Below are 54560 nucleotides of genomic sequence, written 5' to 3'. Positions count from 1 at the left end.
TCCTTCCCCTTCCTCAACAATTTCAGCTTCTGGATGACGACCGCCGGCGCGGTGATCATCATGCTGTCGCTCTTCGTCGGCGAGTTCGCGCGCACCGGCTGGCTCGCCTATCCGCCGCTCTCCGGCGCGGACTACAGTCCGGGCGTCGGCGTCGACTATTATATCTGGGGCCTGCAGGTGGCGGGCATCGGCACGACGCTGTCGGGCATCAACCTGATCGCCACCATCGTGAAGATGCGCGCGCCCGGCATGACGATGATGAAGATGCCGGTCTTCACCTGGACCTCGCTCTGCACCAACGTGCTGATCGTCGCGACCTTTCCGGTCTTGACCGCGACGCTGGCGCTGTTGACGCTCGACCGCTACGCCGGCACGAACTTCTTCACCAACGACCTCGGCGGCAATCCGATGATGTACATCAACCTCATCTGGATCTGGGGCCATCCGGAGGTCTACATCCTCGTCCTGCCGGCCTTCGGCATCTTCTCGGAAGTGGTCGCGACCTTCTGCGGCAAGCGGCTCTTCGGCTATGCCTCGATGGTCTATGCGACGGTCGTCATCACCATCCTCTCCTATATCGTCTGGCTGCACCACTTCTTCACCATGGGGTCGGGCGCGAGCGTCAACGCCTTCTTCGGCATCACGACGATGATCATCTCGATCCCGACCGGCGCGAAGATGTTCAACTGGCTCTTCACCATGTATCGCGGCCGCATCCGCTACGAGGTGCCGATGCTGTGGACCGTCGGCTTCATGGTGACCTTCGTGCTGGGCGGCATGACCGGCGTGCTGCTTGCCGTGCCGCCGGCCGATTTCGTCCTGCACAACTCGCTGTTCCTGATCGCCCACTTCCACAACGTCATCATCGGCGGCGTCGTCTTCGGGTTGCTGGCCGGGGTCTACTACTGGTTCCCGAAGGCCTTCGGCTTCAGGCTCGACCCGTTCTGGGGCAAGATGTCCTTCTGGTTCTGGCTGATCGGCTTCTACTTCGCCTTCATGCCGCTCTACGTGCTCGGGCTCATGGGCGTCACCCGCCGCGTCAATTCGTTCGAGGACCCGTCGCTGCAGATCTGGTTCGTCATCGCCGCCTTCGGCGCCTTCCTGATCGCGCTCGGCATCCTGTCGCTCCTGATCCAGTTCGCCGTGAGCTTCATCAGGCGCGAGGAACTGCGCGACACGACCGGCGACCCCTGGGATGCGCGCACGCTCGAATGGTCGACGTCCTCGCCGCCTCCGGACTACAACTTCGCCTTCACCCCGCTCGTCCACGACCATGATTCCTGGTGGGACATGAAGAGGCGCGGCCACAGCCGTCCGCTCGCGGGCTTCAAGCCGATCCACATGCCGAAGAACACCGGCACCGGCGTCATCCTCGGTGCGATCAGCGTCGTCTTCGCCTTCGCCATGGTCTGGTACATCTGGTGGCTGGCGGGCCTGTCCTTCCTCGCCATGGTGGCGATCGCCATCGGCCACACCTTTAACTACGACCGCGATTACTACATCCCGGCCGACATCGTCACCGAAACCGAGGGCAAGCGAACCGAACTGCTTGCCGGCGAGGTGTAACCATGAGCGATATCCACGGTCACGCGGCGCAGCACGAGGGCCAGGCGCCCGCCTTCTATCTGGAGGAGGAGCATCATCCCGAAGGGAGCACGATGCTCGGCTTCTGGCTCTATCTGATGAGCGACTGCCTGATCTTCGCGGTGCTTTTCGCCACGCACGGCGTTCTCGGCCGCAACTATGCCGCCGGCCCCTCGCCCGCCGATCTCTTCGATCTGCCGCTCGTCGCCGTCAACACGTCGATGCTGCTGTTCTCGTCGATCACCTACGGCTTCGCGATGCTGGCGATGGAGCGTTACGAGAAGAAGGTGACGTTGTTCTGGATGGCGATCACCGCCCTCTTCGGCATTGCCTTCGTTTCGCTCGAACTCTACGAGTTCGCCCACATGATCCATGAAGGCGCCGGGCCGCAGCGCAGCGCCTTCCTATCGTCCTTCTTCACGCTCGTCGGCACGCACGGCCTGCACGTGACCTCCGGCATCGTCTGGATGTTCGTGCTGATGGCGCAGGTCGCAAAACATGGCCTGATCCCGGAGAACAAGCGCCGTCTGATGTGCCTGTCGATGTTCTGGCACTTCCTGGACGTCGTCTGGATCGGCGTCTTCTCCTTCGTCTATCTGATCGGAGTAATCGGATGACTTCGCACGCCCCCTCGCATGAAGACGCCTTCGAGGCCCATCACGGCCACAGCCACGGACACGAGGCCGGCCACGGCACATTCAAGAGCTACGTGACGGGCTTCCTCCTCTCCGTCATCCTGACCGCCATCCCTTTCTGGCTGGTCATGGCCGACGTGCTCGACAGCGCGGTCCCCACCGCCGCCATCATCATGGTGCTCGGTGCCATCCAGATCGTGGTGCACATGATCTTCTTCCTGCACATGAACACCCGCTCGGAAGGCGGCTGGACGATGATGGCGCTGATCTTCACGATCCTCCTCGTCGCCATCGCGCTTTCCGGCTCGCTCTGGGTCATGCATCATCTCAACGCAAACATGATGCCGATGAGCCCGGAGATGATGAAAAACATGCCGTGAGCGCTTTAGATTAGGTTTCGCTCTCTCCTAGGGCTTAACCCGGGGGGAGGACTGCCTGCCCCCCACGCGGGGAGATGGACTGAGGCGCCACCGCGAGTCCCTTCGCCCCGCCTGCGGGGAGAAGGTGGCCGGCAGGCCGGATGAGGGGCAGAACCGACGGAATCGACACTCTCTTCCGCTGCAAGGCTACGATCGCGCATGAACGATCCCGAAAGCAAAATCCACCCGCGCTCGCGGCGCTCCCTTGCGCTCCTCACCGCCATCGGTCTCCTGCTGGTCGCCGCGCTGCTCGCGCTCGGCACATGGCAGGTCAAGCGCCTCTTCTGGAAGCTCGACCTCATTGCCCGCGTCGAGGCCCGCATCCACGCGACGCCGGCTCCCGCTCCGCCCCGCGGCGACTGGCCGAAGGCCAACGCCGCGGGCGACGAATACCGCCGCGTGGTCGTCCGCGGCCGCTTCCTCAACGATAAGGAGACGCTGGTCTATGCCGCCACCGAACTCGGCGCCGGCTATTGGGTGATGACGCCGCTCGGCCTCGCCGACGGCACGACGGTGCTTGTCAATCGCGGCTTCGTGCCGACGGCGAAGCGCGCGCCGGCGACGCGACCGCTAGGCCAATTGTCGGGCGAGACGGAAGTGATCGGCCTGATGCGCGTCACCGAGCCCGGGGGCTCGCTGCTCCAGGCGAACCGGCCGGCCGAGGAGCGCTGGTACTCGCGCGATGTCGTCGCGATCGCCGCGGCGCGCGGCCTCGCGAACGTCGCGCCCTATTTCATCGATGCGGATGCCACCCCGAACCCCGGCGGGCTTCCCGTCGGCGGCCTGACGCGCGTCATCTTTGCTAACAACCACCTCTTCTACGCGATCACCTGGTACGCCCTGGCCGCCATGGTTTTCGCAATGCTGGTCCTTCTGTGGCGGCCCGGCAGGCCGGAACGGCCGGGCGGCTGACCGCCCGCCCGCATTCCGCACTGAGGTGCCTTCAATTGACGGAGTTGAGCGTCATCGACGTGCCGGCGGCCGCGACGTTCAGGCCGAGCTGGCCGGTGACGCTCACCGTCTGCAGGTGGATCGATCCGGAGGTGCCGCCGACGAGCACATTGGCGCCGACGCCCGCCCCGACCGTCGCCTCGGCGCTCGCGCCCTGGTAGATGCCGCTGAGCGACCCGTGATGATAACCGGCCGTGGGTGCGAATACGGCCCAGATCAGGCGGCTGCGCATGGTGAAGCCGACATCGACGCCGAGCTTGCGTATCTCGCCGGTATAGCGATCCTCCACTTCGTCACCGCCCAGCGAACGGAAGGCGCATTCGACCTCCTTTGACGAACCGAGCACATAACCGGCGCCACCGGCGATATCGCATTCGAGATAGCCGATCTTCACGCCGCCGCGCGCGTCCAGCGCCGGCGGCGGCGCCGGTTCCGGATAGGTCAGATCGGCGGCATTGGCGCCCGCGGCGGCAAAGGCGGTCGCAACCGCGCGGAGCGCCATGGCAAGAGTCTTCTTCATCCATCTTCTCCTTGTCGGATCGATACCGGCCAGAATGCGGTCGCGGTCCGAGCAAATTCAGTAATGGCGCGCGAAAGAGTTCACGCGGCTACGCCTTTGAGGCGAGTCTCACCGTTCCGTCGCAATGAGACGATTCAGAGGCACGGCTTGTCGGCGGGTTCTTTTTGCCGGGCAGTGTTGCCGTTCGGCCAAACCATCGATCGGCGCGGCGAGGTCACGATCCGGATAACGGAGCGGAATGCGCTCACATGCGTCCGCGCCATCGCGATAAATGTTTGTTTTGCCGCATTTTTTCGACGTCAGGTGATTCCACCTGACTGCAAAATGCTCTATCCGCCATTCACCAGATTGAGGATGAGCTGGTGGATATTGCCGCCTTCGCTGAGTTCGGCCTTGTCGAAATCGCGGCTCTTCTGCCTTTGCGCGCGAGAGAGATCGCCGAGCCGCCGCGTCAATTCGCTCTTGATCCTGCGGCATTGCGGGTCGTCTGGAACGGTAAGGCCGACGGTTGCGGCCTCGATCGCGCTCACCATTTCCTTGATGAAGTCGCCGTGCACGCGCTCGTGGCTTTTCACCCCGTCGATGAAGGTCTCCCAGTGCATCCGTGTGGACGGCGGCAATTGCCAGGCTGGCTTCGGCAAAGTGTAGGTGATGGCAAGCTTCGGCACGGCCGAGGCCAGCAGGCACGCCTCACCCCGCGCCTCGTATTTCCGCTTCCAGGTCAGCTTGAAGCTCGTGTGGGCAATGGTGCGCATGAGACCGCCGACCTTTGGCCCCCGCTCGCCGATCGAGGCATAGAGCTCGGGGCCGGACCGGCCGGCGATCGCGTAGGTCTTGACGGTTTCGACCGCCTGCCATTCGGCCCGGCCGGCCGCAGGCGCGAGCACGAACGAGACCAGCAGCAAACAAACTCGGCGGCCTGCTTTCAAACCCATTCCCCTCGCATGGTTCAGTGAACGCGGGCGGAAACTATAGGGGATGGAGCCGGCTTTCAATCGCCCGATCCGGCGGCGGCGTGCTTTCCGCGGCGTCAGACGCTGCTCAGGAGAAGGCTGGTTTCGCTGTTGGCGACGCCGTCGATCATCCGCACCTCGCGCAGGATCCGGTCGAACTCGGAAAGGTTCGCCGCACGGATATTGGCGACGAGGTCCCAGTTGCCGTTGGTCGTGTGCAAAGTGTAGATCTCCGGCATGCCACGCAGCCTGCGAATGACCTGCGTGGTCGATTTTCCGACGACCTCGATCATCATCACCGCATGGACGGTGTTGACGTCGTAGTCCTCCCTGACGCGCACCGTGAAGCCGAGAAGCGTGCCGGTTTCGAGCAGTCGATCCAACCGGTTCTGCACGGTGCCGCGGGCAACGCCGAGCGCATCGGAAAGCTTGGAGAGCGAGGCGCGGCCGTCGCCGCGAAGATGGGCGATGATCCGGCGGTCCAGGTCGTCGGGCGTGTATTTTGCGATCACCATATCACTTGCCACCGCGTTGACCATTTCGCACAATTCCGTTGTTCAAATTGTTCAATCTCATGGCGAAAATAGCACAGGTTTGCGCTTTCGACCAGCGCGTGGTATCGCTAGGCTCTTCCTATGCAGTGCGCAGGAGGAAACCCGATGCTCTCACCGCTTCCGTCGGCCAAAGCCATGGTGCCGTTCGTCAGCGTCGACAACATGATGCGGCTCGTTCACCACCTCGGCATCGAGACCATGCTGGCCGAGCTCACGGACGCGATCGAGGCGGACTTCCGCCGGTGGGAGAGTTTCGACAAGACGCCGCGCGTCGCCAGCCATTCGCGTGAGGGCGTGATAGAGCTGATGCCGACCTCCGACGGCAGCGTCTACAGCTTCAAATACGTCAACGGCCACCCCAAGAACATCGCCGAGGGGCTGCAGACCGTGACCGCCTTCGGGCTGCTCGCCGAAGTGGCGACCGGCTATCCGGTGCTCCTGACGGAAATGACGATCCTGACGGCGCTCAGGACCGCCGCCACCTCGGCCATGGCCGCCCGCCACCTCGCACCGAAGGGCGCGCGCACCATGGCGATGATCGGCAACGGCGCCCAGGCCGAGTTCCAAGCGCTGGCGATGAAGGCCGTCTGCGGCATCGATGCCGTTCGCCTTTACGACATCGATCCCCGTGCGACGGAGAAGACCGCGCGCAACCTCGCCGGCTCCGGCCTCGAGATCGTGTCGTGCCGTGCCGCTCAGGAGGCGATCGAGGGCGCCGAGATCATCACCACCTGCACCGCCGACAAGCAGTTCGCGACCATCCTCACCGACAACATGGTCGGGGCCGGCGTCCATATCAACGCGATCGGCGGCGACTGCCCCGGCAAGACGGAACTCCACCGCGACATCCTCGCGCGCTCCGACGTCTTCGTCGAATATCCGCCGCAGACGCGGATCGAAGGCGAGATCCAGCAGATGGCGCCGGACTTCCCGGTGACGGAGCTCTGGAAGGTCGTGACCGGCGAGCTACCGGGCCGGCGCGATCCACGTCAGATCACCCTCTTCGACAGCGTCGGCTTCGCCATCGAGGACTTTTCGGCGCTGCGCTACGTGCGCGAGCGGCTGTCCGGCACCGCGTTCTACCAGAATCTCGACATGATCGCCGACCCGGACGATCCGCGCGACCTGTTCGGCATGCTGCTCAGGGCGAAGGAAGCGGCGAGCGCGGAGTGAGAAGACGCGACGCTATTTCTTGAGACGCGCTATCGCCGCCCGTGCCTCCTCGACCAATGAATGGTCGGGATGGCGGCGGATGAAGCGCTCATAGGCCTCCACCGTGTTCTCCGCCTTCACCTGCTCGAACTCCGACCGGATAGCGGCCTCGTAATCCGGAGGCTTCTGCATGTCGACTCCTCGTGGCTCCGTGCCGGTTGCCGCCGCCGGATGACATATTGCCGCCGGAATCACCAAGGCGAGCAAAGCCAGAATCCTTTGGAACGGCACGCTTCCCTCCAATCTTACTGAACGCATTATGACAATGGTAGGCGTTGACTTTTATGGTCGCGGGCACGATCCGTGTTTTTGACACCCGAGGCAATAGCCTCGTATTCGCAATCGGGAATTTCTAATGAGTGGAACTGGCAAAACCGTCAAAACCGTAACACCGACCGGCAACAGCCTGATCGATGGGGTGCTATATGGTACGGCGTGGGCCGGAACCATCACCTACGCCTTTTCCACTTCGGCCAGCAGCTACAGCTACAGCGGCGAGAAGAACAACGGATTCGCGTCGATTTCGACGGCGCAGAAGAACACTGCGCTGTTCGCGATGGAGCAGTCCTACGGTTCGGCCGCCAACGACGGCTTTTCCGTCGAGGGCTTCACGAATGCGACGTTCAGTGCCGGAAGCGCCGGTACCGCAACCGTCCGCTTCGCACAGTCGACCCTGCCAGAGACAGCATGGGCATACCTGCCGGGCACCCATGCCGCGGCGGGCGACGTCTGGTTCGGAACCGAATATGCCGGCACGGTAAACGACTACCGCAAGCCGGTTGCCGGCAACTATGCCTGGCACACGATGCTGCACGAGCTCGGCCACGCGCTGGGGCTGAAGCACGGACACGAGGCGGACGGCAATTTCGACGCCCTGCCCTCGCAGTACGACTCGATCGAATATTCGATCATGACCTATCGAGGCTATGTCGGCGCCAATGGCTACTACTATGAGCAGTACGGCGCGCCGCAGACCTTCATGATGGCCGACATTGCGGCGCTTCAGGAAATGTACGGCGCCGACTTCACCACCAACAGCGGCAACACGGTCTATAAATGGACGCCGGGAAGCGGCACGACGCTCGTCAACGGCGCGACCGCCATATCCCCCGGCGCCAACCGGATCTTCGCCACCGTATGGGATGGCGGCGGCATCGACACCTACGATCTCTCGGCCTACAACACCGCATTGAAGGTCGATCTCAGGGCGGGCAAGGCGTCCATATTCAGCGCCGACCAGCTCGCCTGGCTCGGCGGCGGCTCCAACAAGGGATACGCGGCGGGCAACATCTTCAATGCGCTGCTCTATCATGGCGACAAGCGCTCGCTGATCGAAAACGTCAAGGGTGGCGCGGCCGGGGACTCGATCACAGGCAACGAAGTGGCCAACAAGTTGTGGGGCTTCGCCGGCAACGACACACTTGCCGGCTCCAGCGGAAACGACGCGCTTCTCGGCGGCACCGGCAATGACAAGCTCTACGGCGGCAACGGTAACGACAGCCTTTTGGGCGAATCCGGCAACGACCTGCTTTACGGCGCGGCGGGCGCGGATCGCCTGACCGGTGGGACAGGAGCCGACACCTTCCAGTTCAAGGCGCTTGCGGACAGCACCGTCGCTTCTACCGGCCGCGACACCATCTATGACTTTCTCGCCTCGGAATCAGACAGGATCGATCTTTCGGCGATCGACGCGAGCACGAAGGCCTTGGGCAACCAGGCGTTCGTGTTTATCGGCACGGCGGCATTCGACGGTACGGCAGGGCAAGTCCGCTACGTCAAACAAGCCTCGGACACCTACATCTACGGCGATGTGAACGGCGACAAGGTGGCCGACTTCGCCATTCATCTGGACGACGCCGTGACCCTGCAGAAGAGCTATTTCCTTCTATAACGGCAGAAAGCCCGGCACATCGTGCCGGGCCTCGCCTCCATGGACTCGGTTCGCTGGTCCCGTGGCGTGAAGGGGAGTGCCCGAAATCGCCCCTCATCCAGCCTGCGGCCACCTTCTCCCCGCAAGCGGGGCGAGGGAGACTCGCGGCCTTATTGCAGCGCTGCGGCCAGGGCTGCGCCCAGGCGTTCCTGGGCCTTCTTCGGCAGCTTGCCGGCCTTCACCTTCTCGACATTGGCGGGCGCGTCGCCGACCACGACCAGGCCGACCATGCCCATGCCGACATGCGGCGAGCATTTGACGGCGTAGATGCCGGGCGCGTCGAAGGTCACCTTGTACTTCTCGTTCATCTTGCTCTTGAAGGGTGTCGTGCCGTCCGGGATCATGTCCTTGATGCTCTCGACGTTATGCCCCTTGTCGGTCGGGATGAAGGTAACGCTGTCGCCCGGGTTCACCTTGACGAAGGCCGGCTCGAACACCATCACGCCATCCGCGCCCTTGTTCAGCATATGAACCTCGAAGTCGGCGGCCGATGCGGAACCGGCGAAAGCGGCAAGAATGGCGGCGACTGCTACGCCCTTTGCGATTGTACGCACTGAATTTCTCCTTGGTTTCAGAACCTGCTCGGTCCGTGCAACAAGGAGATAGGACGGAAACGGCGGCCCCTCTTTGATGTTCGTCAAACAAATCCGCAAAGGGCGGCATCCATGCGAAAAGGCTGTGCGGTTCTCCGCCCGCGCCCCGCTTCAGCCCTGATGATGATCAGTCGCGCCCGCTTTCGGCGATCTGCGTCAGGCCGGCGAGGTCGCGGATGACGAGCTTCTGGCGCCCGCCCTCGACCAGCCCCTTCGCTTCCCAGGCGCTCAGGATGCGGGAGACGGTGTGCAAGGTCGTGCCCGTCATCTCGGCGATGTCCTGACGGGAGATCGGAAAGTCGATGCGGATGCCGCCCTGCTCGTGCTTGCCCGCCTGGCGCGACAGGCGCAGCACAGCATGGGCGACGCGGCGCTCCACCTCCTGCGTCGACATCTCGCGGATGCGTGTATGCGCCTCCTCGAGCCGCTGGCCGATCGTCTGCATGGTGCTGACGGCCAGGTGCGGATTCTGCTCGACGAAGTGCGGCCAGAGGTCGGTCGGCCAGCTCAACGCGATGCTTTCCGTCACCGCCGTCGCGGTGCCGGGATAGTCCGAGCGCTGCAGCGCCTTGGCAAATCCGAAAAGGTCGCCGGGGTGGACGACCCGGACGATAATCTGCTGTCCGTCCTCGGTCACCTGGGTGACCTTCAGCCGCCCGTGCAACAACAGGAAAAAACTCGCCGCCGCCTGGCCCTGCTCGAAAACGGCGTCTCCCTGGGGAATGCGTCTCGCGGTCGCGTGCCCCAGTAACCAGTCCAGATCGGCATCGCTCATCCTGTCGAACAGGGAAAGCGATCTCACGACACTCCGGTCGATCTTCATTCCAGCTTCCTAGAGCATTTTGCAGTCAGGTGGAATCACATGACGTCGCAGATGGAGCGGTGGCGCGAACGCATGTGAGCGCATCCCGCTCAAATCGACACTCACGGCTCCTCAACCGGTCCTAGCATGACAGGGGGATTGACGAAAGGCAGCAGGCACTCCGATTTCAAATCGAAGATCGTCAGACGGGCAAGCCCTTCGCCCTGAGTGTCTGCAGCAATGGCGCATACCATCTCGTATCCTTGACCAGGCGGAAGCCGACGTTGTCGGGAGGGGCGCCTACGGCGCAACCGCCGCCCTTCGGATTGCGAACGAAGGAGCTGAGTGCCGCGCGGTGCCTGCCCGTGGCAATGTAGATGCCGCAGGAGGAAGCGTCGCTGACTACGAAACCGCTCCGGTCGAGGCTGACGCGGCGGCTGCAGGTCGTCGTCCACTCCCAGACATTGCCAGCGAAGTCGGCAAGCCCGAACTCGCTTTCTCCGAAATGGCCGAGCGGCTGCGGCTCCGGTTTGCTCGACGCCTTGCGCGATGCCTCGCGGAAATAATCGGCGAGCCAGCGCTCTGCCGGATTGTTGCTGTCGGCGTCGACACCGAGGGCGTCGTCAGGAAAGCGGCTGCCCGCGGCGAAGGCGAGTTCCTCGTCGGTCGGCAGCACCCATACTTCCCCGGTGCGGCGGCTGAGCCAGGCGGCATAGGCCTCGGCATCGTCATGGCTGACCCCCGTCGCAGGCATACGGGCGGGGTCCGCGGGCGCACGCTCGGGTTCGGCCGGCGCACAGGCGCTTTCCGCAACGCAGCGCCCATAGTCGGCGGCAGTCACCTGGTATTTCATGATGGTGAGCGACGCGGTCATGCTGATGGTGAGCATCGGCCCGTCCACGGCGTAGCCGTTCTTGAAATACTCGCCGGCGGGGCGATAGCTGAACTCGCCCGGAGCGACGGTGACGATGGGCGGCTCCTTAAGAGCGGCACCGACCGGGTCACGCCGCAGAAGACCAGTCTCGCGCGCCACCATGCCTGCGAGAAGGAGGAAGAGAGCGGCTGGGATCGCAAGCGAGAGGGCGATAGCTTCACTTTTCTCTGAAATCGCGGCCATGGGGAGGCCTCCTTGCGATCCATGTTGACCGGTCCCCGGGCAGGGTGTTTAGCCCGGGGGCCATGAGGATGGCAGCGGCCGCGCCGGCGGGACTTCCGGCGGCGCGGCGCATTCAACCTGACGTCGCAAATGCTCTTGGATCAAGTGCCCGAGGGCGCGCGAACCGAGGTCATGAGGTCGTCGTTCCACTCACCGGTGACGGCGAAGTGGGCGGCCGCACCCAGCTCGAAAGCCTCGATCAGGTTGTGGTTCACATAGGCGTAGATGCCGGGCTGCTCGAAGGTGTAGAAGGCCGCGCCCGCCGTGCCGCCCGGGATGAACCAGGTCTCCTGGTCGCGATCCGGAGGATTGCGGAACTTGCCCGTTGCCCAGACGTAATCGCCGTGCCCACCGATCAGGTGCGGGCGGGTGTCGCGGTTCGCCTGCGAATGGACGATCAGCACCTTCTCGCCCACAGCCGCCTTCAGCGCGTTGTCGCCGGTGAGCGCGCCCACCGCGCCGTTGAAGACGACGTGGCTCGGGGTCAGCGTGCGCATGACTTCGAGGGTGTCGGGATAGGCATCGCCCGCGCTCGCATATTTCTTGAAGTTGCCCTCCTCGTCGCGCGGCACGTAGAAGTCCTGCTCGCCCACATAGTAGACCTTGTCATAGGTCAGCGACTTGCCCTGGCCGTCGGTCAGGCCTTCGCGCGGCAGCACCATGATCGCGCCGTTCATGCCGGAGGTGACGTGCCAGGGAACCATGCCGGGAGGTGCACAGTGGTAGACGAAGACGCCGGCCTTGGTCGCCTTGAAACGCAGCACCGTGCTTTCGCCCGGATTGACGACCGTCAGCGCACCGCCCCCGAGCGCACCGGTCGCGGAGTGGAAGTCGATATTGTGCTGCAGCGTGTTGGTTTCCGGATTGTTCAGCGTCACCTCGACATAGTCGTCCTGATGGACGACCATCAGCGGACCGGGGACCGAACCGTTGAAGGTCATCGCGTTGACCTCGGTGCCCTGATCATCGACGATGATCTTCTTCTCCTCGATCGTGAGCGTGAACTCGACGACGTTCGGGCCACCTTCGGCCTTCTGGGTGTGGGCGTGAACGAATGGCGGCTTGACGAGCTCGACCTTCACGCGCGGCAGCGACGCGATGTCGGCGGCGGCAGTCTTCGCGGCCGTCTCTTCCGCATGGGCAGATACCGCACCGACAAGCGGCGTCAGCGCGCCGGCGATTGCTGCCCCAGCCAGCATGCTGCGGCGTGTCATCTGGAATTGCTCAGACATGGAACCTCTCCTTGAAAGGCCGGAGCGAACATCGCCCGGTCGTTTTGATCCTAGGAGGGTCGGTCCCGCACTCTTTGTGGTGGAACAAACAGGCACATTGCCCCTGCTGCGACATTTTGACGGGCAAAGAGCGACAATGCCGGGGACGGCGCGCGGGCCGCGCTCATGTCGATGCGTATTTGCCAATTATCAAAGAACCTGACGCGTGGCTCCGGTAGTCAGATACTGCCAAACATCAGGAGTTCGATCATGAGTGAATCAAAGGCCGAGAGGCCCGGCTACCTGCCACGTGGCCTCGCCCGCACGGGCCCCGTGCTCTTTTCCTATGGCTTCCGACCCTTTTTCCTCGGCGCATCCCTTTGGGCCATCGTCGCGATGACCTTGTGGATCGGAGCATTGACCGGCCGCTTCGATCTTGCCGGCAGCTACGGCGCGCTGGCGTGGCACGCGCACGAGATGCTGTTCGGCTTCGCCTCGGCCGTGCTCGCGGGCTTCCTGCTGACCGCCGTCCCGAACTGGACGGGCCGCCTGCCCGTTTCCGGCTGGCCGCTCGCCGGCCTGTTCGCGCTCTGGTCGGCCGGTCGTTTCGCGCTTCTCATGCCGGACGTTCCCGGTCTTCCGGTCGCGGCGGCGATCGACAGCCTCTTCCTGCCGGCACTCCTCTTCATTTGCGCGCGCGAAGTGATCGCCGGCCGGAAATGGAAGGATTTAAAGGTGCTCGGCGGCTTGCTGGCGCTGTCGCTCGCCAATGCCTGCTTCCATATCACGGTGATTACCGGTGAACATGCCAACGTCGCGATGCGCCTCGGCATTTCCGCCTATGTCGTACTCATCATGATTGTCGGCGGCCGGATCCTGCCGAGCTTCACCCGCAATTGGCTAAACCGCATCGGCCGGACCGCTTTTCCGGTCCCCTACAATCGCTTCGATACGGTCGCCATCCTCTCAGGCGTCGGCGCGCTTTTCTGCTGGATACTCGTTCCGGAGCACGCGCTCACCGCACTCGCGAGCCTCGCCGCGGCCGTTTTCCACACCGCCCGGCTTGCTCGCTGGCGCGGTTTGGCCACGTGGCCGGAGATGTTGCTCGTCGTCCTGCACGTCGCCTACGCCTTCGTTCCCCTCGGTTTCGCCGGCATCGGCTTCGGTGCGCTCGGCCTTGTCGATCAGCGCTCGGTCATGCATGTGCTAACCGTCGGCGCCATCGCATCGATGATGCTGGCGGTGATGACGCGGGCAAGCCGCGGCCACACCGGTCACCCGCTGACGGCCTCGCGCCTGACCGTCGCCTCCTACGCCGCGATCGTTCTCGCCGCCCTGCTGCGCCCGCTCGCCGAAATGTTTCCGGAGACTGCGGCGACGCTTTATGCCGCCGTGGGCGGACTCTGGCTCCTGGCCTTCGCGCTGTTCACGCTCGAATACGGCCCGATCCTGGTGCGCAAGCGCCGGGGGTTGAACGCGGGCTGAGGTGAACGGTCGCGGGCTAAAAAGACCCCTCCCCAACCCCTCCCCACAAGGGGGAGGGGCTTGGCGCCCGCTTCACACTGTCATGACCCGTTGAGCCAGACGCGATGATTGGGAGGTGGCACGCCGGTGACGGCGGGCACGAGAGCCCCTCCCCCTTGTGGCCCCTTTTAGGCGGGCTTGGGGAGGGGTCTTAACCGCCGGGGATCCCCAGGTCAGTCCGCCATCATCTCCGGCGTCCAGGCGGGCTCGTAGGTCAGGCGCACTTCCGCATATTCCACGCCCGGCACATACCAGACGCAGTTGCGCACCGCCTCCTTCAGATACTGGCTCGCCGGACATCCCTTCGTGGTGGTCGTCATGCTCACGTGGGCAATGCCGCCGTCCTCGACGGACACGTCGTAGATCAGACCGAGATCGACGATATTGCGGCCGAGCTCCGGGTCGATGATCATGCGCAGGGCCTCGCGTATCTCTTCGCAGAGTGCGCCGTTCGCCGCTTCGCCCATAGCCTCAACCCCTTGCCTTGCCTACGCGGACGAAGATGCGGAAGGCGGTTCGCGTCTCGTCGAAATTGCCGGCCCACTGATGGCCGCGCTTTGTCAGTTCCGGGAAGAGGAAGATCGGCTCGCGCGAAAGCAGCGCGAAGAGGACCTCTCCCGGCTCGAGCCGCTCGGCGGCGGCGAGGATGCGGACCATCGGTTTTGGCGGGTCGAGCTCGGTCAGGTCGAGATGCTCGACCGGATCAGGCCAGGTCTCGGGATCTTCCGCGTCGTCGGAAAGCTCGACGGCTGCGGAGGTCGGCTGCGGCGTGAACAGCACCTCCCAGTCGCCGCCCTCGATCTCGCGCGCCTCGTGATCGAAGCCGCGGCCCGCCATGACCTTGAACAAGGGCTGCGGCCGGAAGGGCGCGTAGAGCCGCAGGGCCTCACCGGGCTCTAGTGCGCTCACCACCTCCATGATGGCCTGGAACGGCTCGCCGCCACTGCTCAGGATCGGCCGAACGTCGAGTTCCCGAACGTTGATGTCTCTGGGTGCGGGGTTCATCGGTCACTCCTGTGGTCGAGAGAGAGGTAGAAAAAGACGCGGTTTCGGAACGCCGGCGCCCTTCACCGACGAAAGCCTTCTGGCGCGAACGAGTTCCGCCATCAGGCCGAGGGTTGCGGCAAGCTGCGCCGCAACCGCGACCCGAAAGGATGGCAGACTGCCGGCGAAAAGCGAAGCCGTGGCGGCCGTCACGGCGCCATAATATAGACCGAACCAGAAGTTCGCCCGGCCCTCGTTCACGAGGTCCTGCACGCGCGGGACCGCAATTCGGCCGAGAATCGGGCCATAGCATTCAAGCCAGGTCAGGAACGGCACGATCTTGTAAAGCTGCGCGAGCCCGAGGCCGGTCAGCCAGCCGAAGGCGAAGAGATAGACGAGAGCCGCGGCGCCCTCGCCGGCCGCCGCTCGCGTAGCCGGAATGGAGATGAGAACGACGGCGGCGAGCAATGCTGCAAAGGCCGCGTAGCTGGCCCGGATATTGAGTTCCACGACCTTGCGCTTGCGCTCGCGATAGAGGCGCACCAGGTCGACGCAGTAGAAAGAAACGGCGACAAAAGCGAGCACGAGGGGCAGCGCGAGCAGCGTCTTTGCCGCCTCGGCATCGAGGAACACGACGGCGACTGAGGCCGCCACGAGCACCAGTGCGGTTGCGCCTGTCCACCAGACGGTTCTCGCCGCGCCGCTTACCTTCTCGGGTGCAAGCATGAACATCGGGAGCAAGCGATAGCTGACGCCGATCGCGGTGAAACTAAGCCAGCCGCCGAGGCCGAGTGCGGCATGGAACGGCACGCCGTGAAGGAGCAGTGTAGCGAGCAGATCGCTGGCGACGATGCCCGAAAGCACGGCGGCGAAGGCCGCGCCGATAAGGATCGTCGCCGTCAGCGCGGCAAGCCCGAGGCCGACGAAGCGGGCGGGAAGCGGCAGCGCCCGCGCCGACAGGAGCGTCGAGGCGAGCATGGCAGCCGCGAGGCCGAAGCCGGTCACGAGCAGAAAGGCGCCAAGCGGCAGCATGCCCGGCGAAAGGCCGTCGAGGCCCTCGGCGCCGCCAAGCGCCGCAAATCCGCCGGCGAGCAGGAGAAGCCCGCCGACGATGAGAAGCAGGACCGAGGGCGCCAGCCGCCCGGCGCGGAGCGGTGCAGCAATCAGCACCGGTACGAACTGCAGGAGCGCCCCGATCATCAGCAGCCCGAGCCAACCGATGGCGAGGAGATGGGCGAGCGCCAGAGTTTCCGGGGCGTCCACCCCGGCGAACGGATAGCCGTAGCCGGCCGCCATCAGGCCCTGGCCGATCACCAGAAAGACACAGGCGACGGCGAAGTAGGACATCGTCCATGGGGAAAGCGTGGCGTCTGGCATCTCGTCTCACCGTGCTTGCTGGCGGCTACCGCCGAGAGCGGCGCCTCAATGATCCGAACCGCAGCAGCATTCGCAACCCGAACCACCCTCCAGTCGGGCGATCTCCACCCGCCACACGTCCGGTCCGGCTTCCAGATAGTCCCAGCCGAACTGGCCCGGAAAGTTCGTCTCCAGTTGGTAGTGAAGCGGGCGCGGATCGTGATCGCTGGTAATCAGCATCGAGCCCCGGGTGCGAGCGCGCCCAGCATGCCGAAGATTCTGGGGTGACGCTCGCGCGGCGGAACGGTGCGGACGTCGATCGATGGCTTGGTATCGGTCATTGTCGTGGCAATTCTCTTGTGGTGGCCGCCCCTCTTCCGTTCCGATGCGGCGGCGGCTCGACCCGATCGGAACTTGCGCGACCCTAACGCCCGGTCCGGCGCGCCACTTTGACGGCGAGCAAACAAATGGCGAGAAGTGCTCTTTGCCCCAGTCATCGCCCAAGTCATCGCCCAACTCATCGCCCCGATCCTTGACATCGGTCAAAGAGAGACGGCGGCCGCACCTCTAGGATTGCCGCAATCCTGTTCCCCGATCAGAAGGATCTTCTCATGCAACCAGCTCTTGTCGCCAAATATGGCGAGGCGCGTCTGCCCCGCTACACGAGCTATCCAACCGCACCTCGCTTCTCGCCCGAGATCGGCGCCGGAACCTATGGCGACTGGCTTGCGGCCACGCCGTCGGAGAAGCCGGTTTCGCTCTATCTGCACATCCCGTTCTGCCGGTCGATGTGCTGGTACTGCGGCTGCCACACGACCATCACCCAGCGCGCCCAGCCGATCCTCGGCTATCTCGACATGCTGCGCGAGGAGGTCCGACTGGTCTCGGCGACGGCAGGCAAGCGCCTCAGCGTCGATCATGTCCATTTCGGCGGCGGAACACCGACAATCATTCGACCGGAAGAATTCACGGGCCTCATCGCGCTGCTCCGCGAGCGTTTCGATTTCGCGGGCGACGCCGAGATTGCCGTGGAGATCGACCCGAGGACGCTCGAGTCGGACATGGCGACTGCTCTCGGCCAGTCGGGCGTGCGCCGGGCAAGCCTCGGCGTCCAGAGCTTCGATCCCGTCGTGCAGAAGGCGATTAACCGCATCCAGACCGAGGAACAGACCATGGAAGCGGTACGCCGCCTGCGTGCCGCCGGCGTCACCAGTATCAACTTCGACCTCATCTACGGCCTGCCGCACCAGACAGTAGACTCCTGCATCGAGACGGCCGAGGCCGCGATCGCCATGGGTCCGGATCGCTTCGCCGTCTTCGGCTATGCCCATGTGCCGTCCTTCAAGAAGCACCAGAAGCTGATCGACGAGGCAGCACTTGCCGATGCCGAGGGCCGTGTCGCCCAGGCGGAGGCGATCGCCGCCACCCTCATTGCCGCCGGCTACCGCCGCATCGGCCTCGACCATTTCGCCAGAGCCGACGATAGCCTGGCACTGGCCCAGACCGCCGGGCAGTTGCACCGAAATTTCCAGGGCTACACCACGGACGCCTGCGAGACCCTCATCGGCTTTGGCGCCTCGGCAATCGGCCGGCTGGCTGAGGGCTATGCCCAGAACCAGGTCCCGCCCGGCCTCTATGCGCAGAAGATCGCCGAAGGTTGCCTCGCAACCGTGAAAGGCTACCGGCTGACCGCCGAGGACAGGCTGAGAGCGAGCATCATCGAGCGGCTGATGTGCGACTTTTCCGCCGATGTCCCCGCCATCGCCGCCGCGCATGGTTTCGATGCCGGCATGCTCATCGACGGCAATGCGCGGCTCGCCATGCTCGAGAGCGACGGCGTCCTGGAGAATACCGGCGGCGTCATCCGGCTTCGCGAGGAGGGACGCTTCCTGATCCGCGCCGCCGCCGCCGCCTTCGACGCCTATCTGGAGCAATCGGCGCGCACGCACAGCAAGGCGGCGTAGGGGCGTTTGCCTGCCCGGCAGGGCAGAGGCGGGTCCTCCCCCGGACGTACGGAAAGACTACTTCGCCCGCTACCTCATCCCCAGACCCGGCATCGCAGGAAGCGATGCCGGGCCTCGCCGTATCGCGGGCCTGCCCCCTATCTCACAAGGCCGCGATAGATGACGGGCAGGGCTGCGGGCAGCCTGCCGATGTGGCTGACGACGGCATAGCCGTTCTGGCCGAAGATCGTCGGCACATAGGACTTCGCCTCGCGGTCGACGGTCACGCCGAACACGTGGACGACGGAGCGGCGTGCCTCGCCGACGGCGCGGCGGCTGTCCTCGAGCGCGAAGCGCCCTTCGTAGTGGTCGACGTCGTTCGGCTTGCCGTCGGTCAGCACGATCAGGAGCTTGCGGCGGTTCGGCCGCTTGACGAGGCCGGCCGTCGCATGGCGGACGGCGGCGCCGATGCGGGTGTAGTAGCCGGGCTTCAGCGCCGCGATGCGCGCTTCGACCGCGCCGCTCATTGCCTCGCCGAAGGCCTTGACCGTCTCGACCCGCACCCAGTCGCGCCGGCGGGAGGTGAAGGTCAAGATCTCATACGCATCGCCGCAGGCCGACAGCCCGTGCGCGAGAACGAGCAAGGCCTGCTTCTCGACATCGAGCACGCGCTGATTGTAGAACCAGGCGTCGGTCGAAAGCGAAACGTCCACCAGGATCGTGACGGCAAGGTCGTGCGCCTGCGGGCGGCTCATCATGTGGATGCGATCGCTACCCTGCCCGCCAGCCTTGAGGTCGGTGCGGGCGCGCACCACGGCGTCGAGATCGAGATCGGCTCCGTCGATCTGCGCCCTCAACATCTCGTGACGCGGCCGCAGCACCTCGAACTGGCGGCGGACACGGCGGATCAGGCTCTTCGTCGCCGGGTCCGCCTCGCCGACCGTGCTTTCCGCCGATGCAGGCGCCGCGAGCACGCGGCAATGATCCTTGAGATAGCTGGCGCTGCGGTAGTCCCATTCGGGATAGGTAAGCTCAGCCGTCAGCGGCGTCCGGTCGAGCGCTTCCGGCGGCAGGTCGAGGTCGAAGCGGAAACGCGCGGCCGGACGCCCCGGGCGATCGCCGAGCGTCATGTCGTCGAGCTCGTCCGCCGCTTGGGCGTCGTGATCGTCGCTGTCGTCGGCCGGACGGTCGACATTGACCATTTCGGCCATGGCGAGAATCTTCTCGAAGCGGTTGAGGATGAAGGGGCTCCGGTCCGACCGCCGCTGATCCTCGCGGGTGGCGATGTGGCGCGTCGTTTCGGCCCCCTCTGCCCTGCCGCCGCGGCTGGCCGGCTCGTCCTCGCCTTGCCGCCTCTCCGTCTCTTCGCGCAGGAGCACGTCCGGCCAGAGCGGCACGGGCAGCATGGGAAGGTAGCCGGCCGGCGCGTGGCGCGGAAAGATGACCGGCATCGCCTCGTCGATCTGCCCGGAACCGGTCTTCAGCATGTGCAGGATGCGATTTTCAACATGCTGCTCGACCGCGGGAAGCGCCCGCTTCTGCCGCGCGCCGAGCACCGCCCTTGAGAGGCGGCGATAGCGCGGACGCAGCGCCGGGTAGGTGGCGAGCACCAGGTTCACCGTGGCTTGCGCGCGAGCAAGGACCGCGAGATCCCGGGCAAGAGGATCGCCTTCGACGACCGGCGAAAGCGGCATGAGCGCCATGGTCGCCGCCAGCCAGAAATAGAGGTCGCGATTGAGGCGCCGCGAGGGAAAGAGATCGATCTCGGCCGGCAGCATCAGCGTCGCGTGGTCGCGCGCCGGCTGCACCAGCTTCTCCTCGCCGAGCCCCATCCGCTGGCGAAGTCGCAGCCGGTGCGCCGACGTGCGGCCGCGCGCCGGCGCGATCTGCACCGCCCGCTCTCCGCCAAGCCCGCGGAAATAGACGGCAAGCACGGCCTGAACCTCGTCGAGCCGCACGGCCTCGTCCGGGAAGCGCGGCCAGGTTCGCGTGTTGCCGATGAAGCGATGCCAGACGCGGCCGACCGTCTCTTCAAGCTCAAGGAAATCCAGCATGTCGGTTCCTTTTTTTCGCATTGGAGCGGGATGCGGGCGGAACACCGCACACCCCATTCCTCATCCCGCTCAGTCTCTTCTTCTGTGCATGTCCTGCACCGCTGCGCACTTTTGGGCGACATGCACCAGCGGTAAAGTTTGTTTTTGCAGCATTTGTCCGACGTCAGGTGATTCCACCTGACTGCAAACTGCTTTAGCGAATGATCGCGTCGGCTATCTCGATCAGCGCCGCCTTGACGTCCGGCTCATCGGTCAACGGCTCGATCATCGACGAAAGCACGGCGTCACGCAGCGACAGGCCGCTGTCGACGAGGCTCGCGCAATAGGCGATGAGGCGCGTCGAGACGCCCTCCTCGAGATCCTGGCCCTTCAGTGCCCGCAGCCGATGGGCGAGGTCGACGAGCGGCGCGACACGGGCCTCGTCGAGACCGCTTTCCTCCGCCACGACGGCAATCTCGCTAGCCCTCGGCAGGAAATCGAACTCGATCGCGACGAAGCGCTGGCGGGTGCTCGGCTTCAGTGTCTTGAGGAGGTTCTGGTAGCCGGGATTGTAGGAGACGACGAGCATGAAGCCCGGGGGCGCCTCGAGCACTTCGCCGGTGCGCTCCAAGGGCAGGATGCGCCGGTCGTCGGTCAAGGGATGGAGCACGACGGCAACGTCCTTGCGCGCCTCGACGATCTCGTCGAGGTAGCAGATGCCGCCCGCGCGCACGACCCGCGTCAGCGGCCCGTCCACCCAGACGGTGTCGCCGCCTTTCAAAAGATAGCGGCCGGTCAGATCCGCTGCGGCGAGGTCGTCGTGGCAGGAAACCGTCGACAGCGGAAGGCCGAGCTTTGCCGCCATATGGGCGACGAAGCGCGTCTTGCCGCAACCGGTCGGGCCCTTGAGCAGCAGCGGAAGCTGGCGGATCCAGGCGCTTTCGAAGAGCGCGCATTCATTGCCCGACGGCGAATAGGCCGGGATGTCGTAATCGGGAAGAGTGTTTTTGAGCGCGATGTTCATAGGGGGTACTCCGTTATCGCATAAGGGACGGGGGCCGGCCGCGGCGGCCGGCCCCATGGTCTCATTCGGCGGGCTGGACGGCCTGGTTGAGGGCAGGAGTGCGGCTCCTGCCGGGGACCAGCACCGCCCAGATGAACATCAGGGCCGAGACGAGCACGACGGCGCCCGAGCCGAGGCGGATCCAGTAGAAGAGCGCGAGTTGCTCCTGGACCGCCATGAAGCTCTCGCCGAGGACGCGCTGCAGGTGGACCTGGACGACGCCGGCAAAGGTGAGGGCGAAGGTCATGACCGACATGGCGGTGCACATGGCCCAGAAGCTCGCGATCGACAGCCACTGGTTATAGGGCGCCCGCCCCTTGATCTCCGGAATGGCGTAGGCCATCACGGCGAGGTTGAGCATCACATAGGCGCCGAAGAAGGCGAGATGGCCGTGCGCGGCGGTGACCTGCGTGCCGTGGGTGTAGTAGTTGACCGACGACAGCGTGTGCAGGAAGCCCCAGACGCCGGCGCCGAAGAAGGCCATCACCGAGCAGCCGATCGACCAGAGCAGCGCCGCCTTGTTCGGGTGCTTGCGGCCGGCCTTCCAGGTCATGACGAAGGTGAAGACGACCATGGTGAAGAAGGGCGCGACTTCGAGCGTCGAGAACAGCGAGCCGATCCACTGCCAGTAGCCCGGGGCGCCGATCCAGTAATAGTGGTGGCCGGTGCCGAGGATGCCGGAGAAGAGCGCCAGGCCGACGATGACGTAGAGCCACTTCTCGACGACCTCGCGATCGATGCCATTGAGCTTGATCATCAGGAAGGCGAGCACCGACGCCATGATCAGTTCCCACACGCCTTCGACCCAGAGATGGACGACGTACCACCAATACATCTTGTCGAGCGCGAGGTTCATCGGATTGTAGAAGGCGAAGAGGAAGAAGATCGCCACACCCCATAGGCCGAAGATCAGGATGTTGGTCACCGTGGTCTTACGGCCCTTGAGCACCGTCAGCGTGACGTTGAAGAGGAACATCAGCGCCACGACGACGATGCCGACCTTGATGGCGAAGGGCTGTTCGAGAAATTCGCGGCCTTCATGGATATGGAAGAGATAGCCGACGACGGCGACCGCCGCGGCCACCAGGAAGAGCCAGAACTGCGCGACCGCGACCTTCGTGCTGTAGAGTTCCGTCTCCGTCTCTTCCGGCAGCAGGTAATAGGTGGCGCCCATGAAGCCCATCAGGAGCCAGACGATCAGCGCGTTGGTGTGCACCATGCGCACGATGTTGAAGGGCAACAGTTCGGAGAGCGTGTTGGGCAGAACGTAGATCGTGCCGGCGAAGACGCCGAACAGGACCTGGGCAAGGAACAGGCCGAGCGCACCGTAGAAATACAGCATCGCGACCTTCTGGGTTTGATATTTCATGTCTTATCTCCTTGTCCCGCCATTCTCAGCCCGCCTCGTTCGGCGGCCAGTTCTGGGTCTTGATACGGCTCGTCCATTCGAGGAAATCGGCAAGGTCGTTGAGTTCCTGCTGGGTGAGATTGAATTGCGGCATCTGCCGCCGCCCCTCGACACCGGAGGGCTGTGCCGCCATCCAGGACTTGAGCGTCTCACGAGCGCCGTCGGGATCGCTTTCGCCGCCCCAGCGCTTCCAGACGTTGCCGAGCTCCGGCGCGAAATAGGCGCCTTCACCAAGCAGGGTATGGCAGTTGATGCAGGAGTTCTTTTCCCAGACGTGCTTGCCGCGGGCGACCGACGCCGTCAGCGTCGTCTCGTCCGTCGACTCGGTTCTCATGTAGTAGTGACTGTGGGCCGTGAGCCCGACGAAGATCACGAAGAAGAAGATGGAGCCGCCGTAAAAGACGTTGCGCGCTCCTGTCTTGGTAAGGCGTTCTGCCATCCCATGGTCCTTTCCATTCCGGGAGGCTGCGAAGTGCGGTCCGGCTTGAACAAATCCTCAACCGGTAGGCGCAGGAGCCAAAATCCCCGCCCCCCGGCAAACGCGATCCTTTCTAGGGATCCGGAGCGCGTTTTCTTTGCGTTTCGGCAAACAAGTGCGAAGAGGGTCTCAACCGCCGAGCGGAACGGCCGCGATGAGCGCTTTTGTCGCAGCGGCGAGAGCGAAAAGCACCGGCCAGGCGAGAAGGCCGATGCGCAATGCGCGCGGCCCGGCGCGCAGACCGAGAAAGTCGAGCACCACCAGACGGGCCTTGAGCACGGCGAGCGCCAACAGGGCGGCGGCGAGAACAAGCGGAACGACCGGCTCCGCCGTCCACCGCGAAAGCAGAACGCCTGCGAGCACCATGACCACGAGGCTCATGCAGGTCTTTTTCAACTGTGTCGGACCGCTGTCGCTCATGGCGCTCACACCAGATAGAGGATGGGGAACATGACGATCCAGACGAGGTCGATCACGTGCCAGAGGGTCGTCACGAGCTCGACATTGGCCGGACGCGGCCGCCAGGCGACGACGAGGAGGACGAGGCCGACGAAGGCGACGTGGACGAGATGAAAGCCGGTCAGCATGAAATAGAGTTCGAAGAAGGTCCGAAACTCCGCCTCACCGGCGAATCGGAGCTCGGTGTCGTACTCGTAGATCTTGATGGCGACGAAGGCGAAGCCGAGGAGTGCCGCCAGCACCAGCGCCCGGCGACGCGTCGCGAGGGGCGTGTCCTTGCCCGCCGCGATCGCCGCCTGCCAGCCGCTCGTCAGAAGGACGAGCGTGTTGAGCCCGGCGATCGCCGGCTTCAGATGCAGGCGGGCAACGGAGAATGCCTCGGGGTCGATCAGCGAGGCTACCAGGAAGGCGCCGATGAGAATGCCGAACGCGGCGAGCTCGCTCCAGATCAGCACCCATAGAATGAAGGTGTCCGTTTCCTCTTCGCCGGCCACATCGGCCGCCACTGCGTGTCGCATGCCGCACCTCCGCACAATTTCACCGAAGCGGATAGGCGAAAGGCGCCGCCGCTTCTTTGCGCCCGATCAAAGACCGGCGCAGGCGGACCGCTATGCTCCGTCGAAAAATGGAGATCGCCATGAACGACGCACAGATCGGCCTCTCGGTCGCCACCCCGATCATCATCATCTTCGCGCTCGTGCTTTATCGGATGGGCGTGCTGCAGCGCACCGGCACCGTCGCCGCCGTGCTCGCATCGGTCGCCTGCGCCGCGGTGCTCTTCATCGATCGATGAAAAGCGTGGGGGAGGTGACGGTCGAAAATGCCGCGTTGGATTGAGCGGGATGAAACGAGGTCGCCGCTCTCCCCGGGTTTGCCCCTCTCCTCGGGTTAAACCCCGAGGACTAACCCTCTCCCCGCAGGCGGGGGGAGCGGACTTAGGCAGCGCGGCATACCCCTTCTCCCCGCAAGCGGGGAGAAGGTCGCGGCAGCGGGAGGAGGGGCCGACGCCGCACGCAAACGGACACTGAGGCTGGACCACGATGCTGCAATTCCTTCTGGCGCTTGCCGTCTTTCTGCTGCTCCATTCCATTCCGGCAATGCCGGCCGTCCGCGAGCGTCTGATAAGCCGGCTCGGTCGGACGACCTATTTCGCGCTCTATTCGCTCGTCTCCATCCTCGTGCTCGGCTGGGTGTTTTACGCGGCACTCAACGTCGACTTCATCCCGCTATGGGAGTCTGCGGCCCGGCAGGCCTGGGTGACGCTCGTCGCCGCGCCCGTGGGCATCTTCCTCGTGCTCGCCGGCCTCCTCAGCACCAACCCGCTGTCGGTCTCCGTCCGCCAGGGCGCAAAACCGGGCGCGATCGTCGCGATCACCCGCCACCCGGTGCTCTGGGGCTTTGCCCTCTGGGCGCTCGGCCACCTCGTCGCGAATGGCGACCTGCGCTCGCTCATCCTCTTCGGCGGCTTCGCGCTGTTTTCGCTCGGCAGCATACCGATGCTGGAAAAGCGCGCGCGGCGGCGGCTCGGCGAGGAATGGCCGAAGCGGGCCGCGGCGACAGCCGTCATGCCTTTCGCAGCGCTCCTTTCCGGACGCGCCCGTCTTTCAGGCGATGCGCCGCTCGCGCTGGCAGCCGTGGCGACAGCCGCCCTCACCTGTTGGCTTCTTGCCGGCGGTCACGCCGCCCTGTTCTACGCCGACCCCTTGCTGCTGGCGACGGCGTTCTGAAGACCTGTAGCTGACGGGCGACAAGCCCCCTCCCCAACCCTCCCCACAGGTGGGAGGGGCTTCGGCGCACGCGGCGATGGCCTGCCATTTCCGCCCCTCATGCTGGGCACAAGGGTTGAAATGGAGCCGGGACGGTGCAGCAGGGAAGCCCCTCCTACCTGTGGGGAGAGGTTCTTTTGCCGGTTCACCCATTTACAGGCGACGGCCGCTACGGGTCCCACGCCGTCGCCAGCGGCTTGATCGGCAGGCCGAGGAGGTCTATCGCGCGGGCGCCGAGGTGGTCGACGATGTCGTCGATGTCTTTCGGGCGGTGATAGAAGGCCGGCACCGGCGGCATGACGATCGCGCCCATTTCGGTGACTGCGGTCATGTTGCGCAGGTGGCCGAGATGGAGCGGCGTTTCGCGCGTCATCAGCACGAGTTTCCGCCGCTCCTTGAGATGCACATCCGCCGCCCGCACGATGAGATTGTCGGCGAGACCCGCGGCGACCGCCGCGAGCGTGCGCATCGAGCAGGGCGCGACGATCATGCCGGCGGTCGGGAACGAGCCGCTGGCCGGCGCAGCACCGATATCGTCGGCGGGGTAATTGCGATGGGCGCGTGTCAGCAGGCGATGGAGCGCATCGGAGCCGACCTCGTGGAGGAGCGTTCGCCTGGCGGCGTCGGAAACAATGAGGTGCGTCTCGACGAGGGGAATTTCCGCAAGCCGCTGGACGATCCTAAGCGCCAGCGCCGCTCCGGAGGCCCCGGTGACGGCGACGACGACGCGCGCCCTGGTCATGGTCGCTCCTCCAGCCCGAGTTCCCGCCAGATTTCATCGACCCGGCTCACTATCTCCGGCGGCATGTCGAGGACGCGCCCCCACTCGCGCTCCGTCTCCGGCGCGAGCTTGCGGGTCGCATCGAGCCCGAGCTTGCCGCCGAGCCCCGGCTTCGGCGAGGCGAAGTCGAGATAGTCGATCGGCGTGCCGTGAAGAATGGTGACATCGCGGCTGGCGTCGAAGCGGGTCGAGAGCGCCCAGATGACGTCGGCCCAGTTTCTGACGGCGATATCCGGGTCGACGGCGACGATGAGCTTCACGTAGCTGAACTGCGGCAGCATCGACCAGAGCCCCAGCATGATCCGCTTCGCCTGGCCCGGATAGCGCTTGTCGATGGAGACGACCATGGCCCGATAGGAGCATGCTTCCGGCGGGAGATGCAGATCGACGATCTCCGGGAACTGGCGCCTCACGAGTGGCAGGAAGAGCTCCGCCATCGCCTCGCCGAGCCTCGACGGCTCGTCTGGCGGCCGGCCGGTATAGGTCGAGAGATAGAAGGGCGCGCGGCGCAGGGTGATCGCCGAGAGCGTCATCACGGGAAAACGCTCGACGGAATTGTAATAGCCGGTGTGATCGCCATAGGGGCCCTCCGCCGCCGTCTCCTCGGCCGAGACGAGGCCCTCGAGGACGATCTCCGCGGTCGCCGGGATCGAAAGCGGCACGGTGAGGGCCGGCGCGAGTTGCGGCCGCTCGGCTTTCAGGAGCCCCGCGAAGCTGAGTTCGCTGATGCCCTCGGGAAGCGGCATCACGGCGGCGAGGATCGTCGCCGGGTCGGCCCCGATGGCGACGGCCACCGGCATGGCTTCGCCGCGCTCCCGCCACAGGCGATGGTGGCGCGCGCCGCCGCGATGGGCGAGCCAGCGGATGATGAGCCGGTCGCGCCCGAGCACCTGCATGCGGTAGATGCCGACATTGACGTCGCCCGGGTCGTCCGGCGCCCGGGTGATCACCAGCGGCCAGGTGACCAGCGGCGCCGGTTCGCCGGGCCAGCACCATTGCACCGGCAGGCGCGCGAGATCGAGCTCCGCACCGCGCCACACCCTCTCCTGCACGGGCGGCCGCGTGACGTTTCGCGGCCGCATGGCGAGCGCCGCCTTGAGCATCGGCAGCTTGCTCCAGGCGTCCTTCAGCGAGTGCGGCGAGCGTGGCTCGCGCAACTCCGCCAGCATGTCGGCCAGGGCCGGCAGGCCGCCGGTCGAAAGCCCCAGGCCCCATTCGATCCGCTCCCGCGTGCCAAAGAGATTGACGAGCAGCGGGATGTCCAAGACACGGCCGGCGGCGTCGACCGGCTTCTCGAAGATGACTGCCGGCCCCTCGGCCGCAAGCACGCGCCGGTGGATTTCCGTGACCTCGTGCACGAGGGAAACGGGCCGCGCAATGCGGCGCAGGCGGCCGCGCCGCTCGAGCATGGCGGCAAAATCCTGGAGCCCGGAAAAGCGGCGTGTCGGTAGCTCTCTCTCATTCATGCGAGCGTGTCTCGCCCGCGAAAACCTTCCTGTCTTTGCGCTGGCTCAAATTGCCGCACGGGCGTTGCCGCTAGGCTCGCCCCCATACTGCCGAATCGTCATTTGCGCAAAGGCGAGAGAAATGGAATTCCCGCGTCCGCTGGCCGCACCGCTTGCCCTCCTGCCGATCCCGATCGTCGAGGGCGCCGTCAAGCTCATGTTTTCAAGCCTCATGAAGCGCCATCCAAAGCTCTTCGACAGGCTTGGCGAACACAGAGCGAAACGTTACGCCTTCCGCCCGACCGACCTGCCGCTCGTCTTCCTGGTGGAGCCGGCACGCCCGGCAATCACGCTGATGCGCAGGCAGGCGAACCCGCCGGCGGACGCCCTGGTGGAGGGCTCGCTGTTCCGGCTGCTGACGCTTCTCGAGGGGCGTTCGGACGCCGACGCCCTATTCTTCGCCCGCTCGCTCACCGTCACCGGAGACATGGAGGCAATGCTGGCGCTGCGCAATGCGCTCGACGGTTCTGAGATCGACCTGCCGCGCGATCTCGGGGCGGCGGCGGGGCCCTTCGCCCCGCTCTTCAGCCGGGCGGCCGCCGCGATCCGCCGCCGGGCACTTGCCGGGGAGAATGCCGCATGGAACTGATCTGCCCTGCAGGCACTCCGGCAGCCTTTCGCGAAGCGGCCGATGCGGGCGCCGATGCGGTCTATTGCGGCTTTCGCGACGAGACGAACGCGCGCAACTTTCCCGGGCTCAACTTCTCGCGCGAGGAACTCGGCGAAGCGATCGCCTACGCCCGGCGCAGGGATACCAAGACCTTCGTCGCGCTGAACACCTTCATGCGCGCCGGCCACGAGGAGCTGTGGTATCAGGCGGCCGCCGACGCCGTGCGCGTCGGCGCGGACGCGCTCATCCTTGCCGACTTCGGCCTCATGGCCCATGTCGCCGAAACCTATCCCGAGCAGCGGCTCCACGTCTCCGTGCAGGCCTCGGTGTCCAATCCGGACGCGGTGAACTTCCTCGTAGAGGCCTTCGGCGCCAAGCGCGTCGTCTTGCCACGCACGCTGACGATCGCCGACATCGCCCGGCTCGCCCGCCAGGTCCGTTGCGAGATCGAGGTTTTTGCCTTCGGTGGGCTTTGCGTGATGGCGGAGGGCCGCTGCTCGCTCTCCTCCTACGCCACCGGCAAATCGCCCAATATGAACGGCGTCTGCTCGCCGCCAAGCCATGTGCGCTACCGCGAGGACGGCGGCGATCTCGTCTCTGAGCTCGGCGCCTACACGATCAACCGCTTCCCCCGGGAAGAAGCCGCGGGCTACCCCACGCTTTGCAAGGGCCGGTTCGACATCGCCGATGCCCGCGGCTACGCATTCGAGGACCCGGCCTCCCTCGACGTGATGGGTGAGATCGACGCGCTGCGCGAAGCCGGCGTCTGTGCGCTCAAGATCGAAGGCCGTCAGCGCGGCAAGGCCTATGTCGGCGAGGTGGTCGCCACCTTGCGCAAGGCGCTCGATGCAAGGCCAGAGGACCGTCCGGCCCTCCTCGCCCGGCTGAGGCTCCTGAGCGAAGGCCAACGCACGACCTGCGGCGCCTATGAGAAACGCTGGAGGTAGCGCGAATGGACGCCCGCAAACCCACGCTCAGCCTCGGTCCGGTGCTTTATCTCTGGGACGGCCCCAAATGGCGGGACTTCTATTGCCGCATCGCCGACGAGGCTCCGGTGAGCCATGTCGTCATCGGGGAAACCGTCTGCTCGAAGCGGCTGCATTTCACCGAGCCTTTCCTGGTCGACGCGATCGATCGGCTGGAATCGGCGGGAAAGCAAGTCATCCTTTCGACATTGGCGCTGGTGACGCTGGAGCGCGAAAGCCACTATGTCCGGGCGTTGGTCGCCGACAGCCCCTATGTCGTCGAGGCGAACGACCTCTCCGCGCTGGCCCTGCTCGAGGGTCGCGCTCATGCGGTCGGGCCGCTCGTCAACGTCTACAACGCGGCGACCGCGCGCTTGCTCGCGCGGCGCGGTGCGACGAGCATCTGCCTGCCACCCGAACTGCCGGCAAGCTCGATCGACGCGATCGTTTCGCAGACGCCCGGCATCGCCTTCGAGGTGCTCGCCTTCGGGCGCATGCCGCTCGCGATTTCCGCGCGCTGCGCCCATGCGCGGGCCAAGGGGCATATCAAGGACAATTGCCAGTTCGTCTGCGGGGAGGACCCGGACGGCCTGCCGGTAAAGACGCTCGACCGCCAATCCTTCCTTGCGCTCAACGGCGTCCAGACCGTCTCCTTCACCTGCCAGGCCCTGCTTACGGAACTGCACGAGCTCGCCTTCCAGGGCGTGCAGCGCTTTCGGCTTTCGCCGCAGGACTGCGACATGGTGGCGGTCGCCCGCCTCTATGAAGACGTCATGGCGGGGCGCATGGATGCGGAGGACGCTCTCCAGCGGCTCCGGCAGGCCTACCCGGCGGCACCTCTCTCCAACGGCTTTCACCACGGGCGGGAGGGTGCCGCCTGGATCGCCCGTGCACGCAACATCGCACATGGAGCAACATGAGAGCGAATGACCCCACGCCTCGGATCGCATCGCCGCAGGCCGACGAGGAAATCCGCAACGCGCTCCTTCGCATTCGCGGGGCGATCCTCGGCAGCGCCATCGATTGCCACTGCCGAGACCGCGTCGACGCGGCGCTGCGGCACGTCGAACAAGAGGAACGAGCCCGGATCGCCGAACGCCTGCTCGCCGCCGCCTGCAAACAACGGCGGCAGATCGAGGCGCTGCTTTTGTTGCTAGGCGACTTCAATCCCGACGACGGGCGTCCGGACGACGGCATGATCGCGGAAGCGAGCCTGCTCTTCGGCGACATCGCCGCCGCCGCAGAGCTGGGCGCGAACCTCTTGCGGCAGGCGCGTCAGTTCCGCTTCGCGCCGGAGGCGCGGGAGAATTCGAATAGCGCTGCCGCCCCGCATCGATCGACGGAGGCCGACGGCTCGAAAGCGTGATGGAAGGAGTGTCACGAATGGACATCTCGAAACACAACCGCCGCCGTGATGCGGTGCGCGACATTGCACTCTCGCAATCCGCCGCGCTCGGTGAAATGAGCTCCCTTCTCGAATTCCTGCAGGAAGATGCAAGCCGATTGGACGGCGGCGAGCGCCGCCCCTCCGCAATCTTTCACGAGGCGGCGCGGTCCTCGAGATCACGCTGACCCGCGTCGAGCGCGTTGTGGGCGGCCTGCATCATGTCGATATCATGCGTGTGGCTGATGACCGCCAGTTCCTGCATCAGGTCACCGATGATGAGGTCAACCCGCCGGGGAGCGGCCGTTTCGTCTTGCATGACGCACGCTTCGAGCTGCTCGAACGATCCCCCCAGCGCACGGTAGAGTTCGAGAGCCGAAAGCAAGAGCTGTCTCTGGCGCTCGGAAAAATCGCTGACCGACGCCTCCCCGGCGCAGGCCGCCATCAGGCGAACGGCTTTGTTCTGGAACTCACTCATCCCGGTGGCCCAAACTCGATGCCGGCAACGGCTCAAATCAACGAAAGAACTTGTAATAGGAAGCAATCTGCGCCGCCGTATTCGACGACAGCTTGAGTTTGACGCCGATCCGGTCGCCCTTGTTCCACCGCACGATACCGGTCAGCAGGCCGAGTTCTTCGCTGCGTATCGTGACCTCGTTCCCGGTGCGGGCGCCGATGTCGAAAAACAGTTGAAAGCAAATTCCCTCTTCGGAAAGATCCTTGACGATCCCGTTGCTCGATCCGGTCTTGCAACTGACGTTGCCGGTGATCCTGGTCTGCGTTCGCGGAGAAACGCGCTCGACGCTGTCCTTGTATGCCATAGCTACCTCGCCGATCTCCATCGAGAGATATTATCCTCGTCTGAAATGTAAATAACGCCCAATATTTATGTGCCTAAGCATTAGTATGACTAATACTATAAATTACTTACTACTCCTTTAATGGGGCTCTCGCTCTCTGACAATTTTTTGAAGACCCTCACAGACCGGCATGGGCCTCGTTCATCGCCCGCCGCAACTCCTCGATCGCCGAAGCCGAAGGCAGAATTTCCCCCTCCAGTTCCGGCGGCACCTTCCAGCCGGGATCGACGCCCTGCATGTTCGGCAGCTCGTGGGCAATACCCTTGTGGCAATCGATGCAAGTTGCCTTTCCCGGCAGCAGATAGCGCGTGTGTATCTCGGCGGCGCGCTCGGTCTGCTTGGAAAGGTCCATGGCCACCGAAGAATGGCAATTGCGGCATTCGAGGCTGTCGTTCGCCTTGAGCCGCGCCCATTCGTGCTGGGCAAGCTCCAACCGCTTCTCGAGGAACTTCTCGCGCGTGTTGATGGTTCCGAAGATCTTGCCCCAGACTTCCTTCGAGGCCTGCATCTTACGGGCGATCTTGTCGGTCCAGTCGTGCGGAACATGGCAATCCGGGCAGCTCGCCCGCACGCCGGAGCGGTTGGTGAAATGGATCGTGCGGGTCAGCTCCTGATAGACATTGTCCCGCATTTCGTGACACGAGGTGCAGAAGGTCTCGGTGTTGGTCAGCTCCAGTGCCGTGTTGAAAGCGCCCCAGAACATGACCCCGCCGACGAAACCTCCGAGCGTCAGGAAGGCGAGGCTGAGCGTTGCGGCCGGGGTGCTCAGCACCCTCCACACCCAAGCAAGGAGGCGCTTTATCCGTGCCATGCCTATTGTTCCCCCGCCTGCTTGACGCCCAACTCGCTCATGTCCCTGAAGGTATTGCCGACGAGTGGCTCGGCATCGGCCTGCGGCACATGGCAGGCGGTGCAGAAATAGCGCCGCGGCGACACGTCCGCGAGCATCTGGCCCTCCCGGGTCATGTAATGCGTGACGCTGATCATCGGGGCGCCTGACTCCTGCGTCAGTTCCCGCTTGTGGCAGGAGAGGCAGCGGTTGGTATTGACCGACAGCTGGTAGCCCTCGATCGAATGGGGGATCACCGGCGGCTGGTCCGGATAGGCGCGTTCCTTGCGGACGTCGTCGACCACCCATTTCGGGATCGGCTTCGCCTCCACCTCGCCCATCTCCTGCTCGGGCCCGGAGGGCGCCGGCACCCTTTCGCCCGGCGCCATCTGGGCGATCGCCCCGGTTGCGATGAAAAGGATCGCCAACAGCACCCCGAGCATCGATCCGGGGCTTCTGATCATGCGACAGAAACGATCTTGACCGCGCATTTCTTGAAATCCGTCTGTTTGGAGATGGGGTCGGTGGCGTCCAGCGTCACCTTGTTGATGAGCTTGCTGGCGTCGAACCAGGGAACGAAAATGACGCCGGGGGGCATGCGGTTGCGGCCCCGCGTTTCGATGCGGGCGCGGATTTCGCCGCGGCGGGAGACGATCCTGACCTCCGCGCCCTGATTGATGCCGCGCTGCCTGGCGTCGTCGGCATTCATGAAGCAGACCGCGCCGGGGAAGGCCCGGTACAATTCGGGCACCCGCATCGTCATCGAGCCGGAATGCCAATGTTCGAGCACCCGGCCGGTGACGAGCCAGATACCGTATTCCTCGTCGGGCGGCTCGGCCGGCGGCTCGTAAGGCACGGCGAGGATCACCGCCCTGCCGTCCGGGCGGCCGTAGAATTTCACCCCCTCGCCCGGCTTCACATAGGGATCGTAGCCCTCGCGGTAACGCCAGCGCGTCTCCTTGCCGTCGACGACCGGCCAGCGCAGGCCGCGTTCCTCGTGATACCGGTCATAGGGCGCGAGATCGTGCCCGTGACCGCGGCCGAAGGAGGCATATTCCTCGAAGAGTCCTTTCTGGATGTAGAAGCCGAAGGCCTCGGCCTCGCGGTTGGCGTACTCCTTGTTGATCTCGCTTGCCGGGAAGCCGTCGACATTGCCGTTCCTGAACAAGACGTCGAAGAGGGTCTTGCCCCGGTAGCCGGGATTGGCGTCGAGGATGTCGGCGGGCCACACCTCGTCGGTGGTGAAGCGCTTGGAGAATTCCGCGATCTGCCAGAGATCGGACCGCGCTTCGCCCGGCGCGTCGACGAGCTGGTGCCAGACATGGGTGCGCCGCTCGGCATTGCCGTAGGCGCCCTCCTTCTCCACCCACATGGCGGCCGGCAGGATCAGGTCGGCGCTCATCGCCGTGATCGTCGGATAAACGTCCGAGACGACGATGAAGTTGTCCGGGTTGCGATAGCCCTGATAGGTTTCGTTCCCAGTATTGGGCGCTGCCTGGACGTTGTTGTTGACCTGCACCCAGTAGAAATTGAGCTTGCCGTCCTTCAGCATCCGGTCCTGCTCGACGGCGTGATAGCCGGGCTTTTCCGGAATGAGCCCGTGGGGCACGCGCCAGATCTCCTCAGCGTGCTTGCGGTGCTCGGGATTGGTGACGGTCATGTCGGCCGGCAGCCGGTGGGCGAAGGTGCCGACCTCGCGCGCCGTGCCGCAGGCAGAGGGCTGCCCCGTCAGCGAGAAGGGGCTGTTACCCGGCTCGGAGATCTTGCCGGTCAAAAGATGCAGGTTGTAGACCATCTGGTTGACCCAGACGCCGCGCACGTGCTGATTGAAGCCCATGGTCCAGAGCGACATGACCTTGCGGTTCGGATCGGCATAGAGATCGGCCAACTGCTCGAGGAAGCCGGCCTCGACGCCGGTGAGCTCGACCACCTTGTCGAGCGTGTACTCCGACACGAACGCCTTGAAGCTCTCGAAGTCGCTCGGGGTCATCTTGGCGGCGTCCTTGGCGTTGACCGCCTTGGCCTCGAGCGGGTTGTCGGGCCTCAGGCCGTAGCCGATGTCGGTCGCGCCGACCATGAAGGTCGTGTGGTTCTTGACGAACGCCTCGTTCACCCGGCCCGTCTGGATGATGTGGTTGGCGATGTAGTTGAGAATCGCGAGGTCGGTGCCGGGCTTGAAGACGATCGGGACATCGGCGAGATCCATGCTGCGATGGGTGAACGTCGAAAGCACCGCCACCTTCACATGCTCGTGCCCGAGCCGCCGGTCGGCAAGACGCGTCCACAGGATCGGATGCATCTCGGCCATGTTCGAGCCCCAGAGCACGAAGGCGTCTGCGTGCTCGAAGTCGTCGTAGCAGCCCATCGGCTCGTCCATGCCGAAGGTGCGCATGAAGGCATAGGCCGCAGACGCCATGCAATGGCGGGCGTTAGGGTCGAGGTTGTTGGAGCGGAAGCCGGCGCGCATCAGCTTGGTGGCGGCGTAGCCCTCGAAAATCGTCCACTGTCCCGACCCGAACATGCCAACGGCGGTCGGGCCCTTCTCCTTCAGCACCCGCTTCGCCTGTGCGGCCATGACGTCGAAGGCCTCGTCCCAGCTCACCGGCTCGAACTCGCCGTCCTTGGCAAAGTCGCCGTTGCGCTTGCGCAGGAGCGGCGTCTTCAGGCGGTCGGCGCCGTACATGATCTTCGACAGGAAGTAGCCCTTGATGCAGTTGAGGCCACGGTTGACCTCGGCCTGCATGTCGCCATGGGTGGCGACGACCTGTCCCTCCTTGACGCCGACCATGACGCCGCAGCCGGTGCCGCAGAAGCGGCACGGCGCTTTCGACCACTTTATCTGCAGCGCGTCGACGCCGCCCGGCACCGGCTGTGCCGACGCGGGCAGCGCGATGCCGGCGGCCGCCGCAGCGATGCCGGCAGCATGGGCTTTAAGAATGTCACGCCGCGTCAATTCGCCGGTCATCGCTCTTTCTCTCCTCTATTGCGTCAGAGGGCGCCGAGGGCGCTGAACCCTGCGCCCTTTCCTCGTCGCGCGCCGTTTCGACATGCTCGAACACCATGCTGGCCGCCACCACGCCGGGAAGCGCGGAAATCCGCGACAGGCATTCGCCGAGCATGCCGGTGCTCGTTCCTTCGATGACCACAACGATCTTGCCGTCCTGGTGGCCATAGACCTCGACATTGTTCATTCCGGAGAGCGCCTCGAGCACGCTCTCCTTCATCGCCGGCACGACGGCGACAACGGCGCTCGAAATATGGTAGCGCGCCTCGGCGTCAGGCATCGGCCGCGTCCCCGCTTCGCTCGGCGAGCGCGATCGCGCCGACCGGACAGATGTCGATGCAGGCGCCGCAACCGCTGCAGCGGTCGCCGTCGACCTCCGGGAGGAACGGGCCGCCGGCCCGCGGGCGGAAGCCAATCACCTGTTCCGGACAGACGTCGCGGCAGGACTGGCAGTCGACCTTGTTTCTCGCCAGGCAGCCGTCGCCGACGACCGCGAGATACGGAACGGCCCGGTCCGCCTGCGCCGCGACGGCACTGCGCCCGAACAGGAGGTTGCGTCTTGAGATTGTCGCCGGCGCTGTCATTGCAGCCTCAATGCGCTGCCGGCGGCCCCGGTGGGCCGAATACGAGCTGGAACATCCAGACGAGGAAGCCGTAGCCGCCGACGACACCGACGGCCACGAGCGGCCAGATGCCGAAGGCGAGAATCAAAAAGGTGAGGATTTCCCTGCGCCCCCCCGATCGCGGCGCCTGTTGCGACGATAACTCGGACACGCGAACTCCTCCCCATGAACCGCGACCATAGTAACAATCCTTTTCACGAAAGAAAGAGAAATAAACATAACTTCCATATTCAAGAATTATAATAACATTTGTCAATTCAACGGGTTGTTCGCCCTATAGAATTCTTGGGGACGGCGTCCAGGCGCGGGTCAGAGACAGTTTATACTTTCATGAAACGGAATGCTCGGCAGACCCCACGCGAGTGGACCCAAGTGTCGTCGTCGGCCGCGCCGGACAGGCGCGACATTCCCCGTGCCCACGCGAAGACGATCGTTGCCCTCGCGGCTTCCACTTTCGCTTCGGTCGACCAAGCCAGAGCGCGATGGTGGCACATTCACGCGAACTTTACGATTTTAGGTAGCAATGCGGCGCCGACGCACGTGAAGAGAACCTGTTGACTTACGCGCCTTGTCGAATTATGACTGACGAAATTCAAAAATCGTCACTCGTTACAAAATGTGGGTAAGGATGAGCGATCTCAAGGAAAGCGGCGTCGACACGGCCAGGCAGGAAAACATCACGCGGATCCTCGATTCGGCGGAGCGCCTCTTCCGCCATTACGGCTACGCCAAGACGAATGTCGCCGACATCGCCCGCGACCTCGACATGTCGCCGGCGAATATCTACCGCTTCTTCGCGTCGAAGACCGAAATCCATCAGGCGCTCTGCGCCCGCATGCTGGCCGCGAACTATCAGCAGGCCTTTGAGATTTCGCGCCTGCCCTTGAGCCCCACCGAACGGCTCCGGCGCTACGCGCATGCGCAGCACAAGCTGACCGTCGAAACCATGCTCGACGAGCAGAAGGTCCACGAGATGGTCGTCGTGGCGATCGAGCGCGAATGGCATGTCATCGAAAAGCACATCGACCGCATCGACCAGCTCCTGGCCGGGGTCATCCGCGAGGGAATCGAGGCCGGCGAATTCGCCGAGCAGGACCCTGAGGTCGCGGCCCGGTGCTTCGATGCCAGCCTGATCACCCTGTGCCATCCGCAGATGGTGGCGCAATGTCTTGCGAAGCAGAACCGCGCGACGCCTGACGAGCTGATCGAATTCGCGATCAAGGCACTGAAGAAATAGTCGAAGAAATACGAGCGGCCGTGCACGTGCCGCCGCACAGGGAGTACGAACGATGTTTTCACCGAGGCCCTCCATTAGGCCGTTCGTCGCCAATCTTCTGGCCGTAGTCGCTCTCGGCGCCGTTCTTGTCGGCTGCTCGGAAGAGAAGGCCGAGACGAAGGCGATCATCCGTCCTGTGAAGGTGGTGGAGATCGACGCGGCGGCGCAGGCCCGCACGCTCGACTATTCGGGCGCGGTGAAGGCGCGCACGGAAATGAACCTCGGCTTCCGCGTGGGCGGCAAGATCACCGAGCGGCTCGTCAATATCGGCGACCGGGTGAAGCCCGGTGACGTCCTGGCGCGCATCGATCCGGTCGATTTCGAGCTCGCGGTGAAGAGCGCCGAGGCGAGCCTGCTCGCCGCCGAGACGCAGGTGCAGACGGCGGCGCTCGCCAAGAGTCGGGCCGAACAGCTCTTCGGCAAGGCGTTCTCCTCCAGGGCGCAGCTCGACCAGGCGACGCTCGCCTACGACCAGGCGGTCTCCACGCGCGACGCCGCAGCCGCTTCTCTCAGTCAGGCGAAGAACCAGGTCGCCTATACGGACCTGAAATCCGGCCAGAACGGCATCGTGACCGCCATCAATGCCGACATCGGCCAGGTCGTCGGCACCGGCACCCCGGTCGTCACCGTTGCGGTCGACGGCGAAAAGGAGGTCGAGATCGCCGTTCCGGAGACGGATATTTCCGAGTTCACGACGGGCAAGCCGGTCAAGGCGCGCTTCTGGTCGAACGATGCGCTCGTCCTCGACGGCCATGTCCGCGAGGTCTCCGGCAGCGCCGACCCGCGTTCGCGAACCTTCTCCGTGCGCGTCAGCCTGCCCGACGACCAGCGCGTCCTCCTCGGCATGACGGCGACGGTCGAGACGGTCGTGGCGAATGCGCCGCCGCTCGCCGCCGTCCCCTTGAGCGCGCTCGCCCGCAAGGACGGCAAGGACATCGTCTGGGTGGTCGACCGCAAAGCGTCGATCGTCCACGCGCGCGAGATTACCCTTGCCGATTTCGCCGACGGCGGCGTGCGCGTCGCGGCTGGCCTTCGAGCCGGCGACCTCGTGGTTGCGGCTGGCACGCAGTTTATGTCGGAAGAACTGAAGGTAAAGCTGCCGGCGATTGCCGAACCCTCGGTCGAGCAAGAGTCCGCCCGCGCCGAAACGCACGAAATCCTGCGCTGACATCCATCATCAGAAAACGGAACGACGGCCATGCACGCCTCAACCGGGGACAAGAAGCCCTTCAATCTTTCGCGCTGGGCGATCGGTCATCCGAGCATCGCGCGCTTCCTGTTCGCGCTGATCATCGTCACCGGTGCGCTCGGGCTCGTGCGCATGGGCCAGCGCGAGGACCCGGAATTCACCTTCCGCACCATGATCGTCCAGGCCGTCTGGCCGGGCGCCTCGATCGAGGAGATGCAGGACCAGGTCGTCAACAAGATCGAGCGGAAGCTGCAGGAAACGCCGCATCTCGACTTCGTCCGCTCCTATACGCGCGCCGGCAGCGCCATCATCACCGTCCAGATCGAGGGCGACACGGATGCCGATGACGTCGCCGACGCTTTCTATCAGGTGCGCAAGAAGGTCGGCGATATCGCCAATGAGCTGCCGGAAGGCCTGCTCGGCCCCTATTTCAACGACGAGTTCGGCGACACCTTCATCACGCTGCACGCGATCAGCGGCGACGGCTACAGCTACCCCGAACTGAAGCGCTTCGCCATAGAAGGCCGCGACATGCTGCTGACGACGCCTGGCGTCGAGAAGGTGGTCATCCTCGGCGACCAGCCGCAGAAAATCTATATCGACGTCTCCTCCAAGGCGCTCGCCGAACGCGGGCTGACGCTCAACGATCTGCGTGACGCGATTGCCGGCCAGAACGATGTCGACCTCGCCGGCAATGTCGACACCGGCACGCGCTCGGTGCGCATCGCCGTCGAAGGCGGCGTCGCGAAAGTCGACGAAATCCGCGAATTGCGGCTGCGGGTGGGCGATCGAACCATCCGGCTCGGCGACATCGCCGCCGTCAGTTCCGGCCTCGAAGACCCCTATTCGCGCAAGTTCCGCTTCAATGGCCACGATGCCGTCGAGATCGGCGTCGTCATGGCCAAGGGCCACAAGGTCACCGATGTCGGCAAGGCGGTGGAGGCGACCTATGAACGCTTCGAGTCCGCGCTTCCCTACGGCGTGTCGGTCGGGCAGATATCCAATCAGCCGGAGGTGGTCACCGAGGCGATCAGCGAGTTCAGCCACGCGCTGGTCGAGGCGCTGATCATCGTGCTCGTCGTCTCCTTCCTGTCGATCGGCTGGCGCTCCGGCCTGGTCATCGCGATCGCCATACCGCTGGTGCTCGCCGCCACCTTCGCCATCATGTACGAGCTCGGCATCGACCTGCAGCGCATCTCGCTCGGCGCCCTGATCATCGCGCTCGGGCTGCTCGTTGACGATGCGATGATCGTGGTCGAGCTGATGGAGAGGAAGCTCGAGGAGGGGCTGGTCAAGATCGAGGCGGCGAGCTTCGCCTATTCCTCCACGGCCTTCCCGATGCTGACCGGCACGCTGATCACCACCGCCGGTTTCATCCCGGTCGGCTTTGCCGAGTCGACCGCCGGCGAATATGTCCGCTCGCTCTTCTATGTCGTCGGCATCGCCCTCGTCGTATCATGGTTCGTGGCCGTCTATTTCACGCCCTGGCTCGGCTACATGATCCTGAAGCAGCGCCATCATGCGGGCAGCCACCACGACGTCTTCGATACCCGCTTCTACCGGCGCCTGAGGGCGACCGTCGGCTGGGCGGTCCGCCACCGCGTCATCGTCCTCGTCATGACGCTTGCGGCCTTCACGACAAGCCTCTGGGCCTTCCAGTTCATCCCGAAGAACTTCTTCCCGCAGTCCTCGCGGCCGGAAATCCTGATCGACCTCTGGCTGCCGGAGGGAACGAGCATCAAGGAGGTCGAGAAGCAGGCCAAGGCGCTCGAGGCGCGGATGATGGACGACGAGGACAAGCGCTTCATCGCCACCTATATCGGCGAAGGCGCGCCGCGCTTCTTCCTGCCGCTCGACCAGCAGCTTCGCAACCCAAACTTCGCGCAGCTCCTCGTCATGGCGAAGGACGAGCCCGCCCGCGAGCGGCTGATCGTCAAGCTGCGCACGATCCTTGCCGAGGACTTCCCCTCGATCCGCGCCAAGGTCGACCGCCTGTTCCTGGGGCCGCCGACCGGCTGGCCGGTGCAGCTCCGCGTCATGGGCCCGGATCGCCAGGAGGTGCGCCGCATCGCCGACGAGGTGAAGGCGAAGTTCAACCAGAACCCGCTGCTCGGGGCGGTTCATGACGACTGGCTGGAGCCGGTTCCGGCGATGAAGCTCACGATCGACCAGGACCGCGCCCGCGCGCTCGGCGTCACCTCGCAGCGCATCCGCCAGATGCTGCAGGCGGCGATGTCCGGTGCGCCGCTCGCCGACTTCCGCGACGGCGAGGAAACGGTCTCGATCGTCGCCCGCGAACCCGACGGCAGCCGGCAACTGCTCTCGGCCGTCAACTCGGTCTATGTCCCCACGGATTTCGGCGGCTTCGTCCCGGTCTCGCAGGTCGCCAAGGTCATGCCGGTCATGGAGCAGGGCATCGAATGGCGTCGCGATCGCCTGCCGACGATCACCGTGCGGGGTACGCTCCCCGACGGCGTGCAACCCAACGACGTGACGATGAAGCTCTACGACGAGCTCAAGGGGCTTCGCGACGGCCTTGCGCCCGGCTACAAGATCGAGATCCAGGGCGGCGCGGAAGACAGCGCCGAGAGCCAGGCGTCGATCGCCGCCAAGGCGCCGATCATGCTGCTCGTCATCGTCATCCTCTTGATGGCGCAGCTCCAGCACTTCGGCAAGTCGATGCTGGTGCTCGCCACAGGTCCGCTCGGCATCATCGGCGCCGCCGCCGCCCTCATCGTCAGCGGCGCTCCCTTCGGCTTCGTCGCCATCCTCGGCGTCATTGCCCTGCTCGGCATCATCATCCGCAACTCGATCATCCTCGTCGACCAGATCGACCAGGACATCGCCGCGGGGATGGAGCGCTCCGAGGCGATCATCGGCGCGGCGGTGCGCCGCTTCCGGCCGATCATGCTGACGGCGTTGACGGCGGTGCTGGCGCTGATCCCGATCTCACGCGGCGTCTTCTGGGGTCCGCTCGCCTACGCCATGATGGGCGGCATCCTGGTTGCGACCGTCCTGACGATCCTGGTGCTGCCGGCCGGCTATGCGCTGTTCTTCGGCAGGGAACCGAAGGCACGCACGGGCGCGCCGGAAGCGGCGTCGCCGCAGGCGCAACCGGACGAAGATCGCGAAACCTATCCGGCGCCACTCGCGGCGGAATGACTGCACGAGCGACGACGCGCCGGCCGGAAAGAGCCGAGCCGGCGCGTCGCGATCGAGCCGCAGAAGTGCCCGCGCCTGTCACATCATCAGCCTGGGCAAGGCCGCGGCCAAGGCGTCGACGGCGACGCGGACCTTCAGCGGCAGGTGCGGCGTCCGCGGCCACAGTGCATAATTGTCGAACACGTGACCCGGCTGGTCCGGAAGCAACGGGACGAGCGCGCCTTGCTGGAGACGCTCACGGATCAACCAGGACGGCAGCCATGCGAGACCGTGGCCGGCGGCCGCAGCATCGGCAATTGCGTCGAGGTCGTCGAGGCGCAGCCGGCCTGCTGGCGTAATCTCTACGGGAGGCTCGCCCTCGCGCGGAAACAGCCATGGAAGGACCCAGCCGGGCCGGCTGTAGATAATGGCGCAATGCCTTTCCAGATCCTCCAGCGCCCGCGGTTCGCCATGCATCTCGACATAGGATGGCGATGCGCAGACCACCATGCGATGGCGTGCGATGCGCCGCGCGATCATCCCGGCCCTGTCCTCCAGACTGCCGGTCCGGATGGCGAGATCATAGCCGTCCTCCACCAGATCGACGATGCGGTCGGCGAAGGAGAGGTCAAGGCCGAGCGAAGGGTATTGCTTCGCAAGGTCGAGCAGGACCGGCGCAACGCATCGCCGGCCGAGGAGCGCCGGCATTGTCACGCGCAGCCTTCCACGCGGTTCTGAAAGCTGCTCCGCCACGAGCGCATCGGCAGCCTCTGCCTCCGCCAGCACCATCCGGCAACGTTCGTAATAGGCGCGCCCCAGGTCGGTCAGGCTCTGGCGGCGCGTGGTCCGGTTGATAAGCCGCACGCCCAGATGCTGTTCAAGGAAGCGGACATGCTTGCCGACCATCGGCGGCGATAGTCCGAGCACGGCTGCCGCGGCCGCGAACGATCCCAAATCGACGGCTTTAACGAAGACGGCCATGCTTGTCAGGCGATCCATGATTAGAAACTCTCAGTTCATACTGTCCGTCGCATGTGCCTATTTATCCGCTCGATCCGCCTTGGCATAGCTTATTACGTTCATTTTGTTTGGAGTTATTGTCGATGGCACGTGTTGTTCGCTTTCATGAGCATGGTGGTCCCGAGGTTTTGCGCATCGAAAACGTCGATGTTCCGAGACCCGGTCGGGGTGAAATTCAAATCCGCGTCAAGGCACTGGGACTGAACCGGGCGGAGGCGCTGCTGCGTTCCGGCTCCTATATCGAGACGCCGCGCTTGCCTTCCGGTCTCGGGCTCGAGGCAGCGGGCGTCGTCGAGACGGTCGGGGAGGGTGTGGGCGCTTTCGCGCCGGGCGACCCCGTCAGCGTCGTGCCGCCGCTATCCATGGTGCGGTGGCCCGCCTATGGCGAGTTTGCCACGTTTCCCGCCGAACTCGCGGTCAAGCACCCGCCATCGCTCAGCTGGGAAGCGGCAGCGGCCGTCTGGATGCAGTATCTCACGGCCTATGGCGCGCTGATCGATATCGCCAAGCTCCGCCAAGGCGACTTTGTCGCCATCACCGCCGCATCGAGCAGCGTCGGGTTGGCCGCAATCCAGATCGCCAACATGGTCGGTGCGACCCCCGTCGCGGTTACGCGAACGTCCCGCAAGAAGCAGGCCCTGCTTGAATCCGGCGCCGCCCATGTCATCGCTTCCGCCGAGGAAGACCTGGAAGCCGGCCTGAAGGAATTCGCCGGTCCCCTGGGCGTACGGGTCGTGTTCGACCCGGTCGGCGGACCGATATTCGAGCCCTTGACTGCCGCCATGTCACGGGGCGGCATTCTCATCGAATATGGCGGCCTGAGCCCGGAGCCAACGCCCTTCCCGCTGTTCAGCGCGCTCAGCAAGAGCCTGACGCTGCGCGGCTATCTCGTCCACGAGATCACCCGTGATCCGGAGCGGCTTGTGGCCGCAAAAGCGTTCATCATCAAAGGCTTGCTGTCGGGCTCGCTGCAGCCGGTGATCGCCAGGACCTTTCCGTTCGACCAGATCGTCGAGGCGCATCGGTTCCTGGAGTCGAACGAACAGTTTGGCAAGATCGTCGTCACGGTTTGACTGATCGCGGGCCCTTCCCAGGGGCGGGCGGTCGGCGAATAACCCATCAAATCCGTATGTTGCGGGATTTCTTGAAAGACTTCCGATTTGAGGGTAAAATTACGCTAAATTCAAAGCGTTACAGCGACCGTGCGATATGCGACGAGCGGGGCTGCAACGTGCGGCGCACGGGAGTGGGTGACGCTTTGTCAAGCTTCATACGTGGAGGTTGTCATGCCCGACACTCTGATGGCAGGAAAAAGAGCCCAGGACTGGGTGAATCTGATCCTTGCAGTGTGCCTGTTCCTTTCTCCCTGGGTCATCGGCTTTGCGGCTGAAACCGCGCCGACCTGGAACGCATGGATCGCCGGCATCGTGCTCGGCGCTCTTGCGGTCGCGACCCTTTCGGCTTTCGCCGAATGGGAGGAATGGGCCAATATGGTGATCGGCCTGTGGTTGATCGTCTCTCCCTGGCTGCTCGGCTTCATGGCGAATATCAACGCGATGTGGACCCACGTCATTCTCGGCGTGCTCGTCGCCGCGGTATCCGCATGGGCGGTCTGGGACTACAGGCATCACTCGCACGCATAGATCACCGCGATTTCGGACGAGGTCCGAAATCGGTCATGAAGAAACTCGAGCGGGACGAGAGCGTACCGTTGGATGGCGCCCTCGCCCCGCTTGAAACTGTCAGGCGCTTCGCGTGAATGCGACGCGCCTTCACTTCCTTTTCGCCCGCCTAACTAGAGCATTTTGCAGTCAGGTGGAATCACCTGACATCGCACAAATGCGGCAGAAACAACAGATAGGGGTGGCGCGAACGCATGTGAGCGCATCCTGCTCCAGGCGATCGAGCGGAAGCGGGGTCTCTTGCGTTTCACCCCACGGCCGCTCGCTCTTCCACCAAGGCGTCCGCATCCGCGACACCGAGCTCGCGGCGTTCGAGTTCGGTCTGGATGGCGAGATCGAGCACCTTCTGCAGGTCCGCGGCGTGACGGAAGTCGGGACCGGCGGGACGGCCGGCCTTCACCGCCTCGGCGAAACGCTGGTAGTTGGTCGGCACCTTCCCGGCGTCGACGGAACGCCATTTCGCCTTTTCCACATCGGCACCGAGGCAGGCCCGCAAGCTTGAGCCGTCCGGCGTATGGATCACCTCCAGCGCTCCCTTGTCGCCGTGGAGGCGGAGCCTCAACTCGTTGAGATGGCCGGTGGCCCAGCGGCTCGCATGGATGACGCCCATCGCGCCGTTGGCGAACTCCGCCGTCATGGCGAAACTGTCATTGGCATCGAGGTCGTACTCGCCGATGCGGTTGCCGGGCGCCTTGTCGAAGGCTTTCAGCCGGGTGAACACCCGCTCGACCGAGCTGCAACCGCCATAGCCGGCGAAGTCGAGAATGTGGATGCCGACATCGCCGAGCACGCCGTTCGATCCGTGCCTGGTCGACAGCCGCCAGAGCCATTTCGATTCGCTCGCCCAATCGCCCCAGGCTTTCGAGACGAGCCAGCTCTGCAGGTAGGAGGCCTCGAGGTGACGGAGCTGGCCGATCTCGCCGGCGAGCACCAGTTCGCGGGCCTTCTGCAGCGGCGCGACGTTGCGGTAGGTGAGGTTGACCATCGCGACGACGCCGGCGCGCTCGGCCGCCAAGGCCATCTCGGCGGCCCTCTCATAGTTCTCCGCCAACGGCTTTTCGCAAAGCACGTGTTTGCCGGCGGCGAGAAGCGGCAGCGTCGTCGGGTGATGCGCCTTGTCCGGCGTCACATTCGCCACGGCATCGAACTTGTCCCAACTGATCGCCTCTTCGAGCGAGTTGAAGGTGTGCTCGATGCCGTGCTGGGCCGCAAAGGCCTTGGCGCGGGCCGGGTCGACGTCGACGGCGGCGACCATCTCGACGCCTTCGATCTCGGCGAAGGCCTTCGCATGGCTGTTCGCCATGCCCCCGGTTCCAAGAATGAGCAAACGCATCGCAATTCCCCTATCGATATCCGGCCTCGCCCGGCCGATGCAGCTTCGGACCGCGTTCGACGATCGGCTCCAAAGCCTTTTCGACCGGCACGTTCGGCGCCTCATGGACCGCCGTGTAGCGCCCCAGCGGGTTGTGCGCCCATTTCACCGCATTGCGCAGCACCTTGTGCACCGTCTGGTCGTGATAGGTCGGATAGGTCTCGTGGCCGGGGCGGAAATAGAAGATATTGCCGGCGCCGCGCCGCCAGGTGAGCCCTGAGCGGAACACCTCGCCGCCGGCGAACCAGGAGATGAAGACGGTCTCCAACGGCTCCGGCACGGAGAAATGCTCCCCGTACATCTCCTCGTATTCGATCACGAAGTGCTCGCCCAAGCCTTCGGCGATCGGGTGGCGCGGATTGACGACCCAGACCCGCTCGCGCTCCCCCGCCTCGCGCCATTTGAGCGCGCAGGGCGATCCCATCAGCCGCTTGAAGATTTTCGAGAAATGGCCGGAATGGAGCACTATCAGGCCCATCCCCTCCCACACCCGTTTGGCAACCCGCTCTACGATCGCGTCCTCTACCGCGCCGTGGGCGGTATGGCCCCACCAGAGGAGGACGTCGGCCGCGGCAAGCCGCTGCTCGGTCAGCCCGTGCTCCGGCTCCTGCAGCGTCGCGGTCGTTGCCTCGATGCCCGCATCCGCATTGAGCGCCGCGGCGATGGTGTTGTGCATCCCGTCCGGATAGATTTCGCGGACGGTGGCGTTCTTCTGCTCGTGGACGTTTTCGCCCCACACGATGGCGTTGATAGGCAAGGTCATTCTCCTCGTGATCAGGCCCCGGTTGCGGATGCCTATGTCCTTGATTCGATTGTCGGCGCGGAGGCGGGCCGGAAACCGCGCATGGTTCGCCCTTACGCCTGCCTAACGCCTGAGACTTTGGAATGATCCGAAATCTTCCGGATCAGCCTTTCTTTTCAGCTCTTTCCCACGGCCGGACGGGACATCCGGGCGGGACGCATGTTTGACTGCTCAGCCTGCGTTCTATCTCTTTGTTCTTGTCGCATCTGTGCGACGTCGGGCGATGCCGCCTGACGGCAAAATGCTCTAGGCGGCACCTCGCATTTCCACGCGGCCGATCGCCCGGCCGCCCGCATCGAAGCGGTGGACCTGGCCGGGGGTCGGCGATATTCGCAGCGTCTGTCCCGGCTGGTGCCTGGAGGTGCCGCCCTCGCGAACGATCACCGGCTCGTCGGCACCGACGTCGAGATAGACATAGCTGTCGGAGCCGAGCATCTCGGAATGGACGACGGTTCCGCTCCACTCTCCTCCTTGCTCGACGATCTCCAGATGCTCGGCACGGATGCCGATCCTATGGGCATTGTAGGGCGCGGCGAAGGCGGCCGAGAGGAAATTCATCTTCGGCGAGCCGATGAAGCCGGCGACGAAAAGCGAGTTCGGTCTTTCGTAAAGCTCGAGCGGCGTGCCGATCTGCTCGACGAGCCCGTCCCGAAGCACGCAGATCCGGTCGGCGAGCGTCATCGCCTCGACCTGGTCGTGGGTGACATAGATCATCGTCGTCTTGTGCATGCTGCGGTGAAGCCTGGCGATTTCGATGCGCGTGGCGACGCGCAGCGCCGCGTCGAGGTTCGAAAGCGGCTCGTCGAACAGGAAGACCTTCGGGTCGCGGACGATCGCACGGCCGATCGCCACGCGCTGGCGCTGGCCGCCGGAGAGCTGGCGCGGCAGGCGCTCGAGATAGGGCGTAAGCTGCAGCATCTCGGCCGCCGCCTCCACACGTTTGCGGCATTGCTCCTTGTCCTTGCCGGCGAGTTGCATGCCGAAGGACATGTTCTCGAAAACCGTCATGTGCGGGTAGAGCGCATAGGACTGGAAGACCATGGCGATGCCGCGCTTCGACGGCACGACATGGTTGACGGTCTCGCCGTCGAAGGCGAGGGTTCCGGAGGTGATGTCCTCCAGCCCGGCGATGAGCCTCAGGAGGGTGGACTTGCCGCAGCCGGACGGCCCGACGAACACCATGAACTCGCCCGCCCTGATGTCCATGCTGACGCCCTTGATGACCTCGAAGGCGCCGAAGGACTTGCGGATATCGCGCAATTGCAGCTCTGCCATTTGTTCTCTCCTAGATGAGCCCGGACGGGATGCGGGCGGAAGGCGGCGCCATTTCTCCTCAGCCGGCCCTGGAGCGGAAGCTCACATGTTCGCGCACCGCTCCATCCCTTTGTTTTGCCCATTTGTGGGACGTCAGGTGATCTCACCTGACTGCACAATGCTTAGCCTTTGACGCCGCCGGCCGTCAGGCCGGAAATGATCCGCCGCTGAAAGATGAGGACGAGCACCACCAGCGGTACCGTGACGATCACCGAGGCGGCCATGATGTTGCCCCAGGGGATCTCGAAATTGCTGGCACCGGAAAGAAGCGCGATCGCCACCGGCACAGTGCGCTGCACGTCCGAGGAGGTGAAGGTCAGCGCGAAAAGGAACTCGTTCCAGGCGGCGATGAAGGCGAGCAGCCCGGTCGTGACCAGCGCCGGCCACATCAGCGGCATGAAGACCCGGGTGATGACCACCCAAGGCGAGGCCCCGTCGACGATGGCGGCCTCCTCGATCTCTACCGGCAGGTCGCGCATGAAGGTGGTCAACACCCAGACGGTGAACGGCAGGGTGAAGATCATGTAGGAAAAGATCAGCGCCAGCGGCGTATTGAAGATGCCGATCCCGCGGATGAGCTCGAACAGGCCGGCAAGCACGGCGATCTGCGGGAACATCGAAACCGAGAGGATGGTCAGAAGCAGCAGCGAGCGGCCGCGAAACCGCACCCGTCCGAGCGCGTAGGCGGCCGTGACCGCCAACAGCAGCGAGATGGCGACGACTGCGCCTGCCACCAGCAGCGAGTTGCCGAGATTGCGCAGGAAGCTGCCCTGCGATACCACGCTCGTGTAGTTGGCGAGCGAGAATTGCGTCGGCCAGTAGTCGACGCGGAAGAGCGCCGTGCCGGATTTGAGGCTCGTCAGGATCGCGTAATAGAAGGGAAAGACCGCAATCACGATGATGCCGGCGACGAGTGCGTAGAATGCGGTCCGTTTCGCGAGTGTGGCGACCATCAGCGCTCCCCTCCGACATTGACCCGGCCGAACCACATGTAGAGAACGGTGATCGCGGCGATGATCAGAAACAGCATGGTCGAGGCGGCGGCCCCGTAGGCGAATTTGTCGAAATCGAAAAGGTTCTCGCGCGCCAGCACCGACATCGTCTTCGTCTGCGCATTGTTGGGCGTCAGCACGTAGATCAGGTCGAAGATGCGCAACGCATCGAGCATGCGGAAGATGACCGCCACCATAAGTGCCGGGCGGATCAGCGGCAGGGTCACCCGCCAGAACACGCGGACCGGGTGGACGCCGTCGATCTTCGCCGCCTCGTAGATGTCCCCCGGCACCATCTGCAGGCCGGCGAGGATCAGGAGCGCCATGAACGGCGTCGTCTTCCACACGTCGACGATGAGCACGGCGATCATCGCCGTATCGGGATTGGCGGTCCAGGCGACCTTCTGGCTGATCAGGCCGAGGCCGAGCAGGATGTCGTTGAGGATGCCGAACTGGTCATTGAGCATCCAGGCCCACATCTTGGCGGAAACGATCGTCGGGATTGCCCAGGGGACGAGGATCGCTGCGCGGACGAAGCCGCGGCCCGGAAACTGCACGTTCAGCACCAGCGCGACGACGAGCCCGAGCACGGTCTCGATGCTGACGGAGACGATCGTGAACTTCAGCGTGTTCCAGACGGCGTTCCACCAGGCGGCGTCGGCAAGCAGCCCCCGGAAGATCGTGCGGCCGCTCTTCAGCGTGATCCAGGAAAGGTAATTGTCGAAGCCGATGAATTCGGCACCGGAAAGATTGGTCAGCGAGGCGTTAGTGAAGCTGAAATAGATGGTCCGGACCAGCGGCCAGCCGGCGACGAGCGCCAGCACGAGCAGCGTCGGCGCCAGGAAAACCCAGGCGGAGCGGACGCGCTGCGCCTGCAGGTCCGAATTGACGTGGCTGCGGCGCTGAAGCGCGGCAGGCGGATCCGCGACGGTAAGATCTGTCATGACGTTGGCTCATCCATTGCCGTTCGGCTTTCGCCGCAAAGGTCCGGGAGGGGATGGCGGCATGCTTGCCGCCATCCCCCGGCGACGCTGCAAGACGGGAAAGAGATGCTTTGCTTCGGCGTTTCCCGCCCGGGGAGGTTTACCAGCTATCGCCCTTGAGCTCGGTCAGATCGACCTCGAGCAGTTCGAGGTTTTCGGCAGCGGTCCCGTCGCCGGAGAGCGTGTTGTGCACGGCGCTCCAGAACTTGGAGGAGACCTCGTTGTACTTGACCTTGGCCACTGCCGAAGGCCGCGGAACCGCGCTCTGGAAGATCGGCTTCCAGTTCGGCATGAACGGCTGCGCGGCCGCGACCTCCGGATCGTCGTAGAGCGAAGCGATCGTCGGCAACTGCGAAAGCTGCAGCGCGCGCTGCTTCTGCACCTCCTTGGAGGAGAGAAACTTCACCAGCTCGATCGCCGCCTGCTGATCTTCGGAATATTTCGACACGGCGAGGTTCCAGCCCCCGAGCGTCGAGGACGGCTGTTCGCCGGCGCTTGCGGTCGGAAGCGGCATCACCTCGAACTTGCCCTTGACGGCGCTGTCACCGCCGTTTCCGAGCGCATAGGCATAGGGCCAGTTGCGCATGAAGACGGCCTTGCCGGTCTGCCAGACGCCGCGCGATTCCTCTTCCTGGTAGGCAAGCACGCCCTCGGGCGCGATCGTTCCGATCCATCCCTTGGCCCGCTCGATCGCCGCGGCGGCCTTTTCGTTGTTGACGGAGATCGACCCGTCCGTCTCGACGATCTGCCCGCCGCCGGAAGACTTGATCCATTCCAGCGCGTTGCAGGTCAGCCCCTCATAGGCATTCGCCTGGAAGACGTAGCCCCAGATGTCGGCGTGGCCGGCCTCACGCTCCTTGTCCTGGATCTCCTTGGCGGTCGCCGCCAGCTCGTCCCAGGTCTTGGGCGGCGTCTTGCCGTATTTCTCCAGCAGGTCCTTGCGGTAGTAAAGCGCCGGCGCGTCGGTAAAGATCGGCAGCGCGACGAGCTTGCCGTTCACGGTCTGCGACTGGATGATCGAGGGGAAATGGTCGCCAACCACGTCCTTGGCCGCTTCCGTCAGATCGATGAATTGATCCGCAAGCTGCGGCGCCCAGATGACGTCGGTCTGGTAGACATCGACGTCCTTGTTACCGGCCGCAAGCCACAGACGATACTGGCTGAACTGCTCGCTCGACGAGGGCGGCATGGTGACCAGATTGACCTTGTGGCCGGTCTGCTTCTCGAACTTGTCGAGTTGCTCACGCATGAAATTCACGTTCTTGCCGGTGGTGTTGGCCGCAAGCGAAAGCTCCGCCGCGGCGGCAAGATCGGCGGCGCCGAGTACGGCGCAAATGGTCAAGGTCTTCAGAAGCAATGTCATGATCGATGGCTCCTCCAAATCCCCCACCGCTCGAAAGCTCCTCAGCAATTCGAAAACGGTTTGGCTTGCGAAAAACTGTCAGAAGGTCTCGGTCATGTCAATACGGGCAAGCAATCGCGATCAACGCTAGTGAAGATATCAAAATAATAGCGCAATTTCATCAGCTTATCCTGTTCACAACTATCCTTTGAGCTCCCGCTAGGGGAAAGCTGCGACGCGTGCATTTCGACAAAAATTTAAAACGATTTGGCTCGAAGCGCGGCAGCGAGTCGGCATCGCTTCGCACCGGATCCCGCCGCCACGATCGGTTGTTCCGCGCGACAAAGGCGTATATTCGTCATCGGGCAACCGAGCTGAGGAATAGACAGGCCGCATGAAACTTAAGGAGTTCGCTCGTCAATTGGGCCTTTCGCCGACGACGGTCAGCCGCGCGCTGAGCGGCTATCCCGAGGTCAGCGAAAAGACCCGCAAGCGCGTGGCGGAGGAGGCCGTCCGGCTCGGCTATCGCCCCAATATCAATGCGGTGCGCCTCGTCACCGGCCGCGCCGGCGCGATCGGCGTGGTCATGGGCCGGACCGGCGAATTCCACTTCGCCGAATTCATGAGCGGCATGGCAGAACGGCTGGACGGGGAAGACATCGACATTCTCGTCAGCCCGACGACGGATCGCGATTTGACCGACCAGGTTCCGCTCTATGGCCGGCTTGCGACCAGCGGCCGGGTCGACGCCGTGATCGTTCACTCGCCGAAGCCCAACGACGAGCGCATCGCACTCCTGCACGAGCTCGGCTTTCCCTTCCTGCTTCACGGCCGCTCCGAGACCGACGTGCCGCATGCCTGGCTCGACATCGACAATGAGAGCGCCGTCCGCCGGGCGACCTCGCACCTGCTCGATCTCGGCCACAGGCGCATCGCCATGATCAACGGCCCGGAGGGCAGGACGTTTTCGCTTCACCGCGACAAGGGCTACCGCGACGCGCTTGAGGATCGCGGCATTCCCTTCGACCCGCGCCTCGTCACCCACGGCCATTTCACCGACGAGCTCGGCTTCCGCTTTGCCCGCTCCTTCCTCGAGCAAACGCCGCGCCCGACGGCCTTCGTCGCCGGATCGATGATGACGGCGCTCGGCGTCTATCGGGCGGTGCGCTCCCGCGGGCTCGTGGTCGGGCGCGACATCTCGGTGATCGCCCATGACGATGTCTTTCCCTATCTGACCGCCGACAACATGGTCCCGTCGCTTTCGGCAACACGCTCCTCCATGCGGGCGGCCGGGGCACGAGCGGCAGACCTCGTGCTGCAATTGCTCGCCGGGCGGCCGGCGACCGAGATCCACGAGCTCTGGCCGGTGGAACTCATCCTGCGCGAGTCGACGGGGCCGGCGCCACGGGAAGCCCAGTCTTGACGACGCCGGCAGTCGCGCGAAAGAGCGTCGCGGTCATCGGCGGCGGGCCGGCCGGTCTCATGGCGGCGGAGGTGCTGGCGCGCGCCGGCCATGCGGTAACGATCTACGAAGCGATGCCGACGCCCGCTCGCAAGTTCCTGCTCGCGGGCAAATCCGGGCTCAACATCACCCATGCCGAGGACTACGCCGCTTTCAGGACCCGCTTCGGCGCGGCTTCCCGTCGGCTGGCCCCCGCGCTCGACGCTTTCAGACCGGACGACGTCCGCACCTGGGCGATGGAACTCGGGACCGAAACCTTCGTCGGCTCATCGAACCGCGTCTTTCCGAAGGCAATGAAGGCCTCGCCGCTCCTGCGCGTCTGGCTCCGCCGGCTGGAGGCCGAAGGCGTGCGGATCAATACCCGCCATCGCTGGTCGGGCTTTGCCGAAGGCGGCTATCTCTTCGAGACGCCGGAGGGTCGGAAGATCGTACGGCCCGACGCGGCGCTCCTGGCGCTCGGCGGCGCGAGCTGGCCACGGCTCGGGTCCGATGCCGCCTGGGTTCCCTGGCTCGGGGAAAAAGACGTCATGGTCCATAATTTCCGCCCCGCCAATTGCGGCTTCGACGTCGACTGGAGCGAGGCATTCCGCGAGCGCTTCGCCGGCCGGCCGCTGAAGGCCGTCACCGCGTCGTCGGGCGCGGGCACCTTTCCGGGCGAATTCGTCGTCAGCCGCCACGGCATCGAGGGCAGCCTCGTCTATGCCCATGCGGCGTGCCTGCGCGACGAACTGGAGCGGGACGGTCGTGCAGCGCTGATCCTCGATCTCGCGCCCGGCCGGACGGCCGGGCGGCTCGCCCGCGATCTGGCGCGCCAGGACCGCAAGACGAGCTTCTCCAACTGCCTGCGCAAGGGCGCGGGGCTCGATCAAGTCAAGGCGGCGCTCCTGAAGGAGCTCTCGCCGGAGGCGGCCCGCGCCGATCCGGACCGGCTCGCGGCCCGGATCAAGGCCGTGGCCCTCCCGGTGCTGAGGCCCCGGCCGATCGCCGAAGCGATCTCCTCGGCGGGCGGCATCCACATGAGCGATGTCGACGAACGCTTTATGCTGAAGGCCGTTCCCGGCCTCTTCGTCGCCGGCGAGATGCTCGACTGGGAAGCGCCGACCGGCGGCTATCTGTTGACCGCGTGCTTCGCCACCGGCCGGGCCGCCGGCCGCGGCATCGCGGCGTGGCTCGCGGACAGGCACCGCTGAGCGATAACACTCGCTCGTTGTGGCGCAGGTTGCTTTAACCCGGCGCTCTCCTATCTCCTCCATGGAGCGACCTTGAATGCTCCATCAAGAGGGGCCATCGCCATGCGACAACTGGAATTCCTCGACCGCTACAGCCCTTACGCCCTCGCCGTGCTCCGCATCGTCACGGCGCTGATCTTCATGGAGCACGGCACGCAGAAGCTCTTCGGCTTCCCGGCGCCCCCGGAACAGGGAATGCCGCCGCTTCTCTCCCTCTTCGGGATCGGCGCCGTCATGGAATTCCTGGGCGGGCTTCTGATCCTGATCGGGCTCTTCACCCGTCCGGTCGCCTTCCTGCTGGCCGGCGAAATGGCCGTTGCCTACTGGATGGTTCATGCGCCGCAGAACTTCTATCCCGCCCTGAACGGAGGCGACGCCGCCATTCTCTATTGCTTCGTCTTCCTGCTGTTCGTCTTCACGGGGCCGGGTGCGTGGAGCGTCGACGGCACAAGGCGCAGCCCAGGACCGGCGCTGACCTAAAAGCGGCCCCGCGCGGCAGCCCGGAGCAGGAAATCGCAAGGCGGGTCGGCAAGCCCCTCGTTCGCAAAGGCCTGAAGCCGATCGGCGACCTTGTCGAGGCCATAGGCCTCGGCATAGTGCATCGGCCCGCCCCGCCAGCGCGGGAAGCCGTAGCCATGGATCTTCACGAGGTCGATGTCGG

The 54560-nt window shown here is 64.7% G+C and carries 56 protein-coding genes and 2 pseudogenes (2 of these 58 cut by a window edge); 22 read left to right on the top strand and 36 right to left on the bottom strand.

Annotation, left to right across the window (positions count from 1 at the left end; all coding sequences use genetic code 11):
• The 4 genes from cyoB to ATB98_RS26235 all read left to right on the top strand — a co-directional run.
• Positions 1–1566, top strand: the 3' portion of a protein-coding gene (cyoB, locus tag ATB98_RS26250) for a cytochrome o ubiquinol oxidase subunit I (RefSeq protein ID WP_066879141.1). 438 nt of this gene lie to the left of the window's left edge; the window shows 1566 of its 2004 coding nt (coding positions 439–2004); its start codon lies off the left edge, out of view; its stop codon occupies positions 1564–1566.
• Positions 1567–1568: 2 nt separating this feature from the next.
• Positions 1569–2201 carry a cytochrome o ubiquinol oxidase subunit III gene (gene cyoC, locus ATB98_RS26245; protein WP_066879138.1) on the top strand — a complete coding sequence of 211 codons (633 nt, stop codon included), beginning with the start codon at positions 1569–1571 and terminating at the stop codon, positions 2199–2201.
• A complete protein-coding gene (gene cyoD, locus ATB98_RS26240; protein ID WP_066879135.1) occupies positions 2198–2599 on the top strand; it encodes a cytochrome o ubiquinol oxidase subunit IV in 402 nt (133 codons plus the stop codon). Before cyoC ends, cyoD begins: the two co-directional genes overlap by 4 nt.
• 198 nt (positions 2600–2797) lie before the next feature.
• Positions 2798–3550, top strand: a complete 753-nt coding sequence (locus tag ATB98_RS26235) for an SURF1 family protein (protein ID WP_066879132.1) — start codon at positions 2798–2800, stop codon at positions 3548–3550.
• 31 nt (positions 3551–3581) lie between these two features.
• Here ATB98_RS26235 and ATB98_RS26230 read toward each other — a convergent pair whose 3' ends face one another.
• The 3 genes from ATB98_RS26230 to ATB98_RS26220 form a co-directional block, all read right to left on the bottom strand.
• Positions 3582–4109, bottom strand: a complete 528-nt coding sequence (locus ATB98_RS26230) for a DUF992 domain-containing protein (protein ID WP_066879129.1) — start codon at positions 4107–4109, stop codon at positions 3582–3584.
• Positions 4110–4438: 329 nt separating this feature from the next.
• Entirely contained in the window at positions 4439–5044 is a 606-nt protein-coding gene (locus ATB98_RS26225) for a DUF922 domain-containing Zn-dependent protease (protein WP_066879126.1), read from the bottom strand.
• 95 nt (positions 5045–5139) lie between these two features.
• Positions 5140–5577: an Lrp/AsnC family transcriptional regulator gene (locus ATB98_RS26220; RefSeq protein ID WP_066879123.1), complete on the bottom strand. Its 438-nt coding sequence runs from the start codon at positions 5575–5577 to the stop codon at positions 5140–5142.
• 144 nt (positions 5578–5721) lie between these two features.
• Here ATB98_RS26220 and ATB98_RS26215 point away from each other — a divergent pair, with 144 nt between their 5' ends.
• Positions 5722–6789 carry an ornithine cyclodeaminase gene (locus tag ATB98_RS26215; RefSeq protein WP_066879120.1) on the top strand — a complete coding sequence of 356 codons (1068 nt, stop codon included), beginning with the start codon at positions 5722–5724 and terminating at the stop codon, positions 6787–6789.
• A gap of 12 nt (positions 6790–6801) precedes the next feature.
• On the opposite strand, the gene ATB98_RS29260 is transcribed toward ATB98_RS26215, so the two are convergent.
• Positions 6802–6960 (bottom strand): hypothetical protein, encoded by a 159-nt coding sequence (locus ATB98_RS29260; protein ID WP_153435844.1) that lies wholly within the window; start codon positions 6958–6960, stop codon positions 6802–6804.
• A 223-nt stretch (positions 6961–7183) separates the two neighbouring features.
• Between ATB98_RS29260 and ATB98_RS26210 the strand changes: the two genes are divergently transcribed.
• The gene (locus tag ATB98_RS26210) at positions 7184–8719 is read left to right on the top strand and encodes a M10 family metallopeptidase C-terminal domain-containing protein (RefSeq protein WP_066879109.1); all 1536 of its coding nucleotides are present in this window, start codon (positions 7184–7186) and stop codon (positions 8717–8719) included.
• Positions 8720–8868: 149 nt separating this feature from the next.
• On the opposite strand, the gene ATB98_RS26205 is transcribed toward ATB98_RS26210, so the two are convergent.
• The 4 genes from ATB98_RS26205 to nirK form a co-directional block, all read right to left on the bottom strand.
• The gene (locus tag ATB98_RS26205; RefSeq protein ID WP_066879106.1) at positions 8869–9312 is read right to left on the bottom strand and encodes a pseudoazurin; all 444 of its coding nucleotides are present in this window, start codon (positions 9310–9312) and stop codon (positions 8869–8871) included.
• 166 nt (positions 9313–9478) lie between these two features.
• On the bottom strand, positions 9479–10174 hold the full coding sequence (locus ATB98_RS26200; RefSeq protein ID WP_066879104.1) for a Crp/Fnr family transcriptional regulator: 696 nt from the start codon (positions 10172–10174) through the stop codon (positions 9479–9481).
• A gap of 181 nt (positions 10175–10355) precedes the next feature.
• Complete coding sequence (locus tag ATB98_RS26195) at positions 10356–11270, bottom strand: SUMF1/EgtB/PvdO family nonheme iron enzyme (protein WP_066879099.1); 915 nt, start codon at positions 11268–11270, stop codon at positions 10356–10358.
• 140 nt (positions 11271–11410) lie between these two features.
• Entirely contained in the window at positions 11411–12541 is a 1131-nt protein-coding gene (nirK, locus tag ATB98_RS26190) for a copper-containing nitrite reductase (protein ID WP_066879096.1), read from the bottom strand.
• Positions 12542–12790: 249 nt separating this feature from the next.
• On the opposite strand from nirK, the gene ATB98_RS26185 reads away from it, so the two are divergent.
• The gene (locus ATB98_RS26185; RefSeq protein ID WP_066879092.1) at positions 12791–14005 is read left to right on the top strand and encodes an NnrS family protein; all 1215 of its coding nucleotides are present in this window, start codon (positions 12791–12793) and stop codon (positions 14003–14005) included.
• 212 nt (positions 14006–14217) lie between these two features.
• Here the strand turns inward: ATB98_RS26185 and ATB98_RS26180 are convergent, their stop codons facing one another.
• From ATB98_RS26180 to ATB98_RS28440, 4 genes and pseudogenes are all read right to left on the bottom strand, one after another.
• Positions 14218–14511 carry a metal-sulfur cluster assembly factor gene (locus ATB98_RS26180; RefSeq protein ID WP_066879089.1) on the bottom strand — a complete coding sequence of 98 codons (294 nt, stop codon included), beginning with the start codon at positions 14509–14511 and terminating at the stop codon, positions 14218–14220.
• A 4-nt stretch (positions 14512–14515) separates the two neighbouring features.
• Positions 14516–15049 (bottom strand): DUF2249 domain-containing protein, encoded by a 534-nt coding sequence (locus ATB98_RS26175; protein ID WP_066879086.1) that lies wholly within the window; start codon positions 15047–15049, stop codon positions 14516–14518.
• Positions 15050–15052: 3 nt separating this feature from the next.
• Positions 15053–16405 carry a hypothetical protein gene (locus ATB98_RS26170; protein ID WP_066879083.1) on the bottom strand — a complete coding sequence of 451 codons (1353 nt, stop codon included), beginning with the start codon at positions 16403–16405 and terminating at the stop codon, positions 15053–15055.
• 45 nt (positions 16406–16450) lie between these two features.
• A pseudogene (locus ATB98_RS28440) lies at positions 16451–16725 on the bottom strand (DUF2249 domain-containing protein).
• 270 nt (positions 16726–16995) lie between these two features.
• On the opposite strand from ATB98_RS28440, the gene hemN reads away from it, so the two are divergent.
• Positions 16996–18348, top strand: a complete 1353-nt coding sequence (gene hemN, locus ATB98_RS26160) for an oxygen-independent coproporphyrinogen III oxidase (RefSeq protein ID WP_066879077.1) — start codon at positions 16996–16998, stop codon at positions 18346–18348.
• A 137-nt stretch (positions 18349–18485) separates the two neighbouring features.
• On the opposite strand, the gene ATB98_RS26155 is transcribed toward hemN, so the two are convergent.
• From ATB98_RS26155 to ATB98_RS26130, 6 genes are all read right to left on the bottom strand, one after another.
• Positions 18486–20381, bottom strand: a complete 1896-nt coding sequence (locus ATB98_RS26155) for a nitric oxide reductase activation protein NorD (protein ID WP_066879074.1) — start codon at positions 20379–20381, stop codon at positions 18486–18488.
• 193 nt (positions 20382–20574) lie between these two features.
• Positions 20575–21384 (bottom strand): CbbQ/NirQ/NorQ/GpvN family protein, encoded by an 810-nt coding sequence (locus tag ATB98_RS26150; RefSeq protein ID WP_066879071.1) that lies wholly within the window; start codon positions 21382–21384, stop codon positions 20575–20577.
• Between the two features lie 61 nt (positions 21385–21445).
• Positions 21446–22792 carry a nitric-oxide reductase large subunit gene (locus tag ATB98_RS26145; protein WP_066879067.1) on the bottom strand — a complete coding sequence of 449 codons (1347 nt, stop codon included), beginning with the start codon at positions 22790–22792 and terminating at the stop codon, positions 21446–21448.
• 25 nt (positions 22793–22817) lie between these two features.
• Positions 22818–23270: a c-type cytochrome gene (locus ATB98_RS26140; protein ID WP_066879064.1), complete on the bottom strand. Its 453-nt coding sequence runs from the start codon at positions 23268–23270 to the stop codon at positions 22818–22820.
• A 168-nt stretch (positions 23271–23438) separates the two neighbouring features.
• Complete coding sequence (locus tag ATB98_RS26135) at positions 23439–23729, bottom strand: cytochrome C oxidase subunit IV family protein (protein ID WP_066879062.1); 291 nt, start codon at positions 23727–23729, stop codon at positions 23439–23441.
• A 5-nt stretch (positions 23730–23734) separates the two neighbouring features.
• On the bottom strand, positions 23735–24286 hold the full coding sequence (locus ATB98_RS26130) for a cytochrome c oxidase subunit 3 (RefSeq protein ID WP_066879059.1): 552 nt from the start codon (positions 24284–24286) through the stop codon (positions 23735–23737).
• Between the two features lie 119 nt (positions 24287–24405).
• On the opposite strand from ATB98_RS26130, the gene ATB98_RS29255 reads away from it, so the two are divergent.
• Positions 24406–24561 carry a hypothetical protein gene (locus ATB98_RS29255; RefSeq protein WP_153435843.1) on the top strand — a complete coding sequence of 52 codons (156 nt, stop codon included), beginning with the start codon at positions 24406–24408 and terminating at the stop codon, positions 24559–24561.
• A 247-nt stretch (positions 24562–24808) separates the two neighbouring features.
• A complete protein-coding gene (locus ATB98_RS26125) occupies positions 24809–25495 on the top strand; it encodes an NnrU family protein (protein WP_066879056.1) in 687 nt (228 codons plus the stop codon).
• 208 nt (positions 25496–25703) lie between these two features.
• Here the strand turns inward: ATB98_RS26125 and ATB98_RS26120 are convergent, their stop codons facing one another.
• Positions 25704–26276 carry a UbiX family flavin prenyltransferase gene (locus tag ATB98_RS26120; RefSeq protein WP_066879054.1) on the bottom strand — a complete coding sequence of 191 codons (573 nt, stop codon included), beginning with the start codon at positions 26274–26276 and terminating at the stop codon, positions 25704–25706.
• Positions 26273–27781: a UbiD family decarboxylase gene (locus ATB98_RS26115; RefSeq protein ID WP_066879052.1), complete on the bottom strand. Its 1509-nt coding sequence runs from the start codon at positions 27779–27781 to the stop codon at positions 26273–26275. The genes ATB98_RS26120 and ATB98_RS26115 overlap by 4 nt, the downstream gene beginning before the upstream one ends.
• Positions 27782–27902: 121 nt before the next feature.
• Between ATB98_RS26115 and ubiT the strand changes: the two genes are divergently transcribed.
• Genes ubiT through ATB98_RS26095 form a run of 4 tightly spaced genes read left to right on the top strand, consistent with a single transcriptional unit; the run spans position 27903 to position 30761 of the window.
• Entirely contained in the window at positions 27903–28409 is a 507-nt protein-coding gene (gene ubiT, locus ATB98_RS26110) for a ubiquinone anaerobic biosynthesis accessory factor UbiT (protein WP_066879050.1), read from the top strand.
• A complete protein-coding gene (gene ubiU / locus ATB98_RS26105; protein WP_066879048.1) occupies positions 28400–29377 on the top strand; it encodes a ubiquinone anaerobic biosynthesis protein UbiU in 978 nt (325 codons plus the stop codon). Before ubiT ends, ubiU begins: the two co-directional genes overlap by 10 nt.
• A gap of 5 nt (positions 29378–29382) precedes the next feature.
• Positions 29383–30315, top strand: a complete 933-nt coding sequence (gene ubiV / locus ATB98_RS26100; RefSeq protein WP_066879046.1) for a ubiquinone anaerobic biosynthesis protein UbiV — start codon at positions 29383–29385, stop codon at positions 30313–30315.
• On the top strand, positions 30312–30761 hold the full coding sequence (locus tag ATB98_RS26095; protein ID WP_066879044.1) for a hypothetical protein: 450 nt from the start codon (positions 30312–30314) through the stop codon (positions 30759–30761). Before ubiV ends, ATB98_RS26095 begins: the two co-directional genes overlap by 4 nt.
• 172 nt (positions 30762–30933) lie before the next feature.
• On the opposite strand, the gene ATB98_RS26085 is transcribed toward ATB98_RS26095, so the two are convergent.
• From ATB98_RS26085 to napE, 8 genes and pseudogenes are all read right to left on the bottom strand, one after another.
• Positions 30934–31257 (bottom strand): hypothetical protein, encoded by a 324-nt coding sequence (locus ATB98_RS26085; RefSeq protein WP_066879040.1) that lies wholly within the window; start codon positions 31255–31257, stop codon positions 30934–30936.
• A gap of 37 nt (positions 31258–31294) precedes the next feature.
• A complete protein-coding gene (locus ATB98_RS26080) occupies positions 31295–31600 on the bottom strand; it encodes a PilZ domain-containing protein (protein ID WP_066879038.1) in 306 nt (101 codons plus the stop codon).
• Positions 31601–31757: 157 nt separating this feature from the next.
• Positions 31758–32450, bottom strand: coding sequence for a cytochrome c3 family protein (locus tag ATB98_RS26075; RefSeq protein WP_066879036.1), 693 nt, complete (start codon positions 32448–32450; stop codon positions 31758–31760).
• A 2-nt stretch (positions 32451–32452) separates the two neighbouring features.
• Entirely contained in the window at positions 32453–32911 is a 459-nt protein-coding gene (locus ATB98_RS26070; RefSeq protein ID WP_066879169.1) for a nitrate reductase cytochrome c-type subunit, read from the bottom strand.
• A gap of 17 nt (positions 32912–32928) precedes the next feature.
• Entirely contained in the window at positions 32929–35433 is a 2505-nt protein-coding gene (gene napA / locus ATB98_RS26065) for a periplasmic nitrate reductase subunit alpha (protein ID WP_066879034.1), read from the bottom strand.
• A gap of 43 nt (positions 35434–35476) precedes the next feature.
• Positions 35477–35752, bottom strand: a pseudogene (locus tag ATB98_RS26060) (chaperone NapD); the annotation flags it as partial.
• Positions 35745–36056, bottom strand: a complete 312-nt coding sequence (locus ATB98_RS26055; protein WP_066879031.1) for a 4Fe-4S dicluster domain-containing protein — start codon at positions 36054–36056, stop codon at positions 35745–35747. The pseudogene ATB98_RS26060 and the gene ATB98_RS26055, both read right to left, overlap by 8 nt.
• Positions 36057–36063: 7 nt before the next feature.
• On the bottom strand, positions 36064–36246 hold the full coding sequence (napE, locus tag ATB98_RS26050; RefSeq protein ID WP_066879029.1) for a periplasmic nitrate reductase, NapE protein: 183 nt from the start codon (positions 36244–36246) through the stop codon (positions 36064–36066).
• A gap of 477 nt (positions 36247–36723) precedes the next feature.
• Here napE and ATB98_RS26045 point away from each other — a divergent pair, with 477 nt between their 5' ends.
• From ATB98_RS26045 to ATB98_RS26035, 3 genes are read left to right on the top strand one after another with little or no spacing between them, the layout of a single operon-like run.
• The gene (locus ATB98_RS26045) at positions 36724–37332 is read left to right on the top strand and encodes a TetR family transcriptional regulator (RefSeq protein ID WP_066879166.1); all 609 of its coding nucleotides are present in this window, start codon (positions 36724–36726) and stop codon (positions 37330–37332) included.
• 52 nt (positions 37333–37384) lie between these two features.
• On the top strand, positions 37385–38539 hold the full coding sequence (locus ATB98_RS26040) for an efflux RND transporter periplasmic adaptor subunit (RefSeq protein WP_066879027.1): 1155 nt from the start codon (positions 37385–37387) through the stop codon (positions 38537–38539).
• Positions 38540–38569: 30 nt separating this feature from the next.
• Positions 38570–41722, top strand: coding sequence for an efflux RND transporter permease subunit (locus tag ATB98_RS26035; protein WP_066879025.1), 3153 nt, complete (start codon positions 38570–38572; stop codon positions 41720–41722).
• A gap of 78 nt (positions 41723–41800) precedes the next feature.
• Here ATB98_RS26035 and ATB98_RS26030 read toward each other — a convergent pair whose 3' ends face one another.
• A complete protein-coding gene (locus ATB98_RS26030; protein ID WP_066879024.1) occupies positions 41801–42700 on the bottom strand; it encodes a LysR family transcriptional regulator in 900 nt (299 codons plus the stop codon).
• A 104-nt stretch (positions 42701–42804) separates the two neighbouring features.
• On the opposite strand from ATB98_RS26030, the gene ATB98_RS26025 reads away from it, so the two are divergent.
• Complete coding sequence (locus ATB98_RS26025; RefSeq protein WP_066879023.1) at positions 42805–43794, top strand: zinc-dependent alcohol dehydrogenase family protein; 990 nt, start codon at positions 42805–42807, stop codon at positions 43792–43794.
• Between the two features lie 213 nt (positions 43795–44007).
• Positions 44008–44364, top strand: coding sequence for an SPW repeat protein (locus ATB98_RS26020; RefSeq protein WP_066879022.1), 357 nt, complete (start codon positions 44008–44010; stop codon positions 44362–44364).
• A gap of 286 nt (positions 44365–44650) precedes the next feature.
• On the opposite strand, the gene ATB98_RS26015 is transcribed toward ATB98_RS26020, so the two are convergent.
• From ATB98_RS26015 to ATB98_RS25990, 6 genes are all read right to left on the bottom strand, one after another.
• On the bottom strand, positions 44651–45736 hold the full coding sequence (locus ATB98_RS26015; protein WP_066879021.1) for a Gfo/Idh/MocA family protein: 1086 nt from the start codon (positions 45734–45736) through the stop codon (positions 44651–44653).
• Positions 45737–45746: 10 nt separating this feature from the next.
• A complete protein-coding gene (locus ATB98_RS26010; protein ID WP_066879163.1) occupies positions 45747–46532 on the bottom strand; it encodes a ThuA domain-containing protein in 786 nt (261 codons plus the stop codon).
• A gap of 291 nt (positions 46533–46823) precedes the next feature.
• Positions 46824–47852, bottom strand: a complete 1029-nt coding sequence (locus ATB98_RS26005; protein ID WP_066879020.1) for an ABC transporter ATP-binding protein — start codon at positions 47850–47852, stop codon at positions 46824–46826.
• A 161-nt stretch (positions 47853–48013) separates the two neighbouring features.
• Positions 48014–48844, bottom strand: a complete 831-nt coding sequence (locus ATB98_RS26000) for a carbohydrate ABC transporter permease (protein WP_066879019.1) — start codon at positions 48842–48844, stop codon at positions 48014–48016.
• A complete protein-coding gene (locus ATB98_RS25995) occupies positions 48844–49827 on the bottom strand; it encodes a carbohydrate ABC transporter permease (RefSeq protein WP_066879017.1) in 984 nt (327 codons plus the stop codon). The genes ATB98_RS26000 and ATB98_RS25995 overlap by 1 nt, the downstream gene beginning before the upstream one ends.
• A 139-nt stretch (positions 49828–49966) precedes the next feature.
• A complete protein-coding gene (locus ATB98_RS25990) occupies positions 49967–51229 on the bottom strand; it encodes an ABC transporter substrate-binding protein (protein ID WP_066879015.1) in 1263 nt (420 codons plus the stop codon).
• Between the two features lie 373 nt (positions 51230–51602).
• On the opposite strand from ATB98_RS25990, the gene ATB98_RS25985 reads away from it, so the two are divergent.
• From ATB98_RS25985 to ATB98_RS25975, 3 genes are all read left to right on the top strand, one after another.
• Complete coding sequence (locus ATB98_RS25985; RefSeq protein ID WP_066879012.1) at positions 51603–52631, top strand: substrate-binding domain-containing protein; 1029 nt, start codon at positions 51603–51605, stop codon at positions 52629–52631.
• The gene (locus ATB98_RS25980; protein WP_084435814.1) at positions 52628–53860 is read left to right on the top strand and encodes a BaiN/RdsA family NAD(P)/FAD-dependent oxidoreductase; all 1233 of its coding nucleotides are present in this window, start codon (positions 52628–52630) and stop codon (positions 53858–53860) included. Before ATB98_RS25985 ends, ATB98_RS25980 begins: the two co-directional genes overlap by 4 nt.
• Before the next feature lie 102 nt (positions 53861–53962).
• A complete protein-coding gene (locus ATB98_RS25975; protein WP_066879010.1) occupies positions 53963–54379 on the top strand; it encodes a DoxX family protein in 417 nt (138 codons plus the stop codon).
• On the opposite strand, the gene ATB98_RS25970 is transcribed toward ATB98_RS25975, so the two are convergent.
• A protein-coding gene (locus tag ATB98_RS25970; RefSeq protein ID WP_066879008.1) for a 3-hydroxyacyl-CoA dehydrogenase NAD-binding domain-containing protein crosses the window boundary here: on the bottom strand, positions 54376–54560 show its final stretch. The gene runs 1861 nt beyond the window's last position; the window shows 185 of its 2046 coding nt (coding positions 1862–2046); its start codon lies off the right edge, out of view; the stop codon is at positions 54376–54378. The two genes, ATB98_RS25975 and ATB98_RS25970, sit on opposite strands and share 4 nt — an antisense overlap.

Origin of the sequence: Sinorhizobium saheli (genome assembly GCF_001651875.1) — a bacterium.
GTDB classification, from domain to species: domain Bacteria; phylum Pseudomonadota; class Alphaproteobacteria; order Rhizobiales; family Rhizobiaceae; genus Sinorhizobium; species Sinorhizobium saheli.
Note: the sequence above shows the minus strand (reverse complement) of the source record. Positions and strands in the feature narration are given on the sequence as shown.

Excerpts from the sequence above, each read along its gene's own strand:
- ATB98_RS26040 (WP_066879027.1), top strand. The coding sequence starts at position 37,385 with ATGTTTTCACCGAGGCCCTCCATTAGGCCGTTCGTCGCCAATCTTCTG.
- ATB98_RS26000 (WP_066879019.1), bottom strand. The coding sequence starts at position 48,844 with ATGGTCGCCACACTCGCGAAACGGACCGCATTCTACGCACTCGTCGCC.
- ATB98_RS26150 (WP_066879071.1), bottom strand. The coding sequence starts at position 21,384 with ATGAACATCGCGCTCAAAAACACTCTTCCCGATTACGACATCCCGGCC.
- ATB98_RS26005 (WP_066879020.1), bottom strand. The coding sequence starts at position 47,852 with ATGGCAGAGCTGCAATTGCGCGATATCCGCAAGTCCTTCGGCGCCTTC.
- ATB98_RS26155 (WP_066879074.1), bottom strand. The coding sequence starts at position 20,381 with ATGCTGGATTTCCTTGAGCTTGAAGAGACGGTCGGCCGCGTCTGGCAT.
- cyoC (WP_066879138.1), top strand. The coding sequence starts at position 1,569 with ATGAGCGATATCCACGGTCACGCGGCGCAGCACGAGGGCCAGGCGCCC.
- ATB98_RS26115 (WP_066879052.1), bottom strand. The coding sequence starts at position 27,781 with ATGAATGAGAGAGAGCTACCGACACGCCGCTTTTCCGGGCTCCAGGAT.
- nirK (WP_066879096.1), bottom strand. The coding sequence starts at position 12,541 with ATGTCTGAGCAATTCCAGATGACACGCCGCAGCATGCTGGCTGGGGCA.
- ATB98_RS26070 (WP_066879169.1), bottom strand. The coding sequence starts at position 32,911 with ATGCTCGGGGTGCTGTTGGCGATCCTTTTCATCGCAACCGGGGCGATC.
- ubiU (WP_066879048.1), top strand. The coding sequence starts at position 28,400 with ATGGAACTGATCTGCCCTGCAGGCACTCCGGCAGCCTTTCGCGAAGCG.
- napA (WP_066879034.1), bottom strand. The coding sequence starts at position 35,433 with ATGACCGGCGAATTGACGCGGCGTGACATTCTTAAAGCCCATGCTGCC.
- ATB98_RS25995 (WP_066879017.1), bottom strand. The coding sequence starts at position 49,827 with ATGACAGATCTTACCGTCGCGGATCCGCCTGCCGCGCTTCAGCGCCGC.
- ATB98_RS29255 (WP_153435843.1), top strand. The coding sequence starts at position 24,406 with ATGAACGACGCACAGATCGGCCTCTCGGTCGCCACCCCGATCATCATC.
- ubiV (WP_066879046.1), top strand. The coding sequence starts at position 29,383 with ATGGACGCCCGCAAACCCACGCTCAGCCTCGGTCCGGTGCTTTATCTC.
- ATB98_RS26080 (WP_066879038.1), bottom strand. The coding sequence starts at position 31,600 with ATGGCATACAAGGACAGCGTCGAGCGCGTTTCTCCGCGAACGCAGACC.
- ATB98_RS26055 (WP_066879031.1), bottom strand. The coding sequence starts at position 36,056 with ATGACAGCGCCGGCGACAATCTCAAGACGCAACCTCCTGTTCGGGCGC.
- ATB98_RS26025 (WP_066879023.1), top strand. The coding sequence starts at position 42,805 with ATGGCACGTGTTGTTCGCTTTCATGAGCATGGTGGTCCCGAGGTTTTG.
- ATB98_RS26020 (WP_066879022.1), top strand. The coding sequence starts at position 44,008 with ATGCCCGACACTCTGATGGCAGGAAAAAGAGCCCAGGACTGGGTGAAT.
- ATB98_RS26140 (WP_066879064.1), bottom strand. The coding sequence starts at position 23,270 with ATGGCAGAACGCCTTACCAAGACAGGAGCGCGCAACGTCTTTTACGGC.
- ATB98_RS26015 (WP_066879021.1), bottom strand. The coding sequence starts at position 45,736 with ATGCGTTTGCTCATTCTTGGAACCGGGGGCATGGCGAACAGCCATGCG.
- ATB98_RS26180 (WP_066879089.1), bottom strand. The coding sequence starts at position 14,511 with ATGGGCGAAGCGGCGAACGGCGCACTCTGCGAAGAGATACGCGAGGCC.
- ATB98_RS26145 (WP_066879067.1), bottom strand. The coding sequence starts at position 22,792 with ATGAAATATCAAACCCAGAAGGTCGCGATGCTGTATTTCTACGGTGCG.
- ATB98_RS25990 (WP_066879015.1), bottom strand. The coding sequence starts at position 51,229 with ATGACATTGCTTCTGAAGACCTTGACCATTTGCGCCGTACTCGGCGCC.
- ATB98_RS26045 (WP_066879166.1), top strand. The coding sequence starts at position 36,724 with ATGAGCGATCTCAAGGAAAGCGGCGTCGACACGGCCAGGCAGGAAAAC.
- ATB98_RS26195 (WP_066879099.1), bottom strand. The coding sequence starts at position 11,270 with ATGGCCGCGATTTCAGAGAAAAGTGAAGCTATCGCCCTCTCGCTTGCG.
- ATB98_RS26235 (WP_066879132.1), top strand. The coding sequence starts at position 2,798 with ATGAACGATCCCGAAAGCAAAATCCACCCGCGCTCGCGGCGCTCCCTT.
- ATB98_RS26185 (WP_066879092.1), top strand. The coding sequence starts at position 12,791 with ATGAGTGAATCAAAGGCCGAGAGGCCCGGCTACCTGCCACGTGGCCTC.
- ATB98_RS26230 (WP_066879129.1), bottom strand. The coding sequence starts at position 4,109 with ATGAAGAAGACTCTTGCCATGGCGCTCCGCGCGGTTGCGACCGCCTTT.
- ATB98_RS26035 (WP_066879025.1), top strand. The coding sequence starts at position 38,570 with ATGCACGCCTCAACCGGGGACAAGAAGCCCTTCAATCTTTCGCGCTGG.
- ATB98_RS25985 (WP_066879012.1), top strand. The coding sequence starts at position 51,603 with ATGAAACTTAAGGAGTTCGCTCGTCAATTGGGCCTTTCGCCGACGACG.
- ATB98_RS26085 (WP_066879040.1), bottom strand. The coding sequence starts at position 31,257 with ATGAGTGAGTTCCAGAACAAAGCCGTTCGCCTGATGGCGGCCTGCGCC.
- ATB98_RS26170 (WP_066879083.1), bottom strand. The coding sequence starts at position 16,405 with ATGCCAGACGCCACGCTTTCCCCATGGACGATGTCCTACTTCGCCGTC.
- ATB98_RS26075 (WP_066879036.1), bottom strand. The coding sequence starts at position 32,450 with ATGGCACGGATAAAGCGCCTCCTTGCTTGGGTGTGGAGGGTGCTGAGC.
- ATB98_RS26200 (WP_066879104.1), bottom strand. The coding sequence starts at position 10,174 with ATGAAGATCGACCGGAGTGTCGTGAGATCGCTTTCCCTGTTCGACAGG.
- ATB98_RS26095 (WP_066879044.1), top strand. The coding sequence starts at position 30,312 with ATGAGAGCGAATGACCCCACGCCTCGGATCGCATCGCCGCAGGCCGAC.
- cyoD (WP_066879135.1), top strand. The coding sequence starts at position 2,198 with ATGACTTCGCACGCCCCCTCGCATGAAGACGCCTTCGAGGCCCATCAC.
- ATB98_RS25975 (WP_066879010.1), top strand. The coding sequence starts at position 53,963 with ATGCGACAACTGGAATTCCTCGACCGCTACAGCCCTTACGCCCTCGCC.
- ATB98_RS26030 (WP_066879024.1), bottom strand. The coding sequence starts at position 42,700 with ATGGATCGCCTGACAAGCATGGCCGTCTTCGTTAAAGCCGTCGATTTG.
- ATB98_RS26120 (WP_066879054.1), bottom strand. The coding sequence starts at position 26,276 with ATGACCAGGGCGCGCGTCGTCGTCGCCGTCACCGGGGCCTCCGGAGCG.
- ATB98_RS26175 (WP_066879086.1), bottom strand. The coding sequence starts at position 15,049 with ATGAACCCCGCACCCAGAGACATCAACGTTCGGGAACTCGACGTTCGG.
- ATB98_RS26210 (WP_066879109.1), top strand. The coding sequence starts at position 7,184 with ATGAGTGGAACTGGCAAAACCGTCAAAACCGTAACACCGACCGGCAAC.
- ATB98_RS26125 (WP_066879056.1), top strand. The coding sequence starts at position 24,809 with ATGCTGCAATTCCTTCTGGCGCTTGCCGTCTTTCTGCTGCTCCATTCC.
- ATB98_RS26215 (WP_066879120.1), top strand. The coding sequence starts at position 5,722 with ATGCTCTCACCGCTTCCGTCGGCCAAAGCCATGGTGCCGTTCGTCAGC.
- ATB98_RS26220 (WP_066879123.1), bottom strand. The coding sequence starts at position 5,577 with ATGGTGATCGCAAAATACACGCCCGACGACCTGGACCGCCGGATCATC.
- hemN (WP_066879077.1), top strand. The coding sequence starts at position 16,996 with ATGCAACCAGCTCTTGTCGCCAAATATGGCGAGGCGCGTCTGCCCCGC.
- ATB98_RS26130 (WP_066879059.1), bottom strand. The coding sequence starts at position 24,286 with ATGCGACACGCAGTGGCGGCCGATGTGGCCGGCGAAGAGGAAACGGAC.
- ATB98_RS26225 (WP_066879126.1), bottom strand. The coding sequence starts at position 5,044 with ATGGGTTTGAAAGCAGGCCGCCGAGTTTGTTTGCTGCTGGTCTCGTTC.
- ATB98_RS26135 (WP_066879062.1), bottom strand. The coding sequence starts at position 23,729 with ATGAGCGACAGCGGTCCGACACAGTTGAAAAAGACCTGCATGAGCCTC.
- ubiT (WP_066879050.1), top strand. The coding sequence starts at position 27,903 with ATGGAATTCCCGCGTCCGCTGGCCGCACCGCTTGCCCTCCTGCCGATC.
- ATB98_RS29260 (WP_153435844.1), bottom strand. The coding sequence starts at position 6,960 with ATGCAGAAGCCTCCGGATTACGAGGCCGCTATCCGGTCGGAGTTCGAG.